We start from the raw sequence: 56,490 nt of genomic DNA, 5'->3' as shown, positions 1-56,490 counted from the left end.
GGCCGAGGCCCGGCGTGTGCGGGCGGCCGAGTTGTTCGATCAGGGGCGTTCGGGTGCCGAGATCGCGCGGATGCCGGGGATCAGCGAGGAGAGCGTGCGGCGGTGGAAGCGGGTGTGGGAGGGGGGCAGCACCGATGCCTTGCGCCGGCGCCCGGCCACCGGGCGTCCGCCCAAGCTGGACGACGCCCAGGCCGAGCAGGTGCGGACCGCACTGGAGCAGGGTGCCCAGGCCCATGGTTTCGAGGCCGATCTGTGGACCCTGGAACGATTCGGCCTGGTCGTCGAGCGGGTGACCGGGGTGAGGCTGTCGAAGGCCTCGGCGTGGCGGCTGCTGACCGGCCGCCTCGGATGGAGTCTGCAGCGGCCCGAACGACGTGCGATGGAGCGCGACGAGTCGGAGATCGCCCGCTGGATCGCGCATGAGTGGCCGCGGATCAAAAAGGGACGGTGAACATGCGTGTCTGAATCGTCTTCCTCGACGCATCAGGCGTCTCGCTGCCGCAGCAGGTCCGCCGCGAGAGCGAGGCATTGGCCTTCGCGGAGGTCGTCACCGCCACCCTTATCGACACCCCGGCGACCGACGGCACCGCACCCGTAACGACCAGCGCGCCCCATGCCCCGGAAGCGCGCCGGACCCGCAGACGAGGCGTCGCGGCGGCCCTCGTCGCCCTCCTCTCCCGGAGGGGCCGGAGGAGCGAGGATCCGAGGGGCTGACCGGTACGGCGCCCCGCTCTACGATCATGCCCATGCCGACCTCCATCTCCTCCCTCCCCGTGCTCCGAGGCCGAGGCGGGGCCGTCCTGTCCGCCGAGGACGTCGGACTGGTCCTCGACCTCCCGCGCGAACAGGTCACCTTCACCCCCGACGGGCTGGGCCGGATACGTGCCGAGGGCCGCTCGGTCCTGATCGAACTGCGGGCGAAGGCCGGGGCGACGCCGCGCGTCCACCGCATCGACGACGTGGACGAGGCGGCGGCCACCGCCTTCGCCGACGGGGTCAACGCGATCCTGGCGAACCGGACGGACAGCGACGACGTCGACGGGGCCCCGTTCGCCGTGGTCCGCTCGCTCGCCCCCACCTGGCGGACGAGGTTCCACCGCCGGATCCTGCGGGGCACGCTGTGGCACCTGCTGGCGCTCGTCGTCCTCTGCGTGGTGGCCGGCTCGCTGGGCAAGTGGGACCTGGTGATCCTCACGGTCCCGATCGGCGGCATCGCCTGGCTGGGCCTGTGGATCGGCCTGTACGGAGTGATCCGGGCGCGGCGGGAACGCTGGCTGTACCGGCACGGCATCATGGTGACCGCCACCCGGGCCACGATGTCCCGCGGCGGATACGTCTACCCGGACGCGACCGGCACGTACCGCGGCTTCCTGCACGGCGAGGCCGGCCCTGCGATCACCGTGGCCCACCCTCCGGAGGACCCGGCGGACGTACTGGTTCCGGTGGCCCCCTTCACGCACCTGGTGGACACTTACGCCGGCGCCTTCCTGGTCGTCTGCGGCGGCCTCCTGGCCCTCATCCACGTCGTGATGACGGTGGTCTTCCTCCTCGACGGCTGACGAGCCCGTGCATGGTCATGGAGGCTCACCTCCCGATGTCACAGGGGCTGACAGCTGCTCGTCCTCTGCGACACCACCGGGCCGTGCGCAAGCTCCTGGTCCGCAACGGCTGGTCCTGCCGGGTCGACCGCCTCACCTCCGCACGATCTGAGGAGACGGGACGGCTGTGCCGCACAAGTGGCGCCGATGAGTTTCCGGCGGTTGTGTGGTCTACCTGTCGACGAAGGGAGCGCACCATGCGCAAGATCATCGTTTGCACGTTCCTGACGCTCGACGGCGTCATGCAGGCGCCGGGCGGTCCGGACGAGGACACGGGGAGCGGCTTCGAGCACGGCGGCTGGCAGAAACCGGTGGACGACGACGAGGTCGGCGCGGCCGTTGCCGGTTGGTACGAGCGCTCCGACGCGATGCTGCTCGGCCGCAAGACGTACGAGATCTTCGCGTCGTACTGGCCGACCGCCGATCCCGACAACCCGTTCACCGAGCGGATGAACAGCATGCACAAATACGTGGCGTCTCGGACCCTGACGTCCGTCCGGTGGCAGAACTCCACGCTACTGGAGGGCGACACCGTCGATGCCGTACGGGCGCTGAAGGCGTCCGACGGCGGCGACATCAACGTCGTCGGCAGCGGCGACCTCGCCCAGACCCTCATGCGGCACGGCCTCGTCGACGAGTACCGGCTGACCATCCACCCGGTGATCATCGGTACCGGCAAGCGGCTGTTCGCCGACGGCGCGATCCCCACGGCGCTGGAGCCGGTCAGCGTCTCGACGACGAAGGGCGGCACCGTCGTCGGCGTCTACCGGCCGAACGGCAAGCCCAGCTACGACAGCTACTGATGTCGTGTGCCGCAGGACTTCCGCCGACGACGCCTTGATCGCGATCGGCACCCTGGCCGCTGCACTCGCCCAGATCGCCCCCTGGGGACGGGGGAAGCGCTGGCCACAGTGAGGGCTGCGACGGTCGCAGCCCGTGGGCGACGGGCAGGCCCCGCGTATCGAGCGCCGCACCCGGCCCCGAAGGCGCGGTCTCGGCCCCGGATTCCAGGGCATCGGCCATGAACGCCGCCCTGTGCTCCGACGCTCGTTGATCCGGTCATGGCGACCACGACACACAGCTTCGCCGTTCCCCAGGGCGCCGCGGGCGAGGTCGGCGGCGAGCTGCCCGGTCGCCGGGCCGTTCCCACCGGGGTGGAGCTGCTCCAGGAGCTGGAGGCGCTCGATCGTCTCGCGAGCCTCAGCGGCGGTGAGCAGAGCGAGGCGGAGCTCGTCGGACCAGGGGCCGGTCACGGGTTCGGTGTCATGGCCCACGCCGTCTCAACGGCGCTCGCCCGGGCCGGGGCACGAGATGGGCGATGCGGGCCGTCCCCCCCACATGGGCGATGCGGGCCGTCCCCCCACAGGCAGGTCAGGCCGCTTCAGGAGCGCCTGAGCCCCAGGCAGAACGCGCGAGGCGGCCGACCATCCGCGCTCAGGGGTGGGCATTGCGGGCGGTCGGCCCTTCGGGCTTCCCAGTTGGTCCGAAGGGCCCCAAACCCAGCATAAAGCGCATGCCGTCCAGGACCTCGTCCGCATCCCAGTCGATCCGGTCGAGCAGTCGGCGGATCCGGCCCGGTCCCGCATGACCCGCCTCCTCCGACAGCGTCCAGCCGTTCTTCCGCTCCAGCGGAGCGAGAAGCCCCCGCCTATACGCCGGCGCCGACTCGCGCGGCTCCGACCTGGCAAGACGATGCACGAACCGCTCGTGCAAAACCTGCAGTTCACCTGCCCACGCTCGGGTCTCGACCGGTTCCCACCCATGACCAGACCAACGGATCACCTGCCCGACCGCCACGACGAACACCGTTGCGTTACCAGTGGACGGAAGACCGGCCGGAGTGCGTTTTGACGACGTGTTCGGGGTGAGGTGGGTCTTCGTCATATGTCGATCCTCCGCAGGAGCTGCCATGTCCGGTGGTGAGAAGACAGGGGCGAAGGGGGAGCGGGCCGAAAAGCTACTGAAGGAGGCGCCCGGCCGAGCCGTGGGCGACTGAGGCGGATGTGGACGAGGGAGGGGGCCGGATGACAACGGTCACTGGCAGGGGCATGGGCAGGGGCAGGGGCAAGGTGCGACGGGAGAGCACGGTGAGATCCGTGCGGGACCTGGTGCTCGTAGTGGGGCTCGTGGGCGCGATGGTCGGCGGCGTGGCCCTGATGTTCAAAACGACTCGCTCGACCGGTTCGCACCTGCTGGTGGTCCTCACCGTTCTCATACCGCTGCTGGGTGCCGGGACGGCGCTGTCCCGGTGGGGCAGGACCCCGATGCGCCGCCGGACCGGGGCCCTCAGGGCTGGTGCGGGGGCGAGCGCCAGGGACGGGGCAGTGAGTACGGCGCGCCTGCCGGTTGCGGAAGGCTGCGTGGAGGAGGGTGCCCTCGGCACCGGTACCGCCCCGCAGGACGCCGCCCCGGTCGTTGTCGAGACCGCCACGCCGCCCGCGGTCGACTCCGGGGCGCTGGACCATCTGGCCGTCGACCCAGAGGGCTTTGAGCACACGATCGCCGCTCTGTGCGCCCGGGACGGTTGTTCCCCCGTGGAGGTGGTCGGCGGCGCCGGCGACCTCGGCGCGGACGTGATCGCGACGACCGCCGACGGGAGGCGTGTGGTTCTCCAGTGCAAGCAGTACGGGAAGGACCATCGGGTCGGCTCTCCCGACCTCCAGCGGTTCGGCGGAACCTGCTACGCCGTGCACGAGGCCGACGTGGCCGTCCTCGTCACCACCAGCTCCTTCACAGAGCCGGCCCTGGAATACGCGGCCTCCTGCGGGATCGTCTGTGTCGACGGTACGGAGCTGGCGGCCTGGACCGCGTCGACGGTACCGGCCCCCTGGGTCGCCCGGGTGGGCGAAACGGCGCCTGGCACCCGGGACGAAACGATCCTCGACGGCTGAGACGGCCGTTGCCGAGGACGCGGTGCTCGTGCGCCCCGGTCCACTAGCGTCGCCCCCGGGCGTGAAACCACGGGGCTTTGGCCATCACGTCATGAAGCACGGCGATGGGCGCCTGGGCAAGACTCGATCGATTGAAGGCATACGGTTCCGGGTCCGGACCGGAGTCTCATGAAGCTCACGGTGAACTGCAATTTCCGGCCCGAGACCGGCACCGCGCAGTCGGCGCCACGGTCCCGGCCGGCCGGCTGAAGAACGGCAGGACGTACAAGTTCCGCAGCTCGCCGTACGACGGCACCCATTACAACACCGAATGGTCACCGTGGCGGCAGTTCGTCGTCGACACCACCGCACCGGCGGCCCCGCGAAGGTCTACGGCTACGCCACCTGCGGCGGGGACACCGTCTGCAACCGTGAGTTCGTCGGCCCGAAGTCCACCGGACCCACCTCCTGGACCACCGCCTCCTCGGTGGTCGAGCAGACCGTCCAGACCCGCAAGTCCACCTGGAAGACGGCCGCCGCCGACAAGTCCCAGTCGTTCGACCGGGGCAGCTTCCTCGGCTTCAAGGCGTCCGCCCGCCGGCGACCGGCGACAAGAAGAACACCCGGTGCGACGAGTACGTCTTCGCCTCCTCCAAGGAGGGCGGCGGTTCACAGGCGGGCGTCACCAACGGCTCGCAGTGCCTCCAGGCGCACGCCCGTAAGGACGCCGATGGCAAGTGGCGTCTCTACGACGACCTGAGGCCGCCGAACACCGCACCCACCTACACGGAGAAGTGTGCCCGTGCCACCCTGGCCGGCGCCCGGAACGAGCGTGCCGGATCCCGGCTCTCGGGCTTCTCCACCAAGCAGCGCATGCTCGACAACGACGCGTACTCCATCGACGTCCCCGGCCTGGTCGACCGCCCTGCCGTCGCAGGTGACGTCGGCGACAGGGACGGGGGCGTCGACCGGGATACGGAGCCAGGGGGCGGCGACCTCCGGGGAGACCCCGGACCGCAGGACCAGGCGCAGCATGTGGTCGCCCGGGGGCAGGAGGCAGGCGAGGCCTACGGAGGTCCCGGTGTTCCGCGTGACGTCGGCGAGGGCGGCGTCCACCGTCCGCCGGCGAAGACGTCCTCGGGCCAGGCATCGGCGGGCCCTCCCACGTATCGGACCCGACGTCGCGGGGCGTGGGCCCGCGCGACAGCCCGGGCCGGGGGCCGTAAGGGGGTGCCGGTCTCCTGCCGGGCGCTCGGACGGGGGTGTTCCAGACGTCAGACCGTGTTCTGTACGGAGGTGGTGCCGGTGCCGTTGTCCGTGATCGCGGGGGTGCCCGAGCCGCGGGCGGTGAGGTCGTTGCCGACGAGCCAGGTGCCGCTGGAGCCCGCCATCACGCCGATCGCGGCCCCCGAGGCGCCGCCGGTGACCGCGCCGACGGTGGTGGACTGGATGAAGGAGCCTGCCGCGTTCCCGCCGACGCGGACGGCGTAGCCGGTGGCTCCGGTGATCCGGTTGCCGCGCAGGGTGGCGCCGTTGACGCCCGTGTTGATGCCGGGGCCGGCGGTGGTGAGGACGGTGTTGTCGGCGACGAGGGTGCCGGTGGCGCCGCTGTCGACGCCGATGCCGTCGCCCTGGATGTCCGTGAGGCTGTTGCCGGCGACGACGGCGTGGGGAGAGCTCTGGACGTGGATGCCCTGGCAGTTGCCGGTGAGGGTGAGACGCAGGGTGGTGGTGACGGTGTTGCGCGTGACGGTGAGGCCGTCGGTCTGCGCGGCGTAGATGCCGGCCTCGCCCTTCACCGACTCGACGGTGTTGCCGGTGATGGTGATGTCGCGGTGACGGGCCCCGCCGGTGGGGACGGTGACGGAGATGCCGCCGCTGCCGTCGACACCACGGACCGTGTTGCCGGTGACGGTGATGCCACTGATCCCGTTTCCCTGGGGCGAGTTGAGATAGATGCCGTGGACGGCGACGTCGGTGACGGTGTTGTCGGCGATGACGGAGTCCTGCCAGTCGGCGGCGCGGATGCCGAAGGCGCCGCTCTTCTCGACCGTGTTGCCGATGACCCTGATCCGCCGGTGGAACACGCCCTTGGCGCCCCAGTGGTCGCCGCACAGCGCGCCGAACGGCCCGGTGGTGGTGCCGGCGCGCAGGGTGCAGCCGGTGATCAGGATGTCCTCGCAGGGGGTGGCGTCGTAGGCCGGGGCGGGCAGGTTGCCCTCGGTGGCACAGGTGATCTGGATGGCCTCCTTGGTGGTGAGGCTCGCGCCGTCGCCGGGGTGGTGGCCGTCGAAGACACAGTTCACGACGGCCGCGTTGCGGACCGCGTTCAGCTCGACGGCGTGGGCCGAGGGGGTGTCGACGAAGGTGCAGTCCTTCACCAGGATGCCGTCGCAGTGGGCGAAGCCGATGGCGTCGCTCTGCCTGCTGAACTGCGCGCCGCGCATGTCCCAGGTGCCGCCGAGGACGGCGATGTTCCCGGCGCCGGCGTAGCCGTAGGCGGGGGTGACGGAGTCGAAGTTCTTCAGCAGGGCGCCGCTGTCTCTGGTGCGGACGACGCGGGCGCCGTAAGCGGAGACGGTGGTGCCGGCTCCGAGGACGAGGCTCGCGCCGATCGGGTACGTACCGGGCGGGACCAGCAGTGTGGCTCCGCCCGGCACCGACTTCACCGCGGCGAGGGCGCTCTGGAAGGCGGCGGTGTCGTCGGCGGCGCCGTCGCCTTTGGCTCCGTGGGCGGTGACGTCCACGACCGCTCCGCCGCCGACGGCCGCGGCGGGCGCCGCGCCGAGCACGGCGCCACCGCCCCAGGCTCCTACGAATCCGCCCATGGCCAGCATCAACGCACGACGTTCCATGCGCCCCTCCCTCGTTTCCGCGTCCTCGACGTTCCGCAGGAGGGTATGTCAGGGGAGGGACGGGCCGGGTCAGCGGGCGGCGCGGCGGTCAGCGGGCGGGCCGCACCGCGACGAGCACGTTCTCGTTCCCGTCGCGGGTGACGAAGAGCCCCGAACCGGCCACGGCGGTGTGCCGGGGGATCTCGACGCCGGAGCCGAGCACCTTGGCGTCGCCGGTCGCCGTCCTCAGGTCGAGCCGGGCCACCACGGGGTGGGACGCGTCGCCGTCGACCGTGCCGTAGGCGACGCCGTCGTCGGCGATCGCTCCCACCGCGATCGTCTTGCGGTTGCCGTCGCCCTGGAGGCAGACGCCCCGCTTGCGCTCCAGGTCGAAGGCGACGGGGCCGGCGGCGAGGAAGCGGCCCGAGGGCGAGGTGACGACCGGATGGTCGCGGGAGTCGCCCGGGGAGGTGACGGTGGGGAACTCCTCGTAGGCGCAGTCCATACGGGCGAGGAGGGCGCCGGAGCCGACGTCGTGCACGGACCACACGGTCGGCCCCTCCGTCCCGTTCTTCTCGGCACCGTGCCACTGGGCGAGGAAGCGGCCGCGGGCCACGCCGTAGACGTCGCCGTTCCAGGACTCGGAGAAGCCGAAGGAGTGCGCCCGCGCCGCGCCCGGGGGCAGGACGGTGTCGCTGAACCAGGCGTCCGGGACGCCGAAGCCGTGGCCGAGGCCGACCAGGGGACCCTTCGGACCGGCCGCGACGACCCGGCTCCAGCCGCACTCGAGGGTCTTGCCCTCACACTGCTTCAGCAGCCCGGCGGGAGGCCCGTAGTCCGTCACCTTGCCGCTGACCAGGTCGACGGTGGTGCCCCACCTCGGGTAGAGGCCGTGGTCGCCGTGGGCGACGAGGACGCGGCCGCCGTCGGCGCTCACCCGCCATCCGTCGTCGTCCGCCTTCACGGTGACCGGCACGTCGATCTCCCGCAGCGGCTTGCGCCCGGTGGCCTGCCCGCCGACGGCGTCGAAGACGGCGAGGCGGACCACCTCGGTGCCGTCGTGCAGATCGTCCTTGCCCACCGTCCCGTGCGCGGACACGACGACGAACGTCCGCCCGTCCTGCTCGACCCCGAGCACGCGGGGGATGTCGTCGTCGTCCGCGTACTCGAGCCGTCGCGGCGGGCTCCAGACGGCCGAGGTCCACAGGACCTTCCCGCTGTCGGCGGCCCTGGTCCGCACGGCGAACCCGCCGGTGTCCGGCGTCAGCAGGGCCACGGCGGCGGCGCCGGGCAGGACGGCCACGGGCGGCTCCGCGTTCCCGGGCACCCACGGAAGGGACTCGTCCCAGCCCTTCGTTCCGTCGTAGGCCGGCGGGACGGACAGCTTGACCGGCGGCTTCGCGTCCCCGCTCGCCGAGGTCTCGGGACGGTCCGAGCCGTCCGGCGCGTTGCCGCAGCCGGCCAGCAGGGCGGCCGTCAGCGCGGCGGCCAGGGCGGCCGTCGCCTTCCCTGCACGCATGTGTGCTCCCCCTTGCGTGAATGATCAAATCGCCCCGAGATTAGCTTGTTCTTTATCCACCAAGATCTTCCAGACTTGCCGATGACCTTGAGGGCCTCGGGGCGTTTGGCGGGCTTGCCGACGTCGTAGAGCGGGGTGTCTGGTGTTTGTTCTTGGCGCCGGATGGCCGTCCGGGGCCGGCGGGGGCCGCTGCGAGTGGTCGGGCGAGCCGGAGCCGGGTGTGAGCGACGATCAGGATCCAGGTCCAGCGGTCCGCCGCCTCGGGAGTACGGAGCTTCGGGCGGTCCAGCCGAGGGTCTGCTTCGCGAAATCGCGGTCGAGCCAGGAGGAGCGACGGGCGAGCCTCGGGTGGACCCGGCCCCACGTCCGGGTCTCGGCCTTGCCGTAGTCGGTCGTGTCGGTAACCGTGGTGATCGCGGGCCCGGTCCAGGTCTCCGGTTCGGCGAAGCGGAACTCCGTGTCGAGCTTGGGCGGTCGGCCGTTGACGCCGTGCGTCCTCGGTGGCTTCGGCAGACGCGTCACGCGGTCGGAGCGGACCCGGCCGACCAGCTCGACGGGCAGGTCGCGCAGGACCCGGGCCAGGCGGGTGACGTCGTAGCCGGCATCGCTGACGATCACGATATGTGGGCCCCCGGCCTGCTGCGGGCCTGCGGCAATGAGCCGCTCGGCGACACCTCTCAGCGGGGCGGCGATGATCGCTGTCGCGTCGTCCGCCGGGCCGAGCCTCACCGCGTCCAGGATCGCCGTCCAGGAGGTCACATCCGACTCCAGCACGGCCACGAAGGAGCAGGGTCGGCCCGGAACGAACTGCGACGCCGTCTTCGCCCGGCCGTAGACGTGGCAGAACAGCCACCCCGCCGAGCACGGCGCGTCCGAACGAAGCCACGGTGACACATCGACCGCCAGGACAGACGTCCACCGTCGAAACGCGGCAGCGACAGCCCGGCCAGCACCGCCCGCAGCCGATCGACCTCGACCCGACCGTGGTTCAGGCGGCCGCACATTGCTCCGTGCACGCGACGGTGCTCGGGTGACAGCGTCAAGTCCACCGGGGTCTCACCGCACCGTCCGCACGCGGCGCCGTCCGCACACAGCACCGCGTCCGCCAGCCCGAACAACTCGTCGCGACGGGCGGTCGGACAGTCGTATAGAAGTCTCCCCGGAAGCGTGACGCTTCCGTGCATGCTGTCCCTCCGGACAGCATCAGGCAGCAGACCCACCCCCACGGCCTTCGTCGTGGTCACGTGCACCTTGGCCGGAGCACATGACCAGACGAAGACCACCCCCGCGTCCGGTGAATCCCCATGCGGGCGAATCCGTTCGGGACGCCGTTCGAGTCCGTGGCACCATGTACCGCATGATGACGCACCGAAAGGTCCATGCCGCGTAGACGGCCAGGGCGGGTCCGTGCCGGCGACCCAGGCAGCCACCGGACGACGGGGGCAAGGCTGGTCATCGACGGCCTGTCCTCGCGCGCGCTGTCCGAGATCATCCGCCTCGAGCGCACCCGCAACTATCTGCAGCCAGGCGATGTCAGCGCTGCTGTGCGCCTATGGCAGGACTACGTCCACCAGCCCGAGCCTGCTCTGTGGCACGACTACGAGTGGGGCAACGTGCACTGGTACTGCTGCGGCAACCCCCTCGAAGCCCGAGCCCTGCTCGACACGGTGATGCAGGCCATCTCGCCCCGAAGCGCCCGCGAACTTCGAAAGATCGTCAGCCGGTCGGACGCCGACTGGAGCCTTCCGTCCCCGCCCTATGCCGCGGACGGAAGATGAAGAACAAGCTGAAGGCATCGGCTACCGGAAGCCGGCGGAGAGGACCCGCTACCACCCGACCACACTCCGGCAAGGGCGTGCCCTCGTGGTCTGTGGTGAAGATCTTCGCCGGCGGATGCGACCTGGACCAGGAAGAGGGCCACGAAAGCTGGGAGGCCGCCCGCCGCGAGAAAGCCCTGCGAGAGCAAGCCCGCCGCCTCGGAGACGATCTTCCGCGAGCGGTCGGCGCGACCCAGGTCCTCAACCACGCCGAGCGAGGAGTGGTCCTGGCCGCTCTCCGGACGAAGAAGGGCTCCCCGCCATACCGGGTGATGCAGCGACGGTCTTAACCGAGTGCGAGAGTTCCGGACCGGGTGATACAAGGTCTGCGTGACTGAGGACCTCTACTTCCCCACCCTGCTGCGGATGATCGACGAGCGGTCCGCCGCGTTCCGCGCCGCCGTCGCCGCGGCCCCCGGCCTCGACGCCGACGTCCCGTCCTGCCCGGGCTGGACGCTGTACGACCTGGCGAACCACCTCAGTGAGGGGGACCGTTTCTGGGCCTACATCGTGCTGAACACCGCGCCGGGCGACGAGCGGCCGAGCAAGGACGGGCTGGCGGCGCCCAGGGAGCGCGAGGCCCTCATAACCTGGCTGGCCGACTCGACGGAGCAGCTGCTCACCGCTCTGCGCGAGGCCGGCCCGGACCGGGGCTGCTGGGCCTGGTGGGAGCCGCTGGCCTCGCCGCACACGGTGGCCGCCGTGGCCCGCCGCCGCGTCCCGGAGTCGCTGATCCACACCTACGACGCCCAACTGGCCTCCGGTACCCCGCAGGAGCTGCCGACGACCGAGGCGGTCGACGCCATCGAGGAGTTCCTCGCCACCGTCTGCACCGTCACGGTCCCGTGGCCGGGCGAGCCCGCCACCATGGACTACCACGCAGCCGAGGCCGGCTCCTGGCGCCAGACGGTGGACGCCGCCGGTTCCCGCTTCACCCGCCTCACCGCGGCGGAGGCCGCCGAGAGCAAGCCCACCGCCGCCGTCTACGGCACGGCGAGCGAGCTGGCCCTGCTCATGTACATGCGCATCCCGGCCGGTTCGCTGCGGATGGAGGGCGACGCCGACCTGCTCCAGCGGCTGCAGGACTGGGGCTGAGACCGACGCGGGTGCGTGTCGACGTGTTCGGGCAGCAGAGCCACGGACTGGTGCCACAGGGGTCCGAGCAGGCATGACGGCAGGACAGGCGCGAGCCCTCCTGTGATCACTGAGCGCAGAGAACTCCATGATCACCTGGGCTCGTGCCCGCTCTGTATCCGGGGGCGTGCCGGGCGTGCCCAGCACGCCTACTGCCGGGCGCTCTGAAGCGACCGAGTTGCAGTTCTGCACGCTTCCGCGCTCCACCGCCTGCTGGATCGTGCACCGCACGACCCAGCCGTCGCTCCAGCAGACGAGGGCCTTCCTCGTCGGCTGTGACGTCCCACCCGGTTGTCACGGCCCGTGCGCCAGGGCCTGGGAACGCGCGCACACTCAACAGCGCAGGGACCTCGCCAAGGAACGCTCCAAGGCAGCGGTCCGGACAACTCCCGGCGCCTCGACCCGTATCAGATCTCCCGCGAACCTGGCTACGTGCCCAGAGAGCCCTCCCGCAGCATTCACTCGCCGTGGACTGTGGCCTGCGCGCTCAGCGGTGAGGATGTCCGGCGCGTCCGCCTCGGCCACGCCGTAGCAGGACTCAGGCCTGTCAGCTGCCCACGATGTGGCCGCAACCTGCAGGAGGCTCCAGCCGACCGCCGATGCTCAACTTGATGGGGTGATGTCGGGTGGTGTGGGCCATCGGTCACCCGCGCCGGTGACCGCCGACCCACAGGGGCTGGCCCTCGGTGTGCATACTGTGACCGGTAGAGGGGCCGTCGTCCGACTGAACGGCGATGGGTGGGGCCGGACAGACCACGGGCCGGGCCGGACGATCAAGGAGACCAGCGATGGATGCCGAGGAATGCTGGCGCCGCTACGGGCCTCGCCCCGTCGGCGCGGACCTCGACGAGATCCGTGCACTCCTCAGAGAGCACACGGCGCGTGAGCGACGCGCCCAGGGCGAGGGCGACACCGAGCTGATGAGGCTCTGCTGCTTCCAGCTGTTCAACAGCGGCGACCTCGACGACGTGCTGCTGATCTGGAGTGCGAAGCAAGCCAGCTTCGACGCGGCGTGCTCGATCGACATCGAATTCCTACTGGGGCACGGGCTCGACGCGACGAAGGCCCACCTCTCGGCCAACCGTGCACCTTCTGCGACGGCGGCCCTGGATCGACTGCGCGAGCTCGAGGCAGACGGTGAATTCGAGGGCTTCTCAGTGGAGGAGCGCTCCGCCTCCTACAACCGGTACTACGGCGACTGACGAATCTGCAGCGCCGTTCAGTCGTCCGTGATGAGGCCGGTGCTCGCAGGGCAGCTGTCGACGAGATCCGGGCGGTACTGGATCTGCTTGAGCCTGCGCTTCACGGCCCTGGTGATCTGGCCCAGGTCGGCTGCGGCGAGGTTGCCGATATCGCGCTTGACCAGCGACCAGATGCCCTCCTGCGAGTTCAGGTCCGGCGCGTAGGTGGGAAGTTGGAACGCGGTGAGCCAGGCGGTATTCGCGGCGATGAACTCCCGCATCCCGGCGGTCAGGTGGAGGCGGACGTTGTCCCAGACCAGCACGGTCGGTCCGCCGAGCTGGATGCGGGCGCGCACCAAGAGGTCGCGGAGATCCCGCCAGCCGAAGCCCTTCGGCTGGCCCTTGCGCCCTCGGTACTCGCGGATGGCGTAGATCAGCCGGGACCGCTCGCCCGGCTTGCAGCAGGTCATACCCGCCGTCGACGCCCGTCCGGAGCCCCGGCCGCGAACCCGGACGACCGGGGTCCGGCCGATCCGTCCCCAGGTTCGAGAGCGCGGCGGCGATCTCCCGGTTCCTCTCCGCGCCCTCGAAGCGTTCCACGGCTTGCAGCCGGATCCGCTCCCGCGCGGCCCTCTCGGCGTCGGTCAGCCCACCGCCCTGCGCGTACCTCACAGCCCCACAGCTACGCAGCCGGCAGGCCGGGGTCAGGCAAACATCCCCGACATCACCCAATCAGGTTCAGTGGCGACGACACGTCGGTCTCTGAGAGACCGGCACCGCCCAGCGTGTCGAGCAGCCCCCATGCCCTGTGGCTCCCGGCTTCCTGCTGGGAGCCACAGGGCATGGGGGAGGCGGTACGGCCGGGGGCGGGTGGGCCGTCGGCCTGGAGGTCCTCGGCCTTCCCGCCGTCCGCGGTCGGGCCGTCGGCCGGCGGGGCATGTCTGCGGGCGGCTGGACACCGTCGGCGGCGTCGGTGTTGCCGCTGTTGCCGGGCTGGGTCTCGGTGGTGGCGGGAGGCGCGGCGGTGTCGTCCTTGCCGGAACCGTTCATGACGGCCCACCGGCTGAGGAGGAGCGCCGCCAGAAGCGTGAGGAAGACGATCGTCAGCCGGGCGACCCTCCCCGTCCGCGCAACCGGCACAGCGGCAGGGCCGGACGTCGGGGCTGCGGCAGGGTCCTGGGACGGCGCGCCGACTGCCGAAGGCCCGGCACCGTCACTGCCCGGTGCCGCCGGCTTGCCGGTCACCGCGGCACCCGCACCCGCAGCCGCGGCCTGCTCGAGTGCCGCGCCGGCGGCCTTCCACAGCCCCACCAGGTGCTGCGCCTCGAACCGCGGCCGCTTGCTGAGCCGCTCGATCGCATCGCGAGGCGGGAACGACTCATCCTTCAGTACCCGGTTACCCCGAATCCTCACCTCGTCAGCACCGCCCACCAGGACGGCACACCGCTCCTACGTCTCCCGTACCAGCGGGAAGGTGGGTCACGCGATCAGCACCTGCTCGCCGCCCGCGGCCACGCCGTCAAGGCCGTCCAGGTCCAGCTCGACCCCAAGGCCGACGGCGTCTTCGGCAACAAGGACGAGTGCGCCTCCGGGGTGGGGTGGCTGCCCAGCGGCGCCTACCGGGTCCAGGCCCACTTCACCAACCGCGACGGCAACGCCGTCGACGGTTACGCCATCCAGCCCCCGACAAGCCCTGCCGCCCCGAGGCCGGCACGAAGCAGAAGAGCGTCCTGCGTACCGACCTGTTCATCCACAGCGAGACGACCTGCTACGGCACCCAGGGCAAGGGCACCCCGGTCCGCGACGACGCCGACCGCCGGGAGAACGCCAACGACTACAAGTCCCTCGGCTGCATCAAGCTCACCCCCACCGACATCAAGGACCTCTTCAAGCGCCTCGACCAGGCCCGCTGGCCCAAGAACCTGATCCTCTACGTCAACTGACCCGCTCCTCCCCGACCCGCCCCCGGCAGCACCTGCCGGGGGCGGGTCGGCGTTCTCGCCCCGGCCCTCGAGTGCGGCTGCGTACGGAGCGAGAAGGGGAGCGGAAGCAGGGGCTTGATGGAGGGCTGACGGGCGTCCGATCGGGCGGAGAGGAAGACCTGAGGGGCGTGGGACGTCTTCCCCCGCCCCGCCGGCTCCTACGCTGGCTTGACGATCAAGGAGGTCGGATGCTGTACCGGACCGTCCATGGCGTACGCGCCGCGGTACTCGCTTTGCTGATGCTGCTCGGTATGACGGGACTCGTCGCCTGCGATCCCGACAAACCGAACCCCGCCCCCACAACCGAGTCGACCGAGAGCACCGACACTCCCACGTCCGAGGAGCCGGATGCTTCTCCGACGCAGGACACGGGCGGTCCCTCGACGGAGGAGACGCGGGAACCGACGAACACGTCGCCCGGCGGCTATGTCCCTCCCCCGCCTCCCCCGCCGGAGGCGACCGCCAACGAAACGACCGAACCGCCCTTCGAACCGACCCAGACGGCCCCTCCGCCGACGCCCGGGCAGCCTTCGCCGGGTGACTCCGAACTTCCAGAGCCGGCTCCCGAGAGAACGTGAGCGAGCCCTTCGCGCACGGGACGGAGCAGCCCCCGCCCAGCGCCGGGAAACCGCCGCGTCAGGACGGGGGCGATCTCTACGGGCCGTCCGCCCTCGTCAAGATCGTCGTCGCTCAGGGGACGTTCATCGCCGCGCTGATGTTCTACATCGGTGCGATCTACACCAGCACGTACTACGCCTACTTCAATCTCCGCTGGGGTTCGCTGAACCTGGGGTTCAGCCAGGTCGCCCTGGAGAGCCTGAACCTGCTGAACCTGGACATCATGGTGGCAGTCGGGTGCGTGGCCCTGCTGGTCTGTGTCCCGTGGAGCCGCCGGCCCCGTCGTGTGACGCGGATCGAGGCTGCCGCGGCACGCTGGTACCCGCTCTTCGTGGTCGTAGGGATCGTGCTGCTCGCGTTGTGGCAGGAGATCCAGCCGTACGGCTGGACCGGGCCCCTGACCATCGCTGTCGGACTTCTCCTGAGCCAGTGCCGGGATGCCGAGGGGCGGCGTCCGCAAGGGGTCCGCCGCCAGGCTGTCCCGGTCTTCGCCGCCGGCGTCTTCCTCTTCTGGACGGTGACCAACGTGGCCTGGCAGCAGGGCAGGCAGGACGCCCAGGCGCACGCTGCCGACGTCACCAGATGGACGGGAGTTCTCGTCCTCAGCACCAAACCACTGAGCTTTCCGACGGGTTCGGTGCGGGAGCAGAAGCTTCCGAACGACCGCCTGCACCCTTACCGGTACTCGGATCTGCGATTGCTCACGGAAGACGACGGCCGCTACTTCGTGGTGCCGCGCAACTGGAACGCGCAGGTGGACGAGATCTACGTCGTTCGGGAGAGCGAGACCATCTGGATCGCGCTGACCCCCGGCACGCGGCCCCGGCTGATGGGCTGAAGGGGCTGAGGCGGCTGCTGATCAGACAGCGACAGGTGCATCACCCTCACCCCGGCCATGGCCACGCCCCCGCCCGACCGCGTCCGCCCTGCGGGACTACGCGCATGACGGTATCCGTCTGATCTCCTACGCGACCGCGCTGCTCGGCAGCATCCTCATCGTCACGTACGTCGAGGTCGACTGAACGAAGGCCGCCGGGCCGTCGGCGACGTCACCAGGTACGTCATCGCCGCGGGCCGGGTGTAGTCCGCCCGGTCGTCCACCTGCAGATCCAGTACTCCGGCGCGTCGCGGCCGCTACGATCAGCCCGGGAAGTGGGCCGACGGGTTGTTGGCGCGCTGCCTTTTGTGCCCCGTTCCGACCTGTGGGGCACCGTCGTGCTCCCTGTGCCGGGGCGGCGATGGCACTCCCGACGCGTTGGTCTCACGTCGCCTGCAACGCTGCCGGCAGGCCGTTCAATCGTAGGCGGGTGGCGCCGCGGAGGTGGGGCAGGTCGTCCTCCGGCCGTGCGGACGGCGCCAGGAAAGCCGCTTGTTCGGTCCAGCGCAGGTGGGTGCCGCTGTCCGCGGGGTGCAGCTCGACCGTCACCAGCGAGGTCCATCGCGTGACGTCGTCCACGCGGGAGGTGTACGTGTAGACAATCCTCGAGGTCGGCACGATGTCGAGATACCGGGAAGCGTAGGCGAGGCGTTCCGGCGCAGAGCCCGCGACCGTGAAGACACTCGATGCGGTCTCACCGCCGTTCACCGCGAAGGTGTGGTCGTAGGAGACCCGACGGCCCGGCAACGCGAACCATCGGCGCCGCACCGGGCTGTCGGTGAAAGCCTCGAAAACCGTGCCCGGGGCCGCGGTCAGACGCCGTTCCACGGTGAAGGTGTCGTGCCGTACGGTCGCGACCGCGCTGCCGACGGTCCTGTCCATGGCCGAAGTCGACGCGGCGGGTTCCAAAACCATGTTTCCCTCACAGGAATTGAAGCGGGGGCGGGCGCGTGCCCTTGATTACCATCTGTATGTAACGAGGACGGCGACACCGTGATCAAGACCTCGCCCTCACGCACTTCGAAGTCAGCTACGCACCCGGAGGGAACAGACGCATGGGATCCACGCCAGGTGCGCGAGCGGACGCCGCAGCAGTGAGCCCCGAGTGCGCGTCGACCATCGAGCTCGTGCGTGATGTGCTCGCCCGTGTCGGGGACAAGTGGACCGTCCTGGTCATCACCAACCTCGCCGAGGGCCCGCTGCGCTTCACGGCGCTTCACAGCCGGATCGCCGGGGTGTCCCAGCGCATGCTCAGCCAGACGCTGCGACTGCTGACCCGTGACGGCCTCGTGCTGCGGACGGCTTACGCCCAGGTACCGCCTCGGGTCGAGTACGAGCTCACACCCCTGGGTCGGTCACTGAGCGACACCATCACGCATGTCGTGTGTTGGGTGCAGGACCACCAGACCGAGATCGTCCGCAACCGCGACGTGTACGACCTCGGCGATTCTGCGGAACGGTGAATCGGCAACCGGACGGGCGTCGCCGCTTCCCCCCCCTCGACACTCCCTCCCGTCCCGGAGGGAGAACAGCGGCTGCGCTTGGCCGGGTCGCACGAATCACCGCGTCGGACGGGCCGAGGCGACCAGCCTCGGGCCCGCCGGCCGATGACCGGCCCCCACCGCGCACCGCATGACCTGCCCCCCAGCCCTCTTGTCTCGGCCGGGGCCGTGCCTGGCGGCGACCCATGGGCTTGGCCGGCGCTGCCTCCCGCAGCTCTTCGCGTCAAGGCGAGCCGAGGCGCTCTCAAACCCGTAGGGCCCCGACCGGGGGAGTGGTCGGAGCCCTACGGGGTGTGGGGTGGTTTAATGCCGGAAGGTGTCCTTGATGTCTTCCTTGGCCTGGCGTGCGTGGCCCTTGGTCTGGTCGGCGCGGCCTTCGGCGGTCATGCGCTCGTTGCCGACGGCGCGGCCCACGGTCTCCTTGACCTTGCCCTTGGCCTGCTCGGTATGAGCCTTGCTCTTCTCCGTGCCCGACATCGGGACCTCCTCGTGAAGTAACCGGATTGGCCTTGACCCCCGCCTGCTCGCCCCGGCCCGTCCTAAACACCCAGAACCGGCATGACTCACTTCTCCGTCTGTCTCCAAGCAGGCTGTTGGCAGCGGAGCATGCCCCTGTGGTTGCGGCCCCGGCACCGACCGCTCGCGGTGTTGGAATCGTCATCGAGGCTCCCCCTACACAGTGACGTCCGGGGCCGGGGCGAGGTCGTCGGGAAACCGCCGGCACCGACCTCGTCCGAACTGATGGTTCTGGGCTGTGCGCGAGGTACTGCTCCGGCTGGAGGAGCTGCTCTTCCTCACGGATCAGGGGATCAGGGTGGAGTCGGTGGAGGAAGATGGCGAGGTGGTCCGAGTCGGTGTCCGACGCCGGACGGCCGGGGCTCGGGGCCCGGGCTGCGGGAACTGGTCGGGACGGGTGCACGGGTCCTGCCTGCAGTCTCCCGCTGACCTCCCGGTGACGGGACGGCGGGTGGTCAGCATCGACGAGTACGCGATGCGCAGGGGCCGTGTTCACAGGACCGTGCTGGTCGACGTCGAGCCACGCAGGCCGGTGGACCTACTGCCGGATCACGAGGCGGGCACGGTCGCGATCTGCCGCGATCGCGTGCAACTCACGCGCTTCCTCCTGGACTTCGACCATCCACGGGGCCGGCGAGTCCTCTCGAAGGACTCGTTCGAAGTGATCACGGGCCGTGTCCGGGTCCCCGACCAGGGCGGCTGCGAATCCAGAGTCACATCCCTCCCAGAGGAATCCCCGCCGCACCGGCCTGGCCGTCAGGTATCGGGCGACGTCCGGCAGAGCCGGGAACTTCTCCCTCAGCGCGGTCACGTTCGCAGCCGCCTGCCGACCGGTCTCGACAACCACAAGAAGTGATCGAAGCCACTCCGTGTCAGAGCGTCGGCCGTCAGCCGGAAGCGGGCCGATCCGAACCGTGGCGCCCCGCCGTCCGGCTTGCGACGGAAGTCCAACGCCTCGTAGACGGGCCGTTCATGAGCGGCTGCTTTCGTCGTACGCTCCGCCGAAGATCCGGCTCTCCCGGCGCCACCGGTCACCGCCTGGATGCGCGGTCAGGCCGCCGTTGCCGGTTCCCGTGACGAACTGCGAGCGGTAGACACCGTCCTCGGCCATGGCGTCCAGGATCGGCCTGCCGTGCAGCAGACGGTCCGGGTGGAAGGAGAGGGGCACCCGCGACGCCAGGCCCTTCGGAGGGCCCGACGCCAGTTCCGGGACGTGCCGAAGGGCCCGTTCCGCCGCCGTTTGGGGGGAGGCTGCGGAGCTCATCGGCACGGTGTTGCCCAACTCGATCAACCGACGTACTCGGATTGTCCGCCGACAGCCCGTTCCGGCGCCACGGAGCGTTGACCGCCGATCGAGAGGACCTCTTACGGTCGGCGACCGGCGGCCGCGCCGCAGGGATCGTCGGCCAGGGCGATCGTCGTGGTGATGCGCTTGCCCACGGGCTCACGGTGGACGGCGAAGCTCTGGCCGACCGCCATCACGATCTCCAGCCCGTGCTGTCCGATCCGGGTCGGGTCGGGCGCAAGGACGGTCGGCGGGGTGGGGTTGCTGTCCCACGCCGTCACCTCGACCGCGCCGCCGACGACCTCCAGGGTGAGCAGGCACGGGCCGGGCGCGTACTTGCGGGCATTGGTGACCAGCTCACTGACCACCAGCTCCACCGCGTCCATCGCGTACTCGGACACCGGCAGACCGTGCACGGCCTGTACGTCGGCAAGGAAGGCACGGGCCAGTTCGCGGGCGACGGCGATGTCCTCGCTGCCCTCGAAGAGGCCGGACACCGACACGATGTCCGCCATCAGCGGCCGACTGTCCGCAACACCTGCTGTCCGCTCCATCACCGGTCTCCCTCACCACGCGCCCTTGTGCGCGGCTTCGTATACCCCCCGATCGGATCCTCACACCGAGCGGCTTCGGAGTTCCGCGAGGGGACGGTGTCGATTCAGCCGCGCCCTTCCGAAGGGGGCGGCTGGATCGGGGGCGAGGAAGGGCAGAACCGGCTCTGGGGGATGATCAGGAGACTGACGGAACCGCTGCCGAACCGCGACGGCGGTGTGCGAGGGCGGCGATGCGCGGGGGAGGTTCTGCCGGACGCTTCGCCGGCATGACGGATCGTCCCGGGGCGGTGTTCCCGCCGCGGGCGCGGCTGCCCCCGAACGCCGAGGAGTGATCGCGCCACCCCGGCGTGCGGTCAGAGGCGGACGGCGATCAGGGCGATGTCGTCGCGGGCGCCACCCGCGACGCCGAGGCGGGACAGGACGGCGTCCGCGAGACGCTCCGGACTCATGCCCACATGGTCGGAGAGGGTGTCGGTGAGCTGTTGCAGGCCCTCGTCGATGTCCCGGTCGCGGCGTTCGATCAGCCCGTCCGTGTACAGCACGAGGTGGTCGCCCGGGGTGTAGGACACAGCGGCTTGCGGTCGCGGGACGTGGTCGGGGCGTGCGCCCAGCGGCGGGTCGGTGGCCTGGTCCAGCAGGTCGCAGCTGCCGTCGGGATGCAGCAGGACAGGCGGCGGGTGGCCGGCGCTGCTGTACGCGATCTGCCGGCGGCTGCCGTCGATGACGGCCTGGACGGCGGTGGTGGCCAGCGCCCCTTCGATGGACCGGGCGTACAGGCCGAGCACCTCCAGCGACCTGGCCGGGTCGGGCAGGGCCCGGACCGCGGCGCTCAGCGCGCTGCGGAGCATGCCCATGACGGCGGCGGCCTCCAGGCCGTGACCCACGACGTCTCCCACGGCGACGGCGAAAGCGCCGTCGGGCAGATCGACGACGTCGTACCAGTCGCCGCACACGTTCAGCGACCCCACCGCGGGCACGTAGCGCACCGCGATGTCCGGGTGCCGGTCCAGGTCGGGCGAGTGCAGCATGGCTTCCTGCAGGGTGAGGGCGACCTGGCGTTCCCGTGCGTGCGCCTGTCGGAGTTCCTCGTTCAGCCTCTGCAGCTCCCGCGCCCGTGCGTACAGCTCGGCTTCGATCACCTCCCGCCGGCCTCGGGGCCCGCTCGGCGGGCCGGTCGGGCGGGAGCGGACGAACTCGGTCACGTCCTCCACCCGGTGGATGATCCACGTCACCTGCCCGTCCGGCCCGAGGACGGGGGTGTTGATCGGTGACCACCACCGCTCCTCGAACGTCCCGGCGAGGGACGGCACGGGGATGTCGTACTTCTGCACCGCCATCGTGTCCGGCTGCCTCGACTGCAGGACCCGCTGCAGCGAAGCGTTCAGGTTCCTTACTCCGTCCGCGTTCTCGTCCGCCGGATTGTCCGGGAAGGCATCGAACACGTGCTGGCCGACCAGGTCCTGTCGGCTCCGGCCCGTGGCCTGCAGATATGCCTGGTTGACGTCGACGATCACCAGGCCTGGATCCAGCACCAGATACGGACTGGGCGTTGCCACGAACAACGCCCGGTAGTCAATGTTCGGCTTCATTGGCCCTGCGTCCGTTCTTTCCGCCTCTCAACGGAACCGGCGCCGACTCGGCGGGGCCCTGCCGGACGCCGGCGATCACGACGGAGGGGGAGAGACGTTCGACCGACTCCCACGCTCGATTATCCCAGGACGGCCCCGGCAGCACCCGAGGAGACGGGCAGGGTGCATGGCGGCGGCCGAAACACGGTCGTTGCCCTGACACGGCTCCGATGCCCACGGGCATCGAAGCCGCAGACCGTACAGAACCCAGCGCGGAGGTCCGGCCCGCGCATCACTCCAGCATGCGCAAAGGTCGAAAAGAACACGGGTGAGTGGCATTCCTACGGCGGGCGAAGTGACACAGCGCTACATGCCCGCTCGTTACCGTAGTCGTACGAGGACAGGACCGGAGCTACGGCATCGCCGTCGCCAAGACCGCCGAGCGCCTCAGCGAGAGCCGACTGGTCGCCTCGGTCCTCGGTGGGGGATACGGAGATCAGGGAGGCGCTGGAGCTGCTGCGGGGCCGCTCGGCGGTGAACACCTGCGACGTCCGCCGCGGTGCCGTGCGGCCCTGGACCGTTTGGGGCTCCGACCACGGGTACGAGGATCCGCCGGTGCCGCCTGGGCGAAACGGTTGATGGTGCCGGACTCCGAGAGCCCGGCAAGGTCGTCGGCCCGTCGTGACGTCTGCCCGCACACCGGATCCGTCCGGCTTTCGTACGGGCAGGCCCGCGCGCAGGAACTCCTGCGCGCGACGTCCACTCGGCCGCGTCCCGGTCGGTCTTCTGCTGATCGGTCCATGAGGTGACCACCATCGGAAAGGTCGTGGTGTCCTCGTCATGAGGTGTACGCCGAAAGAGCGGGAGCCCTGTGTCAGGGCCGGAGCCCGATGCGGTTGAGGGCGACCGTGCTGAGGTCGGTGATGGCTTGCCGGTCTCCCCGACGCCAGGCGTCGGCCCATCCGCCCGGCGGGGCCGGGTGCTCGGCGAGTGCGCCCGGAGGGCCGGTGAGAGCGCGCAGGGCGAGCAGGTCCGCTCCTCCGGGAGCCTCCGCGAGGCGGCGCAGGGCGCTGCTGCGCCGGATCCAGAGCAGACGCGGCGGCAGCCACAGCAGCAGGACGAAGAGCACCGGGACGAGGATGAGGGCCGTCGTGATCACGTCGGCGGCCTGGCTCACGGTCTCCTGGAACGACACTCCCGCGTCGGCGAAGTTGGAGCCGGCGTCGGCCGCGGCCTGGAGCGGCTTCTTCAGGATGTCGCCGACGAGCGGCACGTCCGATGCCGCGTCTCCCGCGTTGCCGAGTTCTTCGGCGAGGGTGCCGCCGGCATCCTCCACCTTGCGCCCCGGTTCGGCCAGCAGCAGGACCGCCTCGCGGACGGCGAAGGCCGCCCGGACGACGGCGGCGATCAGGGCCACGGCGATCAGGTCCACCAGGACCTGACGGTTTCGGCGTGCGCGGGTCTGGGCGTAGAAGCGCACTCAAGAGCTCCTGTTCGAGTCCGGGCGTCGATGAGGTCCGGCCGAGTCCCGGCCGACCGGTCGTCGGATTCCACTGTTCCACCGCGCCTCATGGCCAAACCTGTAAGACACGAGGCGCCCCGGAAGGGCTGTGCCGAAGCCCCGTCTGCTTCAGGCCGGGGGCCACGGGCGGGCGCATGCACGCTGCTGGGGGTGGGAACGCATTCGTTCCGGCTGATGAAGACAGGTCCGGACGACCGCGTCCAGGGCCCGGGGCAAGGCCCACGCAGGCTTGGCCCCGGCCTCACCCAGCGACTGAGCCCGACCTGCACCGTGACCGGGAGCGTGACCCGGCCGACGCGCAGAGCCGACGACCCCGTCGGCGCGCAGAGTCGACCGGCGGCAGCTGAGGTCCCGCGCCGATGGACCGGACGACCGTCGCCCTCGTCGCCTCAGCCACAGCCACCGCGACCTCAAGGGGAGCGCCCCTTGTCGCCGCGTGACGGCGCTGTCCGTGTTCTGGAAGCGGGCTTCTGTCCTGGTCGGCGGGTGGGGGTCAGGTTTCAACCGGCCGCGGGCGAGCACGCGCCGGGTGACGAGGACATCGACTCGGGGAGGTAGCGACATGGCCGCGGAACCGCAGGAGCAGGACGTCGTGGAGGCGATCCTCAAGGATCACCGGACCATGGAGGAGCTGTTCCGGCAGATGCGGAGCGTGGAGGCCGATCGTGCGGGAGCGCTGAAGAAGTTCTCCGCGTTGCTCATCGCCCATGCCGAGGCAGAGGAGGCCGGGGTCTACGGAGCGCTGAAGCGCTTCAGGAACGTGGACGACGAAGAGGTCGAACACGGTGTGGAGGAGCACGAGGAGGGCAACAGGGCGCTCCTGGCGCTGCTGGAGGTCGAGGACGTCGGTTCGGAGGACTGGGACTCGAAGCTGGAGGACCTGGTCGAGGCCGTCTCCCACCACGTGGACGAGGAGGAGAGGACGATCCTCAACGGAGCCCGGGAGAACGTCCCCGACGAGCGCAGGGCCGAGCTGGGCGCCGTGTTCCTGAAGGAGCGCCGGAGGCAACTGGAGTCGGACTGCGGCAGCATCGAGAACGTCCGGGCCGTCGTCGGCGACCGATGAGAGCAGCCGGCCGCCTCGACCGAGCGGGTTGAGGCCTGCCGGTACGCGTTCCGTCCGGGGCGGCGGCCCCGGTGGACTGCCCGTCGATCCCGATCGCGGTCCACGCCCGTGCTTCCACTTCGAACCCGGTGGCTACGGCACCCTGCTCTCATGGAGGTCCCGGAACAGCCCAAGGCGTTCTCCACGGGGAACCGGTCGTGCCGGTCTGGGACGGGCTGTCCGCCCGAAGAAGGGCGCCTCCGGCAAGATGACGGCATGTTCGGTTCCGGCATCGCAGGCTGATCAGCCGGCATCATCGGACGGCCGTGGCGAAGTCGTGCAGGAGCACGGGTGTCGTCCGCGGGGTCTTGCCGGCCGGACGCCCGCGGGAGTCCGGAGGGTCCGGGACCTCAGGGACGACGAGTGGTTCTGCGACTGCCCGGTGCTGTGCGACTCCGATGGCGAGCAGGTCGGATCAACCGTCAGTCAAAAGCTGGGTGCTCTCTCTGACGATCGCCTTCGCCTTCGAGACGGGTCGCGTGACCGTCCTCAACAAGGCTCGACCCGCCACGTCAAGGGAATCCGCAACAGCCCCGGCCTCATCCGCCTCCACCAGGTACCGGCAGACGCCGGTACCTGGTACGGGCCCGATCCTGCCCCTCCTGTATGGGGTCAGCTACGGGGTACGCACGGGGTGCAGCACGTCGGTGCGGGCTCGACGCAGATGGTGACGGAGTCGGTGTTGTCGGCCGGGTCGGGGTCCTTCTCGGCGGCGGTGACGGTGGCGGTGTTGGTGAGGCGGGCGGGCCTGGTGGCCTTTGCCCGCAGGGTGAGGGTCGCGCGGGCACCGACGGCCAGTTCGCCGACGGACCACTGCCCGGTCTCCGGCGCGTAGGCACCGACGTCGGCGTCGGCTGACAGGAAAGCAAGCCCGTTCGGGAGCCGGTCGGCGACCGTGACGCCGGTCGCCGGGCTGGGGCCGGCGTTGTGGACGGTCAGACGGTAGGTCACGGTCTGTCCGACGGTCACGGCGGTGGCGTCGGCCGCCTTGGTCACGTCCAGGTCGGCGGCCGGCCTGACCTCGGTCACGGCTTCCTCGGACGAGGACGTCAGCAGCTCCGGGGTGTCACCGAGGCGGTTCTCGTACGTGGCGACGGCCGTGTTGGCCACCCGGGTGCCCGCCGTCCGCAGACCGAGGGCGACCCGGTACTCGACGGTGGTGCCCTGCGGCAGTGCGGCGGTGTTGGCCAGACTGCCGCCCTGGGATGCGGAGGCTCCGGTGCCGAGCCGGAAGAGCACCGTGTTGCTCCCGGAGTCGTACGCGGCCTGGTCGTCACCCGCCCGGTCGGTCTTCACGCCCGTGTTCGGACCGTCGACGACCCGCAGGGAACCGGGCACGTACGTCGTTCCCGGCGGCAGGACGTCGGTGAGGGTGAGCCGCTCGGCGGCCCCGCCGCCCTCGTTCCTCGCGGTGATCCGGTAGGTGACGACATCGCCGACGTCCAACGGGCCGGCCGGTACGGCGGTCTTGGTGAGCACCACGTGCGGGGCGGTACCGAAGAAGACACCGTCGAGGAAGTTGCCGATCCCGCGGTTGCCGCCGGCCGCCGAGACGGACCGGAAGGCGAAACGGGTGGTGGTCTGCCCGGCCGGGACGGTGTAGACGCCGGTGTAGTACCCCCACGCCGTGTTGCCGTCGGTGAAGGTGCGCTGCTCGACCTCGCTGCCCGGAGCTCCGATGTCCAGGGCCATGGTGTCCTGCCCCTGCCGGCCGCGGTGGTAGAGCCGCCAGTACAGCTTGGTCCCGGGGGTGGTCGGCAGGTCCTGGTAGAGGGTGGAGACCTGGTTGGCGTTGAGTTCGGCGAACTGCTCGCCCTCCGCGGAGGGGACGCCGTTGAAGCCGGAGTGCCACAACTCGATCATGTGGTCGGTGGCGGTGGTGAGCCAGCCGGGGACGTGCCGCGGGGCCTGGGGCTGGGAGGCGTCCGGCAGAAAGGCCATGTCGGTGACGGACGGCTGCTCGAAGCTTCCGTTGGCGAGGGCGACCCGGAGCGGGACGGGAGGGGGTGTGCTCATGGTGACGTCTCCGATCGGTCGGCAGTGCGCGATGGGCCCCACCAGCCCCGGACGCCGCGTTGCGGACAGGACGGGGGAGGAGCCCGGAACGCTCTGTAGCTCAGCGCCCCCGCAGCGTCACGTACAGCCGGGACGGAGAGGTCCTGGCCAGCCCCGGCCGGTGGGTTTACCCGCACCGGCAGCACGCGTCACGGCGCTGCCGCGTACCTCCGGCCCCTCCCGATGGTCCCGCCCGCCATTCCCGCAACACCGCCCGCGCGCGTCCCTCCCGCGCTGACCGGATGACACTGCTCCCTGGCGTTCACACGCCACCAGAAAGAATGAATCGAAGACGCTCGGGTTGACGCACATGTGTTCCAGGCCTGGCGTCTCGGAGGGGCACCGGCGCGCACTGGCTCGCCCTGGACAACGCCGGCTTCGCCCCCGGCGTCGTCATCGGATCGACCACCACCCGCGTCCACCGTCAGACCGGGTTCCCGCCCGAGCCGCTCTCCCGCCTCATGGCCACCGTCCGCTCCGTCTCCCGGGACGCCCAGCCGCTCGGCGCCCTCACCGCCGACCTGCTCGCCACGTACGCGGGAACACACGCGGCTCTGCGGACGGTGTGCGCGGCCGCACTCCTGCCGCCGCCCTGCCTGCTCATGGTTCCGGCGGGCCGCCGACGGGAGCTCACCTGACACCGACACAGGCCCTGACGTCGTGCGCGAGCCCACGCTCCGTACGGAGGCCGACCGCGTCTGCCCTGCGCGGGTGCGGGATCACCGCCGTCATTCCGGAGAAGGCCGACCAGGCCGCCAACCGTCGGAAGAAGGGCTCGGCCGGAGGGCGCCGCGCCGCCTTCGACCCGCACCGCTACCGGCGGCGCAACACCGTGGAACGCTGCTTTCAGAAGCTCAAGGCCTGGCGCGGAATCGCCACCCGCCACGGAGAAGTTCCCCGAGAGAATGGCCCGTTCACGGACGACGCGGCCGATCGGCCGACCCAGGACCAGGCCGGGTGTGGTCCTGGCCGACAAGGCTGCTCGTCGCGTGCCATCCGAACGCATCTGCGCCGACGAGGGATCCGGGCAGTGATTCCGCAGCCCGCCGGCCAGGCCGCCGACAGCAGGCGAAGAGGCCGATCCGGTGGCCGCCCGCCGGCCTTCGACCGCGAGGCACACCAGGGGAAGCAGGGGGGATGGCGCCCCCGGGTCTCCTATCGCTTGTGGCCGTTGCCGTGTCCGTTCGGATGCAGGACCACCTTGGTCCAGCCCTCGTCACGGGCGTCGAAGTGCTCGTAGGCGGTGGGGGCCTCGTCCAGACCGAGTTCGTGGGAGACGACGAAGCTCGGCTTCGCCTTCCCGCCGGCGATCAGATCCCGCAGCGCCCGGTTGTACTTCTTCACCGGCGCCTGCCCCGTGCCCATGCGCTGGCCCTTGAACCACATCATGCCGAAGTCGATCGGGACCTTGCCCTGCGCCTCCAGCTCGCCCTGGGCCTCCGCGCCACCGGGGTCCTGGGGCAGGAACACACCCACCACGCCGATGTCGCCCGTGAACCTGACCGAGTCGATCAGGCCGTTGAGCGTGAGGCCGGCGTCCTCGTGTCCCTGGGGGTCGTGGGCCTGGTAGCCGACGCATTCGCAGCCGTTGTCGGCGCCCAGACCGAGGGTGGCCTCCTTGACGACCTCCGCCGGGTCCTGCTCGGCGGTGTTGATCGCGATGGCCCCGATCTCCTCCGCCATGCGCAGCCGGTCGGGCTGGTGGTCGGCCACCCAGACGCGGCCGGCGCCCTTGAGGAGGGCGGAGTAGGCCGCCATCAGCCCGACGGGACCGGCCCCGAAGACGATGGTCTGGTCGCCCGGCTTGACGTGGGCCATCTCGGTGGCGTGATAGCCGGTGGGGAAGATGTCGGCGAGCATCACGTAGTCGGTCTGCCGCTCGGCGGCGTCCTCGCCCAGACGCAGCGCGTTGAAGTCGCCGTAGGGCACGCGCAGCAGCTCCGCCTGGCCGCCCTGGTAGGGGCCCATGTCGGCGAATCCGTAGGCGGCTCCCGCGAGGGCGGGTTCCGGTTGCATGGTCAGGCAGTAGTTGGTCAGACCCTGCTCGCACTGCTTGCAGAAGCCGCAGGCGATGTTGAAGGGCAGGACCACGTACTCGCCGACCTGGACCTTGCGGACGGCGGGGCCGACCTCCACGACCTGGCCCATGTTCTCGTGTCCCAGGGTGCGGCCGGACTCGAACGAGGTGCGGCCCTCGTACATGTGCAGGTCCGAACCGCAGATGTTGGTGGTGGTGACCTTGACGATGATGTCGCAGGGGTGCTCGATCTTCGCGTCCGGTACGTCCTTCACTTTGACCGTTCGCGGTCCTTCGTATACCGCTGCCTTCATGATGACTTCCCTTGACGTTGCGGCACGGCGGTGACGTGGAAGGCACAGAGGACCCGACTCTCGCAAGTGCTGCGACGGGAGCCATGACTCCGGCGCGCCTCTGGGAGCCGTTCGCCTTGGTGAGGGGAACGGTGCTTCCGCCGCCGGCCCGTCCAAAGGAGCTTCGGTGCTCCGGCGGCGTGCCGGGCGGGTACCCGGCGGCCCCGAGGCGAAACGACCAGGCACCGGCCGATCAACGGCTTCACACCCGGACGACCTCGGTCGACGGCACACCTTCGACCGAGGTCACCCCATCAAACGTGCTGCAGAAGGCCGCGACCGGGGAGTTTGCGGCGGGGGACCACCCGCGGCCGATGTTGATGTAGGCGCCAGACCCGCGAACGTCTCCACCCATAGCGGTTCAGCCCTTAGGCCGGCCGGGTGGAGCGGGCCGGCTCAGGCGTACGGCGCGGGGCGGGATCCCGCTCGTCCTCGTCGTCCGCCCGGGTGGGTCGGGGGAGGGGGATGCGGGTCTGTCCCTCGATCGGTGCCGGGGTGCGCTCGCCGAGCCGGTCCTCCAACCGGCGGAGCCTCGTGCGGGTCTCCTCGGTCGTCATGTTTCCCCCCATCACTGCTGTCGCGCACCGGACTCTGACGGACGGCCCTGCCCCTGCGCCGCCACCGATGCCACGGTCCGGGCGTCCTCGCCGGTGAGTTCGACAATGCGGTGCGGCGGAATCCCGGCGGCCATGGCCCGCACCAGCAGGGCGTCCCGCTCGCCCGCGCAGTCGCGGTAGGCCAGCAGCTCTTCCTCCACGCGGGCGAGGGCGCCCGGCGCCAGCGCGTGGCGCAGCTGGTTCAGCTCCTCGTCGCTCAACGGGACGGGCACCTTCTCCGACCTGTCGGGGATGGAGCCCGTCTCCTCCGGCGGCAGCAGCCGGACGCCCGGGGAGGCGGCGGTGACACCGTGTGCGTCGAGCCAGGCTCGTACGGCGGGCGTCTCCAGGCACGCCAGGTCTCCCACAGCGGTGACGGGGGCGCCCAGCGGGGTCGCCGGGTCGTCCACGAGGAACAGGTAGGCGTCGTCGGTCATGCTCGTCTCCTTCGCAGACGCGATGGTCGTGTGCCGTCCTCGCCTACCCCCTTCGGCGCGAGCCACCCCGGCTCCGATCACCCTCGCCCACGACGCGCCTGCGCCGCGCACGCCGCCGCCCCGCCCGGCATCCGTGCCGGTTGTCCGCCACCAGCCGGCAGACGGCGTGGGCGACCCACCGCACCGGGGCAGCATGAGCAGCGCCCCCGGCGGCGCCCGTCCCCGGCCCGTGCGCAGCAGGATCTTCGTCACCGCCCGGGCGCTGCCGTACATCCGGCCGGACGGGGTCACCCGGAGCGCCTCGTGTGCGGGCGCGCTCCGGGGTCACGCCCGGCGCGGCCAGATCCGCGAAATGCCGGGGAGCGACCTCGCAGTCGGGGCGCGGGCGGCGTTCGACGAACGAGACGGACACCGTACAGAAGCCGCGGTCACCGTCGAAGACGAGCACCGGTCGAGTGCGCATGACCCCGTCATGCCGAAACGGCGCCCGACCCTCCTTCCACGAGCCCGTGGGCGGGACAGGGGGATGTCCGGCGGCTGAGGGGGCACACGTGCACACGGTGCTCGCAACCACGCGGCCGGGCATGCCATCGGCAGCGCACACGTGGGCGGGCGGACGACGGCGGGTAACAACAGGACGCAGGGAGCGCAGTGATGAAAGTCCGCTCGTGGCCGATCCGACCGGACCTTCGGCTCACCGCCCACGTGGTGGCCGGACGCTACCGGCTCGACGACCTGCTGGGCCGCGGCGGTGCCGCCGACGTGTACGCGGGCATGGACCTGCGCCTGCGGCGACCGGTCGCGGTGAAGGTCTTCCGCCCGGACGGTGCCGCCGACACGGAGGAGCGGTTCGACGGTGAGGGCCGGCTGCTGGCCCAGCTGCAGCACCCGGGCCTGATCACCGTGTACGACTGCGGCCGGGACGACGGAACGCCCTACCTGGTGATGGAACTGGTCAGGGGCACGACGCTGCGCCGGCGGATCGCGACGGCTGCGCTGGCGCCCGCCGAGGCGTGCCGCATCGGAGCCGCCCTGGCCTCGGCGCTGGCCCATGTGCACGAGGCCGGAGTCGTCCACCGCGACGTCAAGCCCGCCAACATCCTGCTGGACGAGACGGGTGCCCCCCGCCTGACGGACTTCGGCATCTCCCGGCTGCTCGGCACCACGGCCCAGACCGTGACGGGCGCCCTGGTGGGCACCGCCGCGTACATGGCCCCGGAGCAGGTGCTGGGACGGGGCGCCGGGCCGGCAGCGGACATCTACAGCCTGGGACTGGTGCTCATCGAGTCGATCAAGGGTGAACTGGAGTACGACGGGGCGCCGCTGGAGGCTGCGATCGCCCGCCTGAACCGTCCCCCGGTCATTCCGACGGGCATACCGGCGGCCGTCGTCGGACTCCTGGAAGCCATGACCGACGCGGACGAGAGCCGCCGGCCGGACGCCCGGGCCTGTGAGCGAGCCCTGGCCGCCTTGGCGTCGGAGGATCTCGCGACAGCGGCCGACGTGCCCGCGGGATCCTCCGTGCTCGCGACTCCGCCCATGAGGGGCGAGGACGGCGTCGGCGAGCGGAATCCGGACACGCTGAGGTCGAGCGGGGCAGGCGCGGCAGTGGGGGACGTCGGCGTCGAGGCCGCCGTGCCCGCACGTGGCGAACCGGTGCCCGCACGATCCTCTTCCGGCCGGCCCGCCTCACGCCGGGCCGGTCGGATCCTGGTGACCGCCGGTGCGGCACTGACCGTCTTCGGCGTCGGACTGGCCGGTTCGGTGGGCGGGCCGTCCGCCGAGGCGGAGAACACCGTGCCCGTTCCGTCGCGCCCTGCCACGACCGAGCCGGCCTCCCCGACCGTGCCGCCGACCGGAGCCGCCGGCGTCTCCGTGTCCCCGCCCCGGTCTCCCTCGTACGCCGGGGACCGGCGAGCCGCCGGCTCCGAGGGCGCGGCGGTCGACAGCCGGACGCCGCCGGCTCCCGACGTCTCGGAGCGGCAGCGCGGCCGTGGGACCGGGCCGGGTGCAGCCGGGCCGGCCCCCCGGAAGGGCGAGGCTCGGCAGGGGAAGCCGAAGCCGGCCAAGGGCCGACATGCGCGTTGACACAGCCGCGGCGCCCGGCGTTCACGCCGCCTGACGGAACACCGGGCAGCCGACTCGCCGACTGCCCGGCCGGGGCGGTGGCGGCAGGCACTGAACCGCGTACGCGTTTGCGCGCGAGGCTCGCCGCGTCACTGGACTCGGAGCCCGAGCGGCTCCTGTTCCGCAGCTCCTGTGCGCGCTACGGCGCAGCGGGAGGCCATGAACTCCCTGCCCCCATACCGCAGGTCCACCTTCACTACGACCCGTACGCGCGCAGGAGCCCGGGCGCGCCTCGACGCTCGCGCGGCAGCGCATGGACTTCCTCCTCCTCGCCCCGGACCGGTCACGCATCGTCATCGAAGTCGACGGCGTTCAGCACTACGCCGACGCAACCGGGAAGGCGCCGCCCAGGCTCTGCTCCGAGATGGCCGCCGAGGGTCGAAGGCTCCGCCTCATGGGCTACGCCTCATGGGCTACGCCATCCACCGCTGCGGCTGCCATGGCTTGCTCGTCCGGGTGCTTCCACCATGGCGCACTCGTTCTTCGGCAAGCTGCTCTCCCGGCACAAACGACCCGGCGCGTGAGGCGGTCCTGCTGCGCAGGCGGTGTCTTCGTCCGGGGGAGTGCGGCACGCTCGCCAGGTGCCCCCCGTGAGCGGATCTCGGCGACGGCGCCGACGAGTTCGCCCTCCGGGAGCCCGGGGTGCCGCTGTCCGCCCGTGCTCAGGGCGTTCACTCAGGTAAGTAATGGATGATTCTGATTGCCTCTTGCGCGGCACTTCTGTAATGCATGAAACTCTGGGGCGTACGGCAGAGACCGAGGTGTCGAGGGTGAAGGAGCGAAGATGCGCCGCGAGGAGAAGGACCTGATCGGTGTGCGAGAGATGAGGGAGGACGTCTACTGGGGCATCCACACGCTGCGCGCGCTGGAGAACTTTCCCCTCACGGGCCTGCCTCTCTCGGTGCATCCCGAACTCGTCGCGGCGCTTGCCGCGGTGAAGGAAGCGGCCGCACTCGCTCACCTCGACCTCGGCACCCTTCCCGAGGAGAGGGCGCGTGCCGTCGTGGCCGCTTGCCGGGAGATCCGCGCGGGTCGGCTGCTGGACCAGTTCGTCGTCGATGTCCTCCAGGGCGGGGCGGGCACCTCGGCGAACATGAACGCCAACGAGGTCATCGCCAATCGCGCCCTGGAGCTCCTGGGGCACGCGCGCGGCAGCTACGAGCACCTGCATCCCCACGACGACGTGAACCGCTCCCAGAGCACCAATGACGTGTATCCCACCGCCGTCAAGCTCGCCCTCCACTCAGCCGCGGGACGCCTGCTGGACGGGATGACCGTATTGCGCAACGCCTTCGTCGAGCGGGGTGGGGCGTTCGCGAAGACGGTCAAGCTCGGCCGCACTCAGTTGCAGGACGCGGTGCCCATGACGCTGGGCCAGGAGTTCGACGCATTCGCCCTCACCGTGCGGGATGACGCCGACTTCATCCGCCTGGCCGCCGATTCCCTGCTGGAGGTGAATCTGGGGGGAACGGCGATCGGCACCGGACTCAACGCGGACGACGGCTTCGCCCGTCTCGCCGTCCACCATCTCCGCACCATCTCGGCCTCCCCGGTCCGATCTGCCCGTGACCTGGTCGAAAGCACCCAGGGTGTGGGCGGTTTCCTCCGGCTCTCGGGAGCCCTGAGGCAGTTCGCCCTGCGTCTGTCCAAGATGTGCAACGACCTCAGACTGCTTGCCTCCGGCCCCGGGGCGGGGCTCGGGGAGATACGACTGCCGGAGCTGCAGGCGGGATCGAGCATCATGCCGGGAAAGGTCAATCCGGTGATGCCCGAGGCCGTCAACCAGGTCTGCTTCGACGTCGTCGGAGCAGATGCCGCCGTCTCCGCGGCAGCCCAGGCCGGTCAGCTCCAGCTGAACGCCTTCGAGCCCTTGATGGCCCATCATCTGCTCAACTCCGTCAATCGCCTCGACGCGGCCTGCCGCCTGCTGGCCGCGCGCTGCGTGGTCGGCATCGAGGCCGACGAGGAACGCCTGCGTGGCCTGGTGGAGAGGAGCGCCGGTCTCGCGACCGCGCTCAACCCGGTGATCGGGTACCAGCAGGCCACGGCCCTGGCGCGCGAGTGCCGGGCGACGGGCGTTCCCGTCCGGGAGCTGGCGGTGCGCGAAGGGGTGCTCCCGGAGGACGGGGTCGACCTTCTTCTCGACCCCCTGCGCCTCGCCCGGCCCAGGTGAGGCACGTGGTGCGGAGTCCTCCTGCCGGTGGGCGGTACGGCCCCGCAGGTCACGGCTGTCTCAGATCTTCGTCACGGTGCAGGTGTACGTCGCGGAACCGGAGCCGCTGTAGGCCTCCATGTCGAGGTAGTAGGTGCCCGTACCGGAACCGGTGCGGGTGAAGGACAGGGACTCGTCCGTGCCGGCACCGTTGTTGACCGACCGCTCCAGGGTGCTTCCGTTCGCGTCGAGCCAGTAGAGGTCGGCGTCGTAGGCCGAGGGCACGCCGCAGTTCACCGAGACGGTCTGCCCGGCGTTCACCGACAGCTTGAAGTGGTCACGGTCGCTGGTCGACTTCATGCCGCCGGTCAGGGACGCGGGGGAGGTGAGCACGGTCGCGTCGTCAGCGGTGTCCCGGGTGTCGTTCGGCTCGCTCTCGGTGAGCGCGGTCCCACCGCCCTGGCTGCCGCAGTCGGTCACCGGTGTGCCGCTGTAGAGGTTCGCGTCGGCGACGCCGTTCGTGACGCTCCGCAGGTAGTAGCCGCACGTCGGACGGTTCTTGAAGTCGAAGGTCGAGCCGGGCGTCAGGCGCCAGATCTTGAAGCCGGAGTAGGTGAGCGGCTTCCTGTCGACGGCCTGCTCGGGCTGGTGGTCGGCGAGAACGACGTACCCGTCCTTGCCGTACTGGGTGGCCATGCCGTTGCGGTCGAGGAAGAGGGAGCCGCCCTCCTCGACGCCCACACCCCAGGCGGCGCCTCCGGGCACGAGGCCGTCCTTCACCGATCGGGCGAGGAACGCCATGGTCCTGCCCATGCGGTCACGGGTGACGAAGTGCGAGTCGTTGACGACGGCTCCGTAGTTCGCCCACTCGAACATGCCGGTGGTGAAGCTGATGTACCGGTCGTAGGGGTTGGCGAGCGCCTCGGCGCTGGTGACGCTGCCGTTGCACGCGTCGTAGACGATCGGGCTGTTGATGTGGTGCCCCGCGCTGCCGCCGCCCGATCCGCCGCCCTTGGCGACGACCGACTCGACGGACGCCTCCAGTGCGGTTCCCTTCCAGGCCGCGTAGCGGCACTGGTCACCGCCGGCGAAGTAGACGAACTCGGCGTTGCGGACGTCGGCGTTGACCTGGCTGTTGTTGCCGTCGGCTGCTGCCGTCAGCGTCCACGTCGTACACGAGTTGACCCCGGAGAGCCCGGTGATCGTGTCGCATTCGGGGGTCTTGCTGCCCGATGTCGGCGCCGAGCCCGCCAGGACGACCACGTCAAGGGCTCCGGTCCCGCCGCGGATCTCGTCGATGGCCCGGGTCGTCGAAGCGGCGACGATGCCGCCGGCGCCGTTCATGGTGAAGGCCGGCCCGTTCCACGCGCTTCTGCTGACGTCGGCCGTGTTGCCCAGTCTGATCCTGTCGGCCGCCGCATGGGCCGGCTGATGCACCGTCAGCGCCGAGGCCATCGCGGTGAGTACGACAGCCGTCGAAGTGAACCTGAGTGAACGGAGTGGCATCTGCGCTCCAAGGAAAAGGGATTGATCGATTCCGCAGCGACCCGCTGAGGGGGCTGCGGTTGGTAGCGGAACATACAAGTAATGAGACTCCGTAGGAAGATGTAAGGCTGTTTCAGCTTTCATCGATCCCTCATGTCCTGCGAATATCTGATCAAAAAACCCAAACCGGACCTCATTTGGGTTGGTGAGGCCGCGTTACGTGAACGTAATGAGACTTACATCTAGCCAGTGCAGGCGTCCTTATGTAATTTCTCTGCTGTGCCTGGCGGCCAGATTCCGTCGGCAGAAAACCACCGAGAGGTTCCACGCGATGAACGCTCGTATCGCACGCCCCGCAGCGGCCGCCGCTGCCGCGGCGATCATGCTCGCCTCCCTGTCCGCCTGTGGAGACGATGGCCCCGCCGCCCCGTCCGGCAAGGTCACCGTCGCCGGTGTGGTGATCAAGAAGGAGCAGGCCCTCCACGACCTGCTCCCCGAGAAGATCAAGGAGGCCGGCGAGGTGCGCGTCGCGACGGACGTGCCGTACCCGCCGTTCGAGATGTTCGTGAAGGAGGGGGAGACCGAACTGACCGGCCTGGACTACGACCTGGGCCAGGCGCTGGGCGCGAAGCTCGGCGTCACCTTCGCCTTCACGCCGCAGAAGTTCGACGGCATCGTCCCGGCCATTCAGGCCGGCAGGTTCGACGCGGCGATGTCGGCCATCACGGACAACAAGGAACGGCAGAAGGTCGTCGACTTCGTCGACTACTCCCAGTCCGGCTCCGGCATCCTCGTCGGCGACGGCAACCCCGGCAGGATCACCACTCTCGACGACCTGTGCGGCAAGAAGGTCGCCGTCCAGGCCGCGACCCATCAGCTCGACCTGCTGAAGTCCCATCAGGACGCCTGCGGAAAGGCGGGCAAGGGGAAGATCGACATCCAGACCTTCCCCAAGGACTCCGACGCCCAGCTCGCCCTGCGCTCGGGCAAGGTCGTCGCCCAGGTGCTGACCAAGCCCGCCGCCGGCTGGGTCGCCAAGACCGCCGACGCCGGCAAGGCCTTCGACCTGGTCGAGGACCCGGCCGCGTCCGGCGGCTACGACGCCACGCCCAACGGCATCGCGATCAGCAAGCAGCAGCCCGAGCTGACGGACGCGATCCAGAAGGCCCTGCAGTCCCTGATGGACGACGGCACCCTCCTCAGGATCTACAACAAGTACGGCGTCGGCTCCATCCTCGTGAAGGAAGCCACCAAGAACGCGTCGGTGGACTGAGCATGATCGACACCAAGTCCCCCGCCGGCCGCACGACGACCGGCCCGACGAGCACGCGTGATCCGGAGATCGTCCCGGTCCGCAACTACGGGCGCTGGATCGCCGCCGTCGCCTCGCTGCTCGCCCTGGTCGGGCTGATCGGATCGCTGGCGAAGAACGACAACCTGCACTGGGACGTCGTCGGCGACCACCTCTTCGCCGACCTCATCTTCGACGGTCTGGCCACCACGCTCTGGCTGACCGCGGCCGCCATGCTCCTCGGTCTGGCGCTGGGAACGCTGATCGCCGTCATGCGGCTCTCCCCCAGCCCCGTGCTGTACGGCCTGGCCAACGCCTTCGTCTGGGTCTTCCGCGGTACGCCCCTGCTCGTCCAGATCATCTTCTGGGGATACGCCGCGGCGCTCTACAAGTACGTGAAGATCGGCGTCCCCTTCACCGACATCACGTTCTTCCAGGCCGAGACCAACACGCTGCTGACCCCGGCGATCGCGGCCCTGCTCGCTCTCGGGCTGAACGAGGCCGCCTACGCCTCCGAGATCGTCCGCGCCGGCATCCAGTCCGTCGACCCCGGCCAGGCGGAGGCCGCGCACTCGCTGGGCATGCGGCCCGCGCTCACCATGCGCCGCATCGTGCTGCCCCAGGCCATGCGCGTGATCATCCCGCCGATGGGCAACGAGACCATCAACATGCTCAAGATGACCGCCCTGGTCTCGGTCATCTCCGCCCACGACCTGATGTCCAACATCCAGGACGTGTACGCCCAGAACTACCAGGTCATCCCCATGCTGGTCGTGGCCAGCATCTGGTACCTGGCCCTCGTCACCCTCCTCAGCGTGCCCCAGGCATGGCTGGAACGACGCTACGGACGCGGCACCACCCGCGCCGCACACGTCTCACCGTTCCGGCGCCTGCTCGGCGGAACCGTGGAGCGGCTCGGCAAGAACAGCAAGGAGCGGAACCGATGAGCACCCCCATGGTGCGCGCCGAAGGCGTACGCAAGCACTTCGGGAGACTCGAAGTGCTCAAGGGCATCGACCTCACGGTCGAGCGCGGCCAGGTCTGCTGCCTTCTCGGCCCCTCCGGCTCGGGCAAGTCCACCTTCCTGCGCTGCATCAACCACCTGGAGAAGGTCGACGGCGGCCGGCTCACCGTCGACGGAGAGCTCGTCGGCTACCGCCAGCAGGGCAACAAGCTCCACGAGCTGCGCGAACGCGAGGTCGCCGAACGCCGCCGGGACATCGGCATGGTCTTCCAGCGGTTCAACCTGTTCCCGCACATGACGGCCCTCGAGAACGTCATGGAAGCCCCCGTGAAGGTAGCTTCGGTCCCCAAGGGCCACGCCCGTGAACAGGCGCGGGAGCTGTTGGCGCGGGTCGGACTCGGCGACCGCGCCCATCACTATCCCGCCCAGCTGTCCGGCGGGCAGCAGCAGCGCGTGGCGATCGCCCGGGCGCTGGCCATGAAGCCGAAGCTGATGCTCTTCGACGAGCCGACCTCCGCCCTCGACCCCGAGCTCGTCGGGGACGTGCTGGACGTCATGCGGCAGCTCGCGGCCGACGGCATGACCATGGTCGTCGTCACCCACGAGATCGGCTTCGCCCGCGAGGTCGGCGACACCGCCGTCTTCATGGACGAGGGCGTCGTGGTGGAAGCGGGGGACCCCCGCAGGGTGCTCGTCGACCCGGAGCAGGAACGCACCCGCGCCTTCCTGTCCAAGGTCCTGTGAGCGCCCCCACCCGCCGGCAGCAGCCGGCCGAAGAACTGCTCGACCTGGCCCGGTCCCGGAACTCCGCGTACCTCGACGACCTCAAGGCCCTTGTCTCCATCGACTCCGGCTCCTATTCGCCGGACGGTGTCAACCAGATCGCCGACTGGGTGCAGAACCGGCTCACCCGTCTCGGCTTCTCCGTCGAGCGCATCTCGTTCGCCCCACACGACGGCCACCAGGCAGGTGATGCTCTTGTCGCACGCAGGAAGGGCACCCTGAGCGAAGCCGACGGCGGTCGCAGAATCCTGCTCGCAGGCCACATGGACACGGTCTTCGAGGACGGCACCGCCGCCGCCCGCCCCTTCCGCATCGACGGCTCCACGGCGTACGGCCCCGGGGTCAGCGATGACAAGGGAGGCCTGCTCGCAGGCCTGACCGCCCTGGAGGTCCTCGACGAGTACGGTGCCGACGCCTACGACGAGCTGGTGTTCCTCGCCACCCCGGACGAGGAGATCGGCTCCCCGGCCAGCCGCACCCTCATCGAGAACACCGCCAGGGACATGCACTACGGTCTCGGCCTCGAATGTGCCAGGGAGAACGGCGACCTGGTCATCGCCCGCAAGGGCGTGGCCGACTTCCGTCTGACTATCACCGGCCGCGCCGCCCATGCCGGCATCGAACCGGAACGCGGCGCCAACGCCGCGCTGGCCGCGGCACACCTGATCGTTCGGCTTCAGGCCCTGAACGGTCACTGGGACGACGTCACCGTCAACGTCGGGGTCGTACGCGCCGGGACCCGCGCCAACATCGTCTGCTCCGAGGCCGAACTGCGCGTCGAGGTCCGGGCAGCGACCATCGCCGACGTACGGCGTGTCCGGCAAGCCATCCAGGAGGCCGCCGACCACCCCTCGGTACCCGGCACGAGCGTCTCCGTCGAGCAGCTCGACCTGTGCCCGCCCATGGAGGACACCCCCGCCTCCCGTCGCATGCTCGAGGCGGCCCGGGCCGCGGCCGGCGCTGTCGGGATCGAAGTGGGTGCCGCCGCCACCGGCGGAGTCGGCGACGCGAACCTGATCGCCGGCATGGGGGTGGCCACCCTGGACGGGCTGGGGCCCGTCGGGGGCGCCGACCACACCCCGAAGGAGTGGCTCGACGTCACCAGCGTTCCCCACCGCATCGCCGTCCTCGCCGCGACCGTCGCCTCCCTCGGCGACGCGAGGAACACCGATCGCTGAACCCCGACCCGGCACCCACCCTCCCTCCGCCCCTTCGGCGGGCCTCGTGGCCCTGCCGGAGCGGGCCGGGGCCGCCGGGCCCGGAGACGGCCGGCGGCCCCGATCACCCATCCACCCGACGCATGGAGGCACTATGCGCGCGCACCCCGGCACCACACGCCGCAACCTTCTCGCCAGCAGCATCGCCCTCGTCCTCCTCACCGCCGCCACCCCCTCCGCGCAGGGCGTCACCTCCGGCCACCGGGCCCCCGGCGGGTCGCTCGTCCTGATCGGCGGCGGTCTGAAGGAGGACAACGCCGAGGTCTACGGGGAGATCATCGAGCGGGCCGGCGGCCCCACCGCCCGCATCGGGGTCATCACCGCCGCCTCCGTGCCCGAAAGCCAGGACCCCCACGCCGGCGATCCCGACCTGTGCAGCAACTCCGCCTGCAACGGCGCCTACTACGCCGACCTCTTCAAGCGGCACGGCGCCGCGGACGCCCAGTGGATCCCCCTCGACATCGACCACGTGGCCGACGCCGACTCGGACGCCGTCGTAGCCCAGGTCGAGTCCATGACCGGCTTCTTCTTCGGCGGGGGCGACCAGTACCGCTACGTCACCACCCTCCTCCGCGGCGACCGGCACACCGATTCCAAGGTCCTCGCCGCCATCCGCGCCAAGCTCGCCCACGGCGCCGTCGTCGCCGGCTCCTCCGCGGGCGCCCAGATCGCCTCCGGCCCCGACATGGTCAGCGGCGGCGAGTCCTACGAGTCGCTCCGGGACGGCAGCGCGCCCGGCTACTTCGACGACCCGACCCGACTCGGGTACCTCCCCGAAGGCGGGTTCGGCTTCCTCCGCTCCGGACTCGTCGACACTCACACCGGCGCCTACGGACGCGAAGGCCGGGCGCTGCGCCTCGCCTCCGACACCGGCCACGACCGCGTCTACGCCCTCGAGGAGAACACCGCCCTGGTCGTCGACCACCCCGGCGGCAACCGTGAGCACATGACGGTCCTCGGCCCCCACGGCGTCGCCGTCCTCGACCTGCGCGACGCCCGCGCACACGACTCCGCGAACGGCTGGTCCCTCCGCCGGGCCCGGTACAGCTACCTCACCGACGGAGACCAGTACGACGCCCGCACCTGGACGCCGCAGGTCGCCCCCGGCAAGCAACGCCTGACGCCCAGCAGCACGGCGCCGGTCCCCGTCAACGCCGACGTCTTCCACTCGGCCGCCGACCCGGACGGCACCGCCTACTCCTTCCGCACCACCGCCCGTGCGCTCGCGTCGACCCGAGCACAGAACAGCGCCACGGCGACGACCTTCGAGACCGGACCGCGGTTCACGGTCACCTTCACCAAGACGCGGGGATTCGCGGCCTTCACCGGCGACGGCACCGGCGCCCAGACCCTCACCGCGCTGCGGATCGACATCGCGTCGCAGTAGCCCTCGCGCAAGCGGGACCGGCCGGCACTCCGCGAGCCGATCCCGCTCACTGCCCGAACCCGACCACCCCCGACGAGACCAAGGCCTCGACGAGCAGGCCGGCCCCCACGGCGTCGCCGTCCTCGACCTGCGCGACGCCCGCGCACACGACTCCGCGAACGGCTGGTCCCTCCGCCGGGGCCGGTACAGCTACCTCACCGACGGAGACCAGTACGACGCCCGCACCTGGACGCCGCAGGTCGCCCCCGGCAACGCCGGTACTGCTCGACCAGCCCCGCCCGTGCACCGCACCGTCCCACAAGGAGAGCCACGTCATGCCCGCCCGCCACAGAACCACAGCCGTCTCCGTCGTCGTCCTGGCCCTGCTCGCCTCCGGATGCGGCACGGAGTCCGATGCCTCGCCTTCGGCCGGGTCCCGGATGGCCGGACCCGCCACCGTCCTGCCCGACCTCACCATCAAGCCGGACCCCGAGCTCTACGCCAAGCTTCCCGAAACCGTCCGAGCCGCGGGCACCGTCCGCGTCGCCACCGACGTCCCCTATCCCCCCTTCGAGATGTACGCGAAGGAGGGCAGCACCCAGATCACCGGAATCGACTACGACCTGGGCCAGGCCATCGGGGCCCGCCTCGGCGTCAGGTTCCGGTTCGAGGCGCAGAAGTTCGACGGCATCCTCCCTGCCGTGCAGGCCGGAAAGTTCGATGCCGTCATGTCGGCGATGACGGACAAGAAGGCCCGACAGAAGTCCGTGGTCTTCGTCGACTACCTCAATGCGGGCCCCGGCTGGCTCGTCGAGAAGGGCAATCCCGAGAAGATCGCCGTGGTGACGGACGTCTGCGGCAAGCCCGTCGGGGTCCAGACCGGAACGAACCACCAGAAGCTCCTGCGACAGCGTCAGGAGCTCTGTAAGGCGAAGGGTCTGCCGCCCATCGAGATCCTCGCCTTCTCCAAGGACTCCGAGGCGCAACTCGCCCTGCGCAGCGGCAAGGTCGTCGCCGACTACCTCGACGAGGTCACCGCCGCGTACGTCGCCTCCACCGCGGACGGCGGCAGGTCGTTCTCCACGGTGACAGGACGTGAGGCAGTGGGGGAGTACAGTGCCTCCCCGATGGGAATCGGGGTGTCCAAGGACCACCCGGGCCTCAAGGAAGCCGTCCGGGCGGCCCTGCAGTCCCTCATGGACGACGGCTCGTACCGCAAGATCCTCACGAAGTACCGGGTCCCCGGAATCGGGATCGCCGAGGCGACCGTCAACGGAGCCCTCGACTGACCCGCGCCGTGGGACCCTCCCCGCGTCTCCTCGTCCCGTGCGCAAGGCACCGAAGCCGGACCCCCGTGGAGGGGCGGGGGCCGGCCGCGGGGATCTCGCTCACAGGAGGCCGGTGCGCCGGGCGGTCCTCTCGGCCTCCTTCATCCGTTCGTGGCCGACGCCGCCGATCCGTTCCAGGACGGCGGCGACGAGCGACTCGACGATCGCCAGAGCCGGCGTCAGGCTGTCGTAGGGGGAGTCCGAGGAGACCTGGGTGATGAGGACGACGTCCGCGTGGGCGGCGGCGGGGGAGAGCCACGGGTCGGTGAACACGATGACCTTGCCGCCCCGCTCCCGGGCCAGTTCCGCGATGAGCGTCTTGTCGGCCTCGTAGCGGCGGTAGTCGAAGAGCACGGTGACGTCGCGTCGGGCGAGCTGCGTGAGGAAGGACGTCCGCTCCACGTCCTTGTGGGGCAGGAGGCTCACCTGGTCGCGGAACTGCATCAGGTGCAGGCCCAGGTACTCGGCCAGAAGATGCGTGAACCTTCCTCCCGCCAGGTGCACCCGGCGTCTGGGGTCGCCGAGAAGGCTCACCGCCTCCTCGAACTCGTGCTGGGCCACCTCGTCGAAGGTCTGGGAGACCGCCTGCTGCACGAGGGCCGAGCGCTCGCCGAGAGGGGTGGTCGCGGAGCCCGGCGGGGCTGTCGCCGTCTGTCGCTCCGACGCCTCCGTGGCCGTGTAGAGGGTGATGGGCGAGGCGTTGCGGGCGTCGAGTTCCGAACGGAGGGCCGCCTGCAGATCGGGAAAGCCCTTGAAGCCCAGCCGCGATGCGCACCGCAGCACCGTGGGCGCCGACACGCCGGCCCGCTCCGCGATCGTGGCCACCGTCTCGAAGACCGCGGCCGGGTAGCCCGCCAGCAGGACCCGCGCGACCTTGCGTTCGGCAGGGCTCAGTTCTCCGAGCCGACCGCGGATCTCGTCGGCCAGCGTGGGGCTCATGGCTTTCCCTCCTGCAGCGGGAGACCACTGAAGGCCGTACGCAGTCCTCGGGGCCGCGCCGTCCCGCCTCCCATGTTTCAGATCGTGGAGTTTCAAGGCGTAAATGTATCGCCTATTACGATCTCTGGACAGTCGCACGGCGCGACGGGCGAGAGCCCCGCGGCGCCGGCCCGCGTGGACGCTCCGGGCGAAGGCACCGGGGCGTCCCGTCCGAGGCGGCCGGGCCCGGGACACGCGGGACGTCCTCCCGGTACGGCGCTCCGTTTCGGCCGCGATGGTGACGCAGGTGATCCGCCGGGTGTCGCGACGCCGGAAGAGCCCCTCTTGCGCGCCCTCTATCGACGCACGATCGACGCGTCTCGCGGCGACGGCGGTGGTGGGAGACGGTGGAGACCCGGCGGCGTCGGGCCGCCGCACACATCCAGGGAGCGATCATGAGCGTGCCGTTCGTACCTCCTGAGGAGACCCCGCCCGTGGAGGGCTGCACCTCCTCGGCCCACCCCGAACGTGCCGACGGCGGCATCTGGGACCACCCGATGATCTGGGTCTCCCTCATCCTCTTCGGCGCCGTCCTCGGCGGACTGTTCTTCCTGTTCCGGATCTTCGGCTTCTGATCCGGCCGCCGGGCGACGACACCGGAAACGGAGGGTTCCTCACGGACGGACCGTGACCACCGCCGGTTGTGGTGAGGAGACGGGCGTCGGTGAACAGGCCCGGGAGCGGGGGCGCAAGCGGTGAACCGGGCAGCAAGCCGGTGTTGTAGATCAACAGCGTGGGTTCCTGTGGGCAGGGCCCGGTCGGTTGCCCGGCGGTGGCTGATGCCCTGTCCGAGCGGAGGTCCTGGGGCGAGGGCCTCGACACGTCCCGACGGGTGCACCGGCGCGGGTGCGGGGTGTCCCGTACTGGCGGGCATTGTCGAGACAGAGGGCCGCATGTGTGGTGAGTCGTTCCGCCGGGGCCGGATCCTTGTGGTCGAACGGCACAGGGTTGCGCCATCGGCAGAAGCAGGCGAGCCTCAGCACGAGGCCTCGGGCCCGGGCCGGGACGAGCATCGTCGAGTGCGCGCCGGCCGCCAGGATCCGGGCGTCACGCCGTCGGCGAGCGTCGAGCCAGGAGGCGTCCGGACGCAGGTGCCGGAGCAGCTGGGGCGCGAGGGTGTCCAGGGCCGCTCGGTACGGCGTCGCGGACGGATAGGCGTCGACCTTCCCTGCGTTCGGCACGCCCTGCTGTTCGGGCCCTGCGGCGGATCGGAAGCCGGCCCACCGCAGGGCCCCCGTTCTCGGGAGTCCGGAGTGGGAGCGTGACCGCGCAGGACCGATTCGTAGACGTCGACCGTCACCACGTCCTTCTCCGGTTCGGAGCCCGTGGCACGCCTGCTGACCGGTCTTCCCCCGACCCTCACCTGCCGGATGCGGCGCGGCGCATGGCGGCCGCCATGCGGAGAAGGAAGCCGTGTGCCCCGAAGCCCGTCCGTCGTGGAGGCTGTGGAAGTCGCTGTATCCGGCGGGGTCGGGGCAGGGCGGAAACCGCGACAGAGCGCCGGAACACCGACCGGCTCTCCACGCGGCCCTGCAGCATGCGGACGGGGAGACGTGTCGAGGCCGATGCCGTCTCCGTGACGGCATCCGGACGGTGTGCGCATCCGCCACCGGTCCTCGCACGGAAAACAGGATCGTCGCTCTCGACCACCGTGCCTCCGAGGCCCATGCCGACGAGACACGGTCACACGAACGGGACTCCTCATGGACACACATTCCCTCGGCGAGCCGTTGCTGGCCGCCGGTGTCTGGCAGTCGGGACTCGCCCAGGTGCTCGGCGGACTGGTTGTCGTCGTCGTTCTCATCGGGGCCTTCGTGCTCGGCATCCGCCTCAAGAACAAGGAGCTTCCTCCGCCCCCTCCCGAGTCCCAGCCGCATCGGCCCGAAACGGACAGGCTGCCAGGCGAGGTCGCGGAGTACCGCAAGCCCGCGGAGATGCCGCATACGGACGGGGAGAATCGGCTGATGCCCTACAACCTCAAAAGCTCGGGCGAGGCCGACCCCGGGCCCCAGAGCGAGGAGCGGCGCAAGTGGCGCGGCATTTCCAGCGGTGGCTTCGGCAGTGGCGGAACGGGACACGGCGACTGACGGGCCCGTGCCCGGATGACACCTCGAAAGCAAGACGGAGGCCACGCGACACGGAGGCGGATCAACCATGAGCAAAATCCACGAGACCCCGCCGGATGAAGGGGAGGCTCCGGCCGAGGACACCCCAGAGGCTTCGACATCGAGGTGGAGCGCCGCTCCGGACGGTGGCCGTCCGCAGGGTTCGGTGTGCACTCACGCCTCGACGCTCACGCGCCCCCCGAGCACCGTGCCGTCCGCTGTCTGCCCGGCATGCGTGGCTCTCGGTCACGACTGGGTCCGCCTGCGCCGGTGCGTGACCTGCGGAGCCGTCGGGTGCTGCGACAGCTCCCGAGGGCGACACGCACACGCTCATTACGAGGCCACAGGTCATCCGGTCGTCTTCTCGCTGGCCCATGACGAGTCATGGGCGTGGTGCTACGTCGACGAAGTGTTTCTGATCGAAGCTTGAGGCCCGTCGGCGCGCGGTGGTCTCCGGACCCACTCCTCCGGGACTGGTACGTGCTCCTCGCCGCTCACATCGGCCGTCCGGCATCGAGGACGAGGCCCGGGCCGAGAGTGGCGGCCGGCCGAGAGCAGCGCAGGTCATGTGAGCGGATCCAGAAGGAGCCCGGCCTGATCGACAAGTCGCCCCCTCGGGCGAGCCGGATCTCGGCGAAGCCGGTGGGGACACCACGGACGATGTTCCCACCGGTCCGGACCGGCCGCCGGGCCGAGGGGATCCGAGCCGCCGCCGACCGAGGTCGGCAGGATCGTCGCCCGTCGAGATCTCACCGGGCAGCACCAGCCCGGTGAGATCTCGACGGGCAGCACCAGCCCGGTGCGCCACCGGCGTGTGACGATGCTGCCGGCGTCGGCCGGCGGGAATGTGATGCCGGTGATCGCGCAACTGGTCCGGGCCGACGAGGACACCGTCCGGGACCTGATCCACCGGTTCAACGAGATCGGCCGGGCCTGCCTGGTCCCTCAATGGGCGGGAGGCCGTCCCCGCCTGCTCACACCTGACGACGAGGACTTCGTCGTCCAGACGGCCACCACCCGCCCCACCAACCTCGGCCGGCTTCCACCCGCTGGTCACTACGCAAACTCGTGGCCCACCTGAGGAAAGTCCCCGGCCGGGTGATCAGGACCGCCGGCCGGTGCGGCGGCACGCAGCGCCGCTTCGACCCGGCGGTTACTGGTCATGGACGCGGTGACGGCCGTCATCGCCAGGAGGAGGCCGGCGGCGGCATAGAGGGGGGTGCGGATGTCGTAGGTGGTGGCCAGCCAGCCCCCGAGGAAGGCCCCGAGGGGGGCGGCGCACATGGCGAGCATGCGAGAGGTGGAGGCGACCCGGCCCATGAGACGGGCTGGGACGATCGCCTGCCGGAGGGAGGGCCCGAGCACCATCGTGGCGCCCATGCCGGCCCCGCAGACGGCGAGTGCCGGCCCGGCCACGTACGGGTTCGGGGCAGCGGCCAGGCACAGGACGGCAAGCCCTTCGACTGCGGCTGTGCAGGTCAGTGCGGTGCCGGTGCCGAGTCGTCGGCCAAGGCAAGAGGCGATGCCCGCACCGAGCAGGCCGCCGGTGGCCTCCGCTGTGAGGAGCAGGCCGAAGCCGTAGGTGTTGATGCCGAGGCGCTCGTGCGCGAAGAGGGCGAGGACGGTCTCCACAGCGAGGAAGGCGACGTTCCCCACCGCTGGGCGGAGCGCGAGCCCGAGCAGCACCCGGTTCCGGAAGACGTACGAGGCCCCGGCCCGCGCCTGCCGAAGCAGCGACTCGCGGACCTCCGGCACGGGGCGGGGCATGGCGGGCAGCGTACGTACGAGCAGTGCGGAGAGCAGGAACGACACCGCGTCGGTGAGCAGCGGAACCGCCCGCCCGAGCGCGAGCAGCGCACTGCCCGCGGGCGGCCCCGCGAAGCCGGACATGGCGGTCTGGGCGCCGCGCAGGCGGGAGTTGGCGCGCTCCAGGAGTGCGGGGTCGCGGCGGAGCAGATCCGGCAGATAGGCCGTGGCGGCCGTATCGAAGAAGAGTCCGCCGAGGCCGAGCAGGAAGGCGATGGCCGCGAGTAGCGGAATGCTCAGGACGTCAAGCACGGCCGCCGTCGCGGGTATCGCGAGCAGCACCGCACGTGCCGCGTCCGCGACCCCCATCGTGCGCCGGCGGTCCCAGCGGTCGACCAGCGCACCGCCGAGCACCCCGAAGAGCAGCCACGGCAGTGTCCCGGCGGCCGTGACGACGGCGAGCGCCATCGGATCCCGCGTCAATGTCAACGCGATCAGCGGCAGCGCGGCATGCGTCACCCCGTCACCGAGCGAGGAGATCGTCTGCGCGGTCCACAGCCGTCCGAACCCGGTCGGCAACTTTCGGACGCCTGAGATCACTTGGCGTCCCCTTCGGCCTGTGCGCGCGGTGCCGGGTGGAACAGTGCGAAGACGAGTGACGCGTCCGGCAGTGACGGATCGGACAGCTCGCGGTACTCGTCCGCCAGTGCCTGCAGCCGCGCCCCCAGCTCTGCGAACTGCTCCTCGGTGAGCCGCAGATGCGCCATCCGCACGTGCCGCTCGCCGTCCGCCGGCGACGCCTCCAGGTCCGCCACCGCATGGCGCATCAGCGCGTCCGGCCCTCCCTGGCCCGGATCCGGCAGTGCGATCGCCCGCGCGGCCATCGCGTAGTACCGCTCGGTGACCCCCCGGACCTTCCGCGTCCGCACCACCCTCACCAGGCCGGCCCGTTCCAGCAGCCGCACGTGATAGCTGGAGCTCCCCTTCGCCAGGCCCACCCGCTCGGCGATCTGCGTGATCGTCGCCGGCTCGAAGCGGAGCACGGCCATGATCCGATGGCGCGTGAGATTGGAGACAGCGCGCAGCTGCTCGTCCGTGGTGACGTGAAACGTCTCGGGAAGATCGTCGGTAGGCATGCGAGTGATGGTCAACGATTCTTGACCATTGCGCAAGGGGATTCGCGCGAACCTTCGGAATCTGCTGCTTGGAGCACGGACCTTCCGTCAAAGCCCCGGTCCCGCTGCTGATCTGATGAGCTGTCAAGAACCTTGGCATCCTCAAGTGATCAACGAACCACCTTCGGGTGATCATGTGATCGTGGAGACGCAGGCGTGTGACTACGGGTCCTCGCCGGCTCGGCAGCACGAGATCTGGAGACGCCTGCGCGAGGGGGAGTCGTTGAGTTTGGCCGGGCGGGCGCTCGGGACGCTGATGCAGCTGAAGACACCCCCGTCACTGCAACGGTGTTTGCAGTGACGGGTGACCAGGTCGTCCGTTGGTGCGTTCACGGGTGGGGAACTTGATGACGCCCGATCGTGGGCGGGTGAACCGAAAGCTGTGCACGGGCGGTTCATGCACCGTTGCGGCAGGTCGGAGCCCCGGGAGTCCGCACCGGCTTCCTGAAGAAAGGGGATCCGGCCGGCCGGCCGGGGCCCAGCGCCAGTACTCCGGCACGGCCGGGCGGACGGAGAACTGCCAGGTCGGCGTCTTCCTCGCCTGTGCCACCAGCCGTGGCCGCACCCTCATCGAGGGGAAGATCCCGTTCGGAATGGGTCACCGCGGACGCCGGCTACGGCTCCTCCAAGAGCCGGCGGACCGAACTGGAGCGGGCGGACGTCTTCCACGTCATGGCCACCACCCGGCACGACACCGTCGTCACCCGCTGGGCCCTCGACCACCCCGTCCACATCCTGTTCCCTGATCTGTCCAGGCAGAAGTGAAAGCGCCGCTCCTGCGGCAACGCCTCGCACGGCCCCCGCGTCTTCGACCGGGCGAGAGTGGAGGTCCGCCCCTGGCACCGCGAGGACCGCCGGCCCTGGGTGACCGCCCGCCGCATCGCGAGCCGGCCCGAGGAACTCTCCTGCTCCATCGCCCACTGCCCCGTCGACACCACACTTGGCCGGCTCATTCACGTCGTCGGGACCTGGTGGGCGGTCGAGGAGCGCTTCCAGAGGACGATGTTCTCGACGAACCCGAAGCGGTAGCGGTGCTGCTCGGTGAACCGCTGGACGTCCCACATCGTGGCCGGGACCGTTCGGCCGCCTCGTCCTTGGAGTCGGCGGTGACGCCTCGGACCAATGGTGGGCGCCCATCTGACGGCGACTGTACGTGTGGGGTGTTGAAGGCTGAACCGCTGTGGGTGGAGACGTTCGCGGGTCTGCGGATGCGGCAGTCCGAACCGCTGTGGCGTGTGGACGGCACCCCGATCCCGGTCCGCGACCGGAAGGGCGGGGCGTCCTCACGCACCTACCGGTTCTCGGCGAACGCGCAGGTCATCATCGACGCCGACACCAAGCTCCTGGTCGCCGCGGCACGGCCGGTGCCGGGCACCACCGCGGACGCGAAGGCCGGGCGGGACTTCCGGCCTGGCCACCGTCCGCGAGGGCGTGACCGCGCCGGCCGACGGCGCTTACATCGACACCGGCCGCGGGTGGTCCCCGCCGCAAACACCCCGGCCGGACCCTGCTGCCCGGCGAGGAGGGCGACAACGCCGAGCACCCGCGGGCGCGGTCCCGTGTCGAGCGCGCCTTCGCCCGCATGAAGCACTACAAGATCCTGCGCGACTGCCGCCGACGCGGCCACGGCCTTCACCACGCGGTCCAGGCCGTCGCCCACCTGCACAACCTCGCCATGACAGCGAGACCAGGCCGGCTCGAAACCGGCCCTGACCTGTCCGGACCCGACCTTCTGCAACGCGCTTCAGCGGTCTGTACGAGGCAGCCGACGGATGCCGTGCGAACGGTTCCGTCCCCAGCGGGCTTGCCGTGACCGGCCGGGAGTGCAGGCGGCGCGGAGGAAGCGATCGGGGCACGGAACCCCGTCGAGGACTCCAGGACCGATAGAGGCGTTTCCGGATACCGGGGCTTGGCCGGCGGGTACCGGGCCGAAGTCAGGCTCAGTACCGGGGAGGCAGGGGTGTGGACCGAGGGGGCGGGGGTATGCGGGCCTTGAGCGCTTGGGGGCGCTCTGGATAGGCAGGGTCTGCCGGATTCCCCCTCCGGCAGACCCTTGGGTGGAGGAGTGGCCCGCACCAAGTTGGTGCGGGCCACTCGGCGTGGGCCGGTGCGGCCGTGTGCGTCCACCGGAGAGGTCTTCGGTGATTCATGTGATGCCGGGGCGAGGATCAGGAACGGCAGAGCCATGGGCAGCCGCCGTTGCGCAGGTTTCCGTCGTAGCCCCGGCCGCTGCCGCAGACGTACGACCAGATGTTGCCGTATCCGGTGGTGATGCGGCAGTTCACTTCGGCACGACCGGCGGTTGTTCCAGGTGGACGTGCTCGGGAGGCTTCCCCCGCTACTGGTCACGGTGGTGGTCAGGTCACGGAGTAGAAGCGGATGGCGACTTCGGAGTCGTCGCCGCGGGCGAGGCCGATGAAGACGGTGCGGGCGAGCCAGAGGTGGGCGGGGGCGTCGGTGCGGAAGACGGGGGAGGTGCGGTAGTACACGCCTGCCTCGGACACCTGCAGGGCACCGTCGTACTGGGCGGGGACGCTGGGGTCGTCTTCGTGGTGGTAACCGCGGTTGGTGATGTCGATGACCGCGCCGTCATCGGCTTGAAGGAGGTATCGGGCATCGAGCTGGTAGACCCCGCGGCGTCTGTCGCACCAGTCGCCGCCACCGGCCAGGACAGTGCCGCGCAGGCGGGGACCATCGACAGTGCCGCCGGTGATGGGAACGTACTCGGTGACTTCGCCGTCCCCGTGCCCTATGTGCAGGGAGGGGGCGAGGAGGACACGGACCTCGAAGGCGAAGTCGAGGGCGGGTGTGAAATCCGGTCCGGCATCGGTCTGCGGCTCTGGGGCGATCATGGCACTCCGTAATGCTGTAAGGCTGGCGGGGCGGTAGGGCGGATCCTAGACAGGCCGTGCCCATCCCGGTCAACGGTGTTGACGTAACGCGGCTCTGTACCGGCGCGGTTCAGTGGCTCTTGATTACGCGGAGCGGAACCCCGGACCTCTCCGTCTTGGGTCGGCGCTGCGTACTTTTCTCCCTGTCGCCGGCCCTGATTGGCCGCGACCGTGACGCCGTCATCGTTGGCCTTATCCTGCCCTGCGACTCTGGTGCCGTCGGAGGCCACGTCAACCGGATCGAGATGCTCGAGCGCCAGATGTTCGGCCGCGCAGGCTTCGCCCTCCCGCGCGACCGCGTCCTGCTCGCGCGACGAGGCCATGCGGCCTTCCACGGCAGAAACGGCTGGCGTTGTCCATGAGAACGGGTTCTGGCGCAACTTCTGTGGAGTACCGCAGGCTTCATCGATTCGCAGTCCGTCCGCACCGCCGACACTGTCCCGCCGCCATCAAGGGCTTCGACGCGGGCGAGAAGGACAAGGGCCGCAGCAGGTTCATCGTCACCGACATCCTCGGCCTGGCTCCTGAGGGAGCTCGGCGTGGTGCGGCGGAAGCGTCGGCACCGGACGGGGCGGGGGCCGGGTGGGGCCGACAGGGAGAGGCAAGGGCCCAAGACCGAGCACGGACGGTCCCACCGGAGTGGACGGGCCCGTGCATGCCGACGGCTCCCGTCCCGTGGACAACGGGAGAGGGAGCCGTTCGGGACTGTGAGGCCTGTGCCTTCTGCGGTCAGGCGTGGCGATGGGTGTGACGGTTGCCGGTGATGAGGCGGTAGAGGGCGAGGAGGATGACGGAGCCGACGATGGCGGCGATCCAGGTGGATATCTCGAAGAAGCCGTCGATGGAGTCCACGCCGAAGATGACCTTGCCGAGCCAGCCTCCGAGCAGGCCGCCGGCGATGCCGATGAGCATGGTGATGATGATGCCGCCGGGGTCCTTGCCCGGCATCAGGGCCTTGGCGATGGCGCCGGCGATCAAACCGATGAGGATCCACGCGATGATGCCCATCATGCCTCTCCACTTCGTCGGATAAAGACTGTGTCAGCTCACCGTCTGCGCCGATCTCGCCCGGATAAACATCCCCTCTCGGCATCGGAGCCCTGCCGATCCACGGCCGGAGGAACATCCGCGAACGTCGCGAAGCTGGACAGCATCCGCTGCCCCCTGCAGGGATGCCCCGGGAGCCGGAAGCCCGTGTCCACCCTCTTCCCCAAAGGCTTGAAGTGGAGCGGATCACGGTTGGTCACCGCTCGTACTACCCGATCTCCTTTCACTCACCTCGCCGAGAACAACTGCCATGCCGGACCCTGGTGCCGACCTACGCCCCACCGCATGCCGAAGGGGGTCGCGGGACTTGCCGTGTTGGCCTGCGGCCCCTCCGCGACCCGGACGCGATCGAGTGCGACGAGGACGAGGACGTCGACCAGGAACAGCAGGCTGGGCGGAGGGGGTGGAACGGGAGCGGAACAGGCCGCTCAGAGCGCCGGGCGGGCCGCTCACAGGCATGGTGCGCCGGCGGCGGGGTGGCGGGTGTGGGGGAGGCCTGCCGTCTCTGCGGTGTCCGGCGGTGCGGGAGTCGGCGTCACCTCGATCACGTCGACGAGCCTGCGCAGCTTGTGCTGTGCGCGCAGGGCGTCGGACTGAGCCACACATACGACGGCTCTGGCCGTGTCCGCCGGTGCGGTGGTGTAGGTCAGGTCCAGCACGTGGTGGTTGTTGAGCGTGGCGGCGAGCCGCGCGAGTGTTCCGTGGCCGGGGCGGAGGGTGACGGTGAGCCGGGTGTGTTCCATGGGTGGTGGTCCTGTTCATGGGGCCGTGGTGGGGCTGGAAAATGGAAAAGACCCCTCGCGAGGTGCGAGAGGTCTGCGTGCGGGCGGTGAGCGCGGGAAGGGTCACTCCCTCGGGCTCGGTGCCGGCACGCTGCCGCTGATAATCAGCTGCTGCTGCATGCCCGGCATGCTGGCACAATCCGGCCGTAGCCCGGAAGGCCATCTCATATTGCGGGCGGCCCGAGAGGGGACCTTGCACGGAAGGGGCCCTTCACGGCGGCTTGCTGGTTCAGTCCGTTGGCACTGGCAGGCGCAGACGGCCGTCGTGGACTTCGACGACCTGACCGGGGGCGGCCCAGGTCATCCAGTTCGCCGACCGGCTGCTGCTCCCGGTCGATCGGGCCCAGGCCAGGAACAGCTGAGGAGGAGCCCCGACCCCGGCATTATCGAACTTGCGAACAGAGTGGGCGCCCGGCCCCCCCGACCGGGCGCCCACGGTCACGGGGCGGGCGTGAAGTGCACGACGGTGCTCTCGCACGCCTCGGCTTACACGTTCAGCGCGTCGATCTCGGCCTGGCCCGCGGTCAGGCCCCAGCGCGGCTTCGTCGCGGTCCACTCGCCGATGTACCGGCAGTGCGCGTCGGGCAGGGGCGGCATCCAGGCCGACGGGTCCTGGTCGGCCTTGGACCGGTTGGTGCGGGCGGTCACGGCGACCAGGCTGGTGGGGGCGTCCTGGTCGTTGGCGTAGGCCTCGCGGCGCTTGGCGTCCCACGTGCCGGCGCCGGAGCCCCAGGCCTCGGCGAGCGGGCCATGTGGTCGATGTCGAGCTTGCCGGGGTCGGTGACCTCCTGCCCGTCGCAGTACGAGATCCACTCGCCCCCGGACAGCTTGCAGCCGGCCGCCACGGTCGGCGCCTCGACCGCCTCGGGGAGCAGGACCTCGTTGCGGGTGTCACATGAAGTTCCTCGGCAGCTTCAGGGCGCCCGGCGGCTGGACGTGGTGAGCTGCCCGAGGCATCGGCCTCGTTGTCGCACTCACCCCGCGATGTTCCCGGCGGCGTTCGGAGTTCCTCGGTGGCGGTACGACGGCCGGGCCGGTGCAGTGCAGCATGTGCCTGCCCAGACGGCACACGGCTGCTGGACGGGGTAGCAAGGCCGGCTGCGACCTATGAGAGGTGCCGCAGCCCGTCTGCCGGTGACGGGCGCCCGTCGAGATCGGGCTGACCGCCTCGTGCGGCAGGCTCCCGTTCCTTGGGCGGCGTGGTACTCGGCGGCATGCTGTCCTACCTGGTCCCGCACAGGACTCAGTTGCCAGCGGAACGTGCCGAGCAGCAACGGCAGCCGAGCGCACTTTCGGAGGCTCGGCGTGCGGAACGGCTGGCGCTGCTGGAGCGGTTCATCGAGGTGGCGGCCGAGGCCGAACGCTCTGCGTTCAGTCGGCCTTCCGAATGGGACGATACCCACGCCTGGTACCTCACGGCCCAGGGCGTCATGAACAGGCTCTGGGTCGCAGAACGGCTCATCCGCATCCAATTCCCCCTGCCCGTACACGACGCGGCACGTGCGTACTTCCTGGATCTCAACCGGACGGTGTGGGAAGGCTTGCCAGACGGTGAGAGCGTGCGGGACCACCTGGAGGACAACCGGCTGGCGTTCCTCGACGCGGCCCGAGCAGTTATGGGATAGCCCCCGTTGCCGGGACTGTCGAAGACCTTTGCGGGTCACCCCTCAGGAGAGTTCCTTCCGCAGCAACGTGCACATCGTTTCGTGGCGGCGCAACGATCCATCGGGGGCTTGTTCGTCCCACGAGTCCGGCCGGCGGTCGTACGCGACATAGCCCAGTCGCTGGTACAGCGCACGAGCCCGAAGGTTGCTTTCCTCCACGGCCAGCTCGGCCTGCCGCAGACCGCGGTTCCTGATCCGCAGCTCCGCGGCTTCGACAAGAAACGTGCCGATCCCGCACGACTGCAACGCGGGATGGACCGCCAGCTGCCACAACGTGCCGACACCCTCCTTGACCTGGTAGTCGACACCGCCCTTCGCCACAGGAATGTTCGTCCCGGGGCAGACCGCCAGGTAGTCGACCTCACCAGCCCGGGCACGGTCCAACTGCCTGGCGACGCCGGCCAAGTGGTGGTCAGACCCCGCCCACCCGCACGACGCCAGGTCCGCATGCACCAGGTCACGGGCTGACAGCCTCAATACAACATCGATCATCTTAGACGCCATCTCATTTGGTGAGCCTGCGGTAGCAGATGAGGGTGCAGGCGATGCTGGTGAAGGCGAGGAAGTGGTCGGCTTTGCGTTCGTAGCGTCGGTGGAGCCGTCGACAGCCGGCGAGCCAGGCCATGGTGCGTTCGATGGTCCACCGGTGTCGTCCGAGCCGCTGGGAGGATTCGATGCCCTTGCGGGCGATGCGGTGGCGGATGCCTCGGCCGGAGAGCCATTGCCGCAGGTGGCGGTAGTCGTAGCCCTTGTCGGCATGGAGCTTGCCGGGCCTGCGTCGGCGGCGGCCGCGGCGTGATCGGATCGGGGTATGCCCTTGACCAGTGGGATCAGGGCCTGGCTGTCGTGGAGGTTGGCGCCGGAGATTCCGACGGAGATGGGCAGACCGGTCCGCTCGGTGATCAGATGGATCTTCGAGCCGTACTTGCCCCGGTCGACAGGATTCGGACCGGTCAGGTCCCCCTTTTCATCGCCCGCATGTTGACCGAGTCGATCGCGCAGCGCGACCAGTCCAGCTCGCCCCGGAAGCCGAGTTCATCAAGGACCAGGCGGTGCAGCTTGGCCCAGACCCTGGCCTTCGACCACTCGGTGAACCGGCGGTGGGCCGTGGCCCCGGAAGGCCCGAACGACGCGGCGGGCAGCTGCTGCCACGTGCACCCGGAGGTTGCCACGAACACGATCGCGGCCAGCACCTCCCGGTCACCATGCCGACGTCGGCCACCACCCTGAGGCCGCGAAGGAGCCTCAGGCACCACCCGCTGGAACAACTCCCACAATTCGTCCGGCACCAGCCGCTCAACGATCCCCACCACGGCCCGCAGCCTACCGACCCTGCCAAATGAGATGACGTCTTACGAGCTCGTGCACGGTAAGCGGTGAGACGTCGAAGGCTGCGGCGGGGCCGGTGCTCACCTCTGCCGTCGAGGGCTCAGGTCGACGGTCTGCTGC

The 56,490-nt window shown here is 70.4% G+C and carries 47 protein-coding genes and 10 pseudogenes (1 of these 57 only partly in view); 30 read left to right on the top strand and 27 right to left on the bottom strand.

Going from position 1 to position 56,490, the window contains the following annotated elements; all coding sequences use genetic code 11:
* The 3 genes from ACIGW4_RS29300 to ACIGW4_RS29290 form a co-directional block, all read left to right on the top strand.
* Positions 1-451, top strand: the 3' portion of a protein-coding gene (locus tag ACIGW4_RS29300) for a winged helix-turn-helix domain-containing protein (protein WP_399583847.1). 17 nt of this gene lie to the left of the window's left edge; the window shows 451 of its 468 coding nt (coding positions 18-468); its start codon lies beyond the left edge, outside the window; its stop codon occupies positions 449-451.
* Positions 452-746: 295 nt separating this feature from the next.
* The gene (locus ACIGW4_RS29295) at positions 747-1,559 is read left to right on the top strand and encodes a hypothetical protein (RefSeq protein WP_399583844.1); all 813 of its coding nucleotides are present in this window, start codon (positions 747-749) and stop codon (positions 1,557-1,559) included.
* A 236-nt stretch (positions 1,560-1,795) separates the two neighbouring features.
* On the top strand, positions 1,796-2,401 hold the full coding sequence (locus ACIGW4_RS29290) for a dihydrofolate reductase family protein (RefSeq protein ID WP_123457823.1): 606 nt from the start codon (positions 1,796-1,798) through the stop codon (positions 2,399-2,401).
* Positions 2,402-3,107: 706 nt separating this feature from the next.
* On the opposite strand, the pseudogene ACIGW4_RS29285 reads toward ACIGW4_RS29290, so the two are convergent.
* Positions 3,108-3,377, bottom strand: a pseudogene (locus ACIGW4_RS29285) (IS701 family transposase); the annotation flags it as partial.
* A gap of 224 nt (positions 3,378-3,601) precedes the next feature.
* Between ACIGW4_RS29285 and ACIGW4_RS29280 the strand changes: the two are divergent.
* Complete coding sequence (locus ACIGW4_RS29280; RefSeq protein WP_399583841.1) at positions 3,602-4,489, top strand: restriction endonuclease; 888 nt, start codon at positions 3,602-3,604, stop codon at positions 4,487-4,489.
* Positions 4,490-4,864: 375 nt separating this feature from the next.
* On the opposite strand, the gene ACIGW4_RS29275 is transcribed toward ACIGW4_RS29280, so the two are convergent.
* The 4 genes and pseudogenes from ACIGW4_RS29275 to ACIGW4_RS29260 form a co-directional block, all read right to left on the bottom strand.
* Positions 4,865-5,053, bottom strand: a complete 189-nt coding sequence (locus ACIGW4_RS29275; RefSeq protein ID WP_399583838.1) for a hypothetical protein — start codon at positions 5,051-5,053, stop codon at positions 4,865-4,867.
* Positions 5,054-5,742: 689 nt separating this feature from the next.
* Positions 5,743-7,323 carry a right-handed parallel beta-helix repeat-containing protein gene (locus ACIGW4_RS29270; protein WP_399583835.1) on the bottom strand — a complete coding sequence of 527 codons (1,581 nt, stop codon included), beginning with the start codon at positions 7,321-7,323 and terminating at the stop codon, positions 5,743-5,745.
* 88 nt (positions 7,324-7,411) lie between these two features.
* Entirely contained in the window at positions 7,412-8,821 is a 1,410-nt protein-coding gene (locus ACIGW4_RS29265) for a hypothetical protein (protein WP_399583832.1), read from the bottom strand.
* 59 nt (positions 8,822-8,880) lie between these two features.
* Positions 8,881-10,025: pseudogene (locus tag ACIGW4_RS29260) on the bottom strand (transposase); the annotation flags it as partial.
* Positions 10,026-10,365: 340 nt separating this feature from the next.
* On the opposite strand from ACIGW4_RS29260, the gene ACIGW4_RS29255 reads away from it, so the two are divergent.
* The 3 genes from ACIGW4_RS29255 (at position 10,366) to ACIGW4_RS29245 (ending at position 12,974) form a co-directional block, all read left to right on the top strand.
* Entirely contained in the window at positions 10,366-10,599 is a 234-nt protein-coding gene (locus tag ACIGW4_RS29255) for a hypothetical protein (protein WP_399583829.1), read from the top strand.
* A gap of 369 nt (positions 10,600-10,968) precedes the next feature.
* Positions 10,969-11,733, top strand: a complete 765-nt coding sequence (locus ACIGW4_RS29250) for a maleylpyruvate isomerase family mycothiol-dependent enzyme (RefSeq protein WP_398711944.1) — start codon at positions 10,969-10,971, stop codon at positions 11,731-11,733.
* Positions 11,734-12,560: 827 nt separating this feature from the next.
* Positions 12,561-12,974, top strand: a complete 414-nt coding sequence (locus tag ACIGW4_RS29245; RefSeq protein ID WP_399583826.1) for a hypothetical protein — start codon at positions 12,561-12,563, stop codon at positions 12,972-12,974.
* A 17-nt stretch (positions 12,975-12,991) separates the two neighbouring features.
* On the opposite strand, the gene ACIGW4_RS29240 is transcribed toward ACIGW4_RS29245, so the two are convergent.
* Positions 12,992-13,486, bottom strand: coding sequence for a transposase (locus tag ACIGW4_RS29240; protein ID WP_399583956.1), 495 nt, complete (start codon positions 13,484-13,486; stop codon positions 12,992-12,994).
* Between the two features lie 1,065 nt (positions 13,487-14,551).
* Between ACIGW4_RS29240 and ACIGW4_RS29235 the strand changes: the two genes are divergently transcribed.
* Together ACIGW4_RS29235 and ACIGW4_RS29230 are read left to right on the top strand one after the other, a co-directional pair.
* Positions 14,552-14,896, top strand: a complete 345-nt coding sequence (locus ACIGW4_RS29235; RefSeq protein ID WP_399583823.1) for a hypothetical protein — start codon at positions 14,552-14,554, stop codon at positions 14,894-14,896.
* A gap of 613 nt (positions 14,897-15,509) precedes the next feature.
* On the top strand, positions 15,510-16,391 hold the full coding sequence (locus ACIGW4_RS29230; protein ID WP_399583820.1) for a hypothetical protein: 882 nt from the start codon (positions 15,510-15,512) through the stop codon (positions 16,389-16,391).
* 423 nt (positions 16,392-16,814) lie between these two features.
* Here the strand turns inward: ACIGW4_RS29230 and ACIGW4_RS29225 are convergent, their stop codons facing one another.
* Positions 16,815-17,312, bottom strand: coding sequence for an SRPBCC domain-containing protein (locus ACIGW4_RS29225; RefSeq protein ID WP_399583818.1), 498 nt, complete (start codon positions 17,310-17,312; stop codon positions 16,815-16,817).
* A gap of 173 nt (positions 17,313-17,485) precedes the next feature.
* Here ACIGW4_RS29225 and ACIGW4_RS29220 point away from each other — a divergent pair, with 173 nt between their 5' ends.
* A complete protein-coding gene (locus ACIGW4_RS29220; RefSeq protein ID WP_123457811.1) occupies positions 17,486-17,893 on the top strand; it encodes a helix-turn-helix domain-containing protein in 408 nt (135 codons plus the stop codon).
* Positions 17,894-18,235: 342 nt separating this feature from the next.
* Here ACIGW4_RS29220 and ACIGW4_RS29215 read toward each other — a convergent pair whose 3' ends face one another.
* On the bottom strand, positions 18,236-18,409 hold the full coding sequence (locus ACIGW4_RS29215) for a CsbD family protein (protein WP_123457810.1): 174 nt from the start codon (positions 18,407-18,409) through the stop codon (positions 18,236-18,238).
* 490 nt (positions 18,410-18,899) lie between these two features.
* Here ACIGW4_RS29215 and ACIGW4_RS29210 point away from each other — a divergent pair, with 490 nt between their 5' ends.
* Entirely contained in the window at positions 18,900-19,304 is a 405-nt protein-coding gene (locus ACIGW4_RS29210) for a hypothetical protein (protein ID WP_399583967.1), read from the top strand.
* A gap of 2 nt (positions 19,305-19,306) precedes the next feature.
* Here the strand turns inward: ACIGW4_RS29210 and ACIGW4_RS29205 are convergent.
* The 4 genes and pseudogenes from ACIGW4_RS29205 to ACIGW4_RS29190 form a co-directional block, all read right to left on the bottom strand.
* Positions 19,307-19,712 (bottom strand): annotated as a pseudogene (locus tag ACIGW4_RS29205) (DUF3626 domain-containing protein); the annotation flags it as partial.
* 101 nt (positions 19,713-19,813) lie between these two features.
* Positions 19,814-20,287: an ATP-binding protein gene (locus tag ACIGW4_RS29200; protein WP_398711929.1), complete on the bottom strand. Its 474-nt coding sequence runs from the start codon at positions 20,285-20,287 to the stop codon at positions 19,814-19,816.
* Positions 20,288-20,640: 353 nt separating this feature from the next.
* Entirely contained in the window at positions 20,641-21,876 is a 1,236-nt protein-coding gene (locus ACIGW4_RS29195; RefSeq protein WP_399583813.1) for a PP2C family protein-serine/threonine phosphatase, read from the bottom strand.
* An 853-nt stretch (positions 21,877-22,729) separates the two neighbouring features.
* Positions 22,730-23,335 carry a hypothetical protein gene (locus ACIGW4_RS29190; RefSeq protein WP_399583810.1) on the bottom strand — a complete coding sequence of 202 codons (606 nt, stop codon included), beginning with the start codon at positions 23,333-23,335 and terminating at the stop codon, positions 22,730-22,732.
* Positions 23,336-23,939: 604 nt separating this feature from the next.
* Between ACIGW4_RS29190 and ACIGW4_RS29185 the strand changes: the two genes are divergently transcribed.
* Entirely contained in the window at positions 23,940-24,443 is a 504-nt protein-coding gene (locus ACIGW4_RS29185) for a hemerythrin domain-containing protein (protein ID WP_123457806.1), read from the top strand.
* 651 nt (positions 24,444-25,094) lie between these two features.
* On the opposite strand, the gene ACIGW4_RS29180 is transcribed toward ACIGW4_RS29185, so the two are convergent.
* On the bottom strand, positions 25,095-26,498 hold the full coding sequence (locus tag ACIGW4_RS29180; protein ID WP_399583807.1) for a hypothetical protein: 1,404 nt from the start codon (positions 26,496-26,498) through the stop codon (positions 25,095-25,097).
* A 500-nt stretch (positions 26,499-26,998) separates the two neighbouring features.
* Between ACIGW4_RS29180 and ACIGW4_RS29175 the strand changes: the two genes are divergently transcribed.
* The 3 genes and pseudogenes from ACIGW4_RS29175 to ACIGW4_RS29165 form a co-directional block, all read left to right on the top strand.
* On the top strand, positions 26,999-27,175 hold the full coding sequence (locus ACIGW4_RS29175) for a hypothetical protein (RefSeq protein ID WP_399583804.1): 177 nt from the start codon (positions 26,999-27,001) through the stop codon (positions 27,173-27,175).
* A gap of 47 nt (positions 27,176-27,222) precedes the next feature.
* Positions 27,223-27,435 (top strand): annotated as a pseudogene (locus ACIGW4_RS29170) (IS5/IS1182 family transposase); the annotation flags it as partial.
* Between the two features lie 37 nt (positions 27,436-27,472).
* Positions 27,473-27,666: pseudogene (locus tag ACIGW4_RS29165) on the top strand (IS5/IS1182 family transposase); the annotation flags it as partial.
* Between the two features lie 26 nt (positions 27,667-27,692).
* Here the strand turns inward: ACIGW4_RS29165 and ACIGW4_RS29160 are convergent.
* The 3 genes from ACIGW4_RS29160 to ACIGW4_RS29150 all read right to left on the bottom strand — a co-directional run bounded on the left by ACIGW4_RS29160 (position 27,693) and on the right by ACIGW4_RS29150 (position 29,940).
* Entirely contained in the window at positions 27,693-28,868 is a 1,176-nt protein-coding gene (locus tag ACIGW4_RS29160; protein WP_399583802.1) for a glutathione-independent formaldehyde dehydrogenase, read from the bottom strand.
* A gap of 407 nt (positions 28,869-29,275) precedes the next feature.
* Complete coding sequence (locus tag ACIGW4_RS29155; RefSeq protein ID WP_399583799.1) at positions 29,276-29,464, bottom strand: hypothetical protein; 189 nt, start codon at positions 29,462-29,464, stop codon at positions 29,276-29,278.
* Between the two features lie 11 nt (positions 29,465-29,475).
* Positions 29,476-29,940 carry a DUF6003 family protein gene (locus ACIGW4_RS29150; protein WP_123457802.1) on the bottom strand — a complete coding sequence of 155 codons (465 nt, stop codon included), beginning with the start codon at positions 29,938-29,940 and terminating at the stop codon, positions 29,476-29,478.
* 654 nt (positions 29,941-30,594) lie between these two features.
* Here ACIGW4_RS29150 and ACIGW4_RS29145 point away from each other — a divergent pair.
* Together ACIGW4_RS29145 and ACIGW4_RS29140 are read left to right on the top strand one after the other, a co-directional pair.
* Complete coding sequence (locus tag ACIGW4_RS29145) at positions 30,595-32,028, top strand: protein kinase (RefSeq protein ID WP_399583796.1); 1,434 nt, start codon at positions 30,595-30,597, stop codon at positions 32,026-32,028.
* Positions 32,029-32,851: 823 nt separating this feature from the next.
* The gene (locus ACIGW4_RS29140) at positions 32,852-34,240 is read left to right on the top strand and encodes an aspartate ammonia-lyase (RefSeq protein ID WP_399583794.1); all 1,389 of its coding nucleotides are present in this window, start codon (positions 32,852-32,854) and stop codon (positions 34,238-34,240) included.
* A gap of 60 nt (positions 34,241-34,300) precedes the next feature.
* On the opposite strand, the gene ACIGW4_RS29135 is transcribed toward ACIGW4_RS29140, so the two are convergent.
* Entirely contained in the window at positions 34,301-35,725 is a 1,425-nt protein-coding gene (locus ACIGW4_RS29135; protein WP_399583791.1) for a pre-peptidase C-terminal domain-containing protein, read from the bottom strand.
* 310 nt (positions 35,726-36,035) lie between these two features.
* Here ACIGW4_RS29135 and ACIGW4_RS29130 point away from each other — a divergent pair, with 310 nt between their 5' ends.
* The 6 genes from ACIGW4_RS29130 (at position 36,036) to ACIGW4_RS29105 (ending at position 42,614) form a co-directional block, all read left to right on the top strand.
* On the top strand, positions 36,036-36,977 hold the full coding sequence (locus ACIGW4_RS29130) for an ABC transporter substrate-binding protein (protein WP_359591359.1): 942 nt from the start codon (positions 36,036-36,038) through the stop codon (positions 36,975-36,977).
* Between the two features lie 2 nt (positions 36,978-36,979).
* A complete protein-coding gene (locus ACIGW4_RS29125) occupies positions 36,980-37,942 on the top strand; it encodes an amino acid ABC transporter permease (RefSeq protein ID WP_398711910.1) in 963 nt (320 codons plus the stop codon).
* Positions 37,939-38,703: an amino acid ABC transporter ATP-binding protein gene (locus ACIGW4_RS29120; RefSeq protein WP_123457797.1), complete on the top strand. Its 765-nt coding sequence runs from the start codon at positions 37,939-37,941 to the stop codon at positions 38,701-38,703. Before ACIGW4_RS29125 ends, ACIGW4_RS29120 begins: the two co-directional genes overlap by 4 nt.
* Complete coding sequence (locus ACIGW4_RS29115) at positions 38,700-39,920, top strand: M20 family metallopeptidase (RefSeq protein ID WP_399583785.1); 1,221 nt, start codon at positions 38,700-38,702, stop codon at positions 39,918-39,920. Before ACIGW4_RS29120 ends, ACIGW4_RS29115 begins: the two co-directional genes overlap by 4 nt.
* 133 nt (positions 39,921-40,053) lie before the next feature.
* Positions 40,054-41,346: a cyanophycinase gene (locus tag ACIGW4_RS29110; protein WP_399583782.1), complete on the top strand. Its 1,293-nt coding sequence runs from the start codon at positions 40,054-40,056 to the stop codon at positions 41,344-41,346.
* Positions 41,347-41,660: 314 nt separating this feature from the next.
* Positions 41,661-42,614, top strand: coding sequence for an ABC transporter substrate-binding protein (locus ACIGW4_RS29105; protein WP_399583779.1), 954 nt, complete (start codon positions 41,661-41,663; stop codon positions 42,612-42,614).
* Positions 42,615-42,713: 99 nt separating this feature from the next.
* On the opposite strand, the gene ACIGW4_RS29100 is transcribed toward ACIGW4_RS29105, so the two are convergent.
* Entirely contained in the window at positions 42,714-43,592 is an 879-nt protein-coding gene (locus ACIGW4_RS29100; RefSeq protein ID WP_398711904.1) for a MurR/RpiR family transcriptional regulator, read from the bottom strand.
* A gap of 434 nt (positions 43,593-44,026) precedes the next feature.
* Here ACIGW4_RS29100 and ACIGW4_RS29095 point away from each other — a divergent pair, with 434 nt between their 5' ends.
* The 4 genes and pseudogenes from ACIGW4_RS29095 to ACIGW4_RS29080 all read left to right on the top strand — a co-directional run.
* Positions 44,027-44,206 (top strand): hypothetical protein, encoded by a 180-nt coding sequence (locus tag ACIGW4_RS29095; RefSeq protein ID WP_123458839.1) that lies wholly within the window; start codon positions 44,027-44,029, stop codon positions 44,204-44,206.
* 1,128 nt (positions 44,207-45,334) lie between these two features.
* On the top strand, positions 45,335-45,718 hold the full coding sequence (locus tag ACIGW4_RS29090; RefSeq protein ID WP_123457790.1) for a DUF6479 family protein: 384 nt from the start codon (positions 45,335-45,337) through the stop codon (positions 45,716-45,718).
* Between the two features lie 67 nt (positions 45,719-45,785).
* A complete protein-coding gene (locus tag ACIGW4_RS29085) occupies positions 45,786-46,166 on the top strand; it encodes a UBP-type zinc finger domain-containing protein (protein WP_399583775.1) in 381 nt (126 codons plus the stop codon).
* Between the two features lie 390 nt (positions 46,167-46,556).
* Positions 46,557-46,843: pseudogene (locus ACIGW4_RS29080) on the top strand (helix-turn-helix domain-containing protein); the annotation flags it as partial.
* Here ACIGW4_RS29080 and ACIGW4_RS29075 read toward each other — a convergent pair.
* Both ACIGW4_RS29075 and ACIGW4_RS29070 read right to left on the bottom strand, forming a co-directional pair.
* Entirely contained in the window at positions 46,793-48,061 is a 1,269-nt protein-coding gene (locus ACIGW4_RS29075; protein ID WP_399583772.1) for an MFS transporter, read from the bottom strand. The pseudogene ACIGW4_RS29080 and the gene ACIGW4_RS29075 sit on opposite strands and share 51 nt — an antisense overlap.
* A 17-nt stretch (positions 48,062-48,078) precedes the next feature.
* Positions 48,079-48,618, bottom strand: a complete 540-nt coding sequence (locus tag ACIGW4_RS29070; protein WP_399583769.1) for an ArsR/SmtB family transcription factor — start codon at positions 48,616-48,618, stop codon at positions 48,079-48,081.
* A gap of 343 nt (positions 48,619-48,961) precedes the next feature.
* Here ACIGW4_RS29070 and ACIGW4_RS29065 point away from each other — a divergent pair.
* Positions 48,962-49,653, top strand: a pseudogene (locus ACIGW4_RS29065) (IS701 family transposase); the annotation flags it as partial.
* 221 nt (positions 49,654-49,874) lie between these two features.
* A pseudogene (locus ACIGW4_RS29060) lies at positions 49,875-50,341 on the top strand (transposase); the annotation flags it as partial.
* 673 nt (positions 50,342-51,014) lie between these two features.
* Here ACIGW4_RS29060 and ACIGW4_RS29055 read toward each other — a convergent pair.
* The 5 genes and pseudogenes from ACIGW4_RS29055 to ACIGW4_RS29035 form a co-directional block, all read right to left on the bottom strand.
* Positions 51,015-51,509: a DUF3237 domain-containing protein gene (locus tag ACIGW4_RS29055; protein WP_399583766.1), complete on the bottom strand. Its 495-nt coding sequence runs from the start codon at positions 51,507-51,509 to the stop codon at positions 51,015-51,017.
* Complete coding sequence (locus ACIGW4_RS29050) at positions 51,506-51,871, bottom strand: hypothetical protein (RefSeq protein ID WP_399583964.1); 366 nt, start codon at positions 51,869-51,871, stop codon at positions 51,506-51,508. Before ACIGW4_RS29050 ends, ACIGW4_RS29055 begins: the two co-directional genes overlap by 4 nt.
* Before the next feature lie 406 nt (positions 51,872-52,277).
* Complete coding sequence (locus tag ACIGW4_RS29045; protein WP_123458838.1) at positions 52,278-52,556, bottom strand: GlsB/YeaQ/YmgE family stress response membrane protein; 279 nt, start codon at positions 52,554-52,556, stop codon at positions 52,278-52,280.
* Positions 52,557-53,044: 488 nt separating this feature from the next.
* Complete coding sequence (locus ACIGW4_RS29040) at positions 53,045-53,338, bottom strand: hypothetical protein (RefSeq protein WP_398711895.1); 294 nt, start codon at positions 53,336-53,338, stop codon at positions 53,045-53,047.
* A gap of 525 nt (positions 53,339-53,863) precedes the next feature.
* Positions 53,864-54,273, bottom strand: a pseudogene (locus tag ACIGW4_RS29035) (HNH endonuclease family protein); the annotation flags it as partial.
* Positions 54,274-54,591: 318 nt separating this feature from the next.
* On the opposite strand from ACIGW4_RS29035, the gene ACIGW4_RS29030 reads away from it, so the two are divergent.
* Positions 54,592-55,002, top strand: coding sequence for a hypothetical protein (locus ACIGW4_RS29030; RefSeq protein ID WP_399583762.1), 411 nt, complete (start codon positions 54,592-54,594; stop codon positions 55,000-55,002).
* A 42-nt stretch (positions 55,003-55,044) separates the two neighbouring features.
* Here the strand turns inward: ACIGW4_RS29030 and ACIGW4_RS29025 are convergent, their stop codons facing one another.
* Both ACIGW4_RS29025 and ACIGW4_RS29020 read right to left on the bottom strand, forming a co-directional pair.
* On the bottom strand, positions 55,045-55,533 hold the full coding sequence (locus ACIGW4_RS29025) for a GNAT family N-acetyltransferase (RefSeq protein WP_399583759.1): 489 nt from the start codon (positions 55,531-55,533) through the stop codon (positions 55,045-55,047).
* Between the two features lie 13 nt (positions 55,534-55,546).
* A pseudogene (locus tag ACIGW4_RS29020) lies at positions 55,547-56,345 on the bottom strand (IS5 family transposase).
* Between the last annotated feature and the right edge of the window lie 145 nt (positions 56,346-56,490).

The organism is Streptomyces sp. NPDC053513, assembly GCF_044544765.1.
GTDB lineage: Bacteria > Actinomycetota > Actinomycetes > Streptomycetales > Streptomycetaceae > Streptomyces > Streptomyces litmocidini.
Note: the sequence above shows the minus strand (reverse complement) of the source record. Positions and strands in the feature narration are given on the sequence as shown.

Coding starts and splice junctions, on each gene's coding strand:
- ACIGW4_RS29295 (WP_399583844.1), top strand. CDS start 747: ATGCCGACCTCCATCTCCTCCCTCCCCGTGCTCCGAGGCCGAGGCGGG.
- ACIGW4_RS29290 (WP_123457823.1), top strand. CDS start 1,796: ATGCGCAAGATCATCGTTTGCACGTTCCTGACGCTCGACGGCGTCATG.
- ACIGW4_RS29270 (WP_399583835.1), bottom strand. CDS start 7,323: ATGGAACGTCGTGCGTTGATGCTGGCCATGGGCGGATTCGTAGGAGCC.
- ACIGW4_RS29265 (WP_399583832.1), bottom strand. CDS start 8,821: ATGCGTGCAGGGAAGGCGACGGCCGCCCTGGCCGCCGCGCTGACGGCC.
- ACIGW4_RS29245 (WP_399583826.1), top strand. CDS start 12,561: ATGGATGCCGAGGAATGCTGGCGCCGCTACGGGCCTCGCCCCGTCGGC.
- ACIGW4_RS29225 (WP_399583818.1), bottom strand. CDS start 17,312: ATGGACAGGACCGTCGGCAGCGCGGTCGCGACCGTACGGCACGACACC.
- ACIGW4_RS29220 (WP_123457811.1), top strand. CDS start 17,486: ATGGGATCCACGCCAGGTGCGCGAGCGGACGCCGCAGCAGTGAGCCCC.
- ACIGW4_RS29215 (WP_123457810.1), bottom strand. CDS start 18,409: ATGTCGGGCACGGAGAAGAGCAAGGCTCATACCGAGCAGGCCAAGGGC.
- ACIGW4_RS29200 (WP_398711929.1), bottom strand. CDS start 20,287: ATGGAGCGGACAGCAGGTGTTGCGGACAGTCGGCCGCTGATGGCGGAC.
- ACIGW4_RS29195 (WP_399583813.1), bottom strand. CDS start 21,876: ATGAAGCCGAACATTGACTACCGGGCGTTGTTCGTGGCAACGCCCAGT.
- ACIGW4_RS29185 (WP_123457806.1), top strand. CDS start 23,940: ATGGCCGCGGAACCGCAGGAGCAGGACGTCGTGGAGGCGATCCTCAAG.
- ACIGW4_RS29180 (WP_399583807.1), bottom strand. CDS start 26,498: ATGAGCACACCCCCTCCCGTCCCGCTCCGGGTCGCCCTCGCCAACGGA.
- ACIGW4_RS29175 (WP_399583804.1), top strand. CDS start 26,999: ATGGCCACCGTCCGCTCCGTCTCCCGGGACGCCCAGCCGCTCGGCGCC.
- ACIGW4_RS29160 (WP_399583802.1), bottom strand. CDS start 28,868: ATGAAGGCAGCGGTATACGAAGGACCGCGAACGGTCAAAGTGAAGGAC.
- ACIGW4_RS29155 (WP_399583799.1), bottom strand. CDS start 29,464: ATGACGACCGAGGAGACCCGCACGAGGCTCCGCCGGTTGGAGGACCGG.
- ACIGW4_RS29150 (WP_123457802.1), bottom strand. CDS start 29,940: ATGACCGACGACGCCTACCTGTTCCTCGTGGACGACCCGGCGACCCCG.
- ACIGW4_RS29145 (WP_399583796.1), top strand. CDS start 30,595: ATGAAAGTCCGCTCGTGGCCGATCCGACCGGACCTTCGGCTCACCGCC.
- ACIGW4_RS29140 (WP_399583794.1), top strand. CDS start 32,852: ATGCGCCGCGAGGAGAAGGACCTGATCGGTGTGCGAGAGATGAGGGAG.
- ACIGW4_RS29135 (WP_399583791.1), bottom strand. CDS start 35,725: ATGCCACTCCGTTCACTCAGGTTCACTTCGACGGCTGTCGTACTCACC.
- ACIGW4_RS29130 (WP_359591359.1), top strand. CDS start 36,036: ATGAACGCTCGTATCGCACGCCCCGCAGCGGCCGCCGCTGCCGCGGCG.
- ACIGW4_RS29125 (WP_398711910.1), top strand. CDS start 36,980: ATGATCGACACCAAGTCCCCCGCCGGCCGCACGACGACCGGCCCGACG.
- ACIGW4_RS29120 (WP_123457797.1), top strand. CDS start 37,939: ATGAGCACCCCCATGGTGCGCGCCGAAGGCGTACGCAAGCACTTCGGG.
- ACIGW4_RS29110 (WP_399583782.1), top strand. CDS start 40,054: ATGCGCGCGCACCCCGGCACCACACGCCGCAACCTTCTCGCCAGCAGC.
- ACIGW4_RS29105 (WP_399583779.1), top strand. CDS start 41,661: ATGCCCGCCCGCCACAGAACCACAGCCGTCTCCGTCGTCGTCCTGGCC.
- ACIGW4_RS29100 (WP_398711904.1), bottom strand. CDS start 43,592: ATGAGCCCCACGCTGGCCGACGAGATCCGCGGTCGGCTCGGAGAACTG.
- ACIGW4_RS29095 (WP_123458839.1), top strand. CDS start 44,027: ATGAGCGTGCCGTTCGTACCTCCTGAGGAGACCCCGCCCGTGGAGGGC.
- ACIGW4_RS29090 (WP_123457790.1), top strand. CDS start 45,335: ATGGACACACATTCCCTCGGCGAGCCGTTGCTGGCCGCCGGTGTCTGG.
- ACIGW4_RS29085 (WP_399583775.1), top strand. CDS start 45,786: ATGAGCAAAATCCACGAGACCCCGCCGGATGAAGGGGAGGCTCCGGCC.
- ACIGW4_RS29070 (WP_399583769.1), bottom strand. CDS start 48,618: ATGCCTACCGACGATCTTCCCGAGACGTTTCACGTCACCACGGACGAG.
- ACIGW4_RS29055 (WP_399583766.1), bottom strand. CDS start 51,509: ATGATCGCCCCAGAGCCGCAGACCGATGCCGGACCGGATTTCACACCC.
- ACIGW4_RS29050 (WP_399583964.1), bottom strand. CDS start 51,871: ATGGCCTCGTCGCGCGAGCAGGACGCGGTCGCGCGGGAGGGCGAAGCC.
- ACIGW4_RS29045 (WP_123458838.1), bottom strand. CDS start 52,556: ATGGGCATCATCGCGTGGATCCTCATCGGTTTGATCGCCGGCGCCATC.
- ACIGW4_RS29040 (WP_398711895.1), bottom strand. CDS start 53,338: ATGGAACACACCCGGCTCACCGTCACCCTCCGCCCCGGCCACGGAACA.
- ACIGW4_RS29030 (WP_399583762.1), top strand. CDS start 54,592: ATGCTGTCCTACCTGGTCCCGCACAGGACTCAGTTGCCAGCGGAACGT.
- ACIGW4_RS29025 (WP_399583759.1), bottom strand. CDS start 55,533: ATGATCGATGTTGTATTGAGGCTGTCAGCCCGTGACCTGGTGCATGCG.